General features: G+C 39.3%; 29 protein-coding genes. 16 read left to right on the top strand and 13 right to left on the bottom strand.

Going from position 1 to position 43,390, the window contains the following annotated elements; genetic code table 11:
• Positions 1-714 precede the first annotated feature (714 nt).
• Entirely contained in the window at positions 715-2,040 is a 1,326-nt protein-coding gene (locus B5D47_RS09700) for an ATP-binding protein (protein ID WP_078931640.1), read from the top strand.
• 225 nt (positions 2,041-2,265) lie between these two features.
• On the opposite strand, the gene putP is transcribed toward B5D47_RS09700, so the two are convergent.
• From putP to B5D47_RS09680, 4 genes are all read right to left on the bottom strand, one after another.
• Positions 2,266-3,813, bottom strand: a complete 1,548-nt coding sequence (gene putP, locus B5D47_RS09695) for a sodium/proline symporter PutP (RefSeq protein ID WP_078931639.1) — start codon at positions 3,811-3,813, stop codon at positions 2,266-2,268.
• A 259-nt stretch (positions 3,814-4,072) separates the two neighbouring features.
• Complete coding sequence (gene argA, locus B5D47_RS09690; protein ID WP_078931638.1) at positions 4,073-5,455, bottom strand: amino-acid N-acetyltransferase; 1,383 nt, start codon at positions 5,453-5,455, stop codon at positions 4,073-4,075.
• A 9-nt stretch (positions 5,456-5,464) separates the two neighbouring features.
• Entirely contained in the window at positions 5,465-6,145 is a 681-nt protein-coding gene (locus B5D47_RS09685; protein WP_078931637.1) for an epoxyqueuosine reductase QueH, read from the bottom strand.
• A gap of 351 nt (positions 6,146-6,496) precedes the next feature.
• On the bottom strand, positions 6,497-6,808 hold the full coding sequence (locus B5D47_RS09680) for a YhbY family RNA-binding protein (protein WP_078931648.1): 312 nt from the start codon (positions 6,806-6,808) through the stop codon (positions 6,497-6,499).
• Positions 6,809-6,951: 143 nt separating this feature from the next.
• On the opposite strand from B5D47_RS09680, the gene B5D47_RS09675 reads away from it, so the two are divergent.
• On the top strand, positions 6,952-7,293 hold the full coding sequence (locus B5D47_RS09675; protein WP_078931636.1) for a helix-turn-helix domain-containing protein: 342 nt from the start codon (positions 6,952-6,954) through the stop codon (positions 7,291-7,293).
• A gap of 135 nt (positions 7,294-7,428) precedes the next feature.
• Entirely contained in the window at positions 7,429-9,771 is a 2,343-nt protein-coding gene (pheT, locus tag B5D47_RS09670) for a phenylalanine--tRNA ligase subunit beta (RefSeq protein ID WP_078931635.1), read from the top strand.
• A gap of 146 nt (positions 9,772-9,917) precedes the next feature.
• Here pheT and B5D47_RS09665 read toward each other — a convergent pair whose 3' ends face one another.
• Complete coding sequence (locus B5D47_RS09665; protein WP_078931647.1) at positions 9,918-10,388, bottom strand: NUDIX hydrolase; 471 nt, start codon at positions 10,386-10,388, stop codon at positions 9,918-9,920.
• Between the two features lie 403 nt (positions 10,389-10,791).
• Here B5D47_RS09665 and B5D47_RS09660 point away from each other — a divergent pair, with 403 nt between their 5' ends.
• From B5D47_RS09660 to trhA, 6 genes are all read left to right on the top strand, one after another.
• Positions 10,792-11,982: an ATP-binding protein gene (locus tag B5D47_RS09660; RefSeq protein ID WP_078931634.1), complete on the top strand. Its 1,191-nt coding sequence runs from the start codon at positions 10,792-10,794 to the stop codon at positions 11,980-11,982.
• A gap of 64 nt (positions 11,983-12,046) precedes the next feature.
• Entirely contained in the window at positions 12,047-15,334 is a 3,288-nt protein-coding gene (locus B5D47_RS11870; RefSeq protein WP_456154926.1) for a DNA methyltransferase, read from the top strand.
• 377 nt (positions 15,335-15,711) lie between these two features.
• Positions 15,712-16,695 carry a virulence RhuM family protein gene (locus tag B5D47_RS09650; protein WP_078931633.1) on the top strand — a complete coding sequence of 328 codons (984 nt, stop codon included), beginning with the start codon at positions 15,712-15,714 and terminating at the stop codon, positions 16,693-16,695.
• A 604-nt stretch (positions 16,696-17,299) separates the two neighbouring features.
• Entirely contained in the window at positions 17,300-20,554 is a 3,255-nt protein-coding gene (carB, locus tag B5D47_RS09640) for a carbamoyl-phosphate synthase large subunit (RefSeq protein WP_078931631.1), read from the top strand.
• Positions 20,555-20,839: 285 nt separating this feature from the next.
• A complete protein-coding gene (locus B5D47_RS09630) occupies positions 20,840-22,186 on the top strand; it encodes an MATE family efflux transporter (protein WP_078931629.1) in 1,347 nt (448 codons plus the stop codon).
• Between the two features lie 194 nt (positions 22,187-22,380).
• A complete protein-coding gene (trhA, locus tag B5D47_RS09625) occupies positions 22,381-23,061 on the top strand; it encodes a PAQR family membrane homeostasis protein TrhA (protein WP_078931628.1) in 681 nt (226 codons plus the stop codon).
• 44 nt (positions 23,062-23,105) lie between these two features.
• On the opposite strand, the gene B5D47_RS09620 is transcribed toward trhA, so the two are convergent.
• Complete coding sequence (locus B5D47_RS09620; protein ID WP_078931627.1) at positions 23,106-24,602, bottom strand: HDOD domain-containing protein; 1,497 nt, start codon at positions 24,600-24,602, stop codon at positions 23,106-23,108.
• A 44-nt stretch (positions 24,603-24,646) separates the two neighbouring features.
• Between B5D47_RS09620 and B5D47_RS09615 the strand changes: the two genes are divergently transcribed.
• From B5D47_RS09615 to B5D47_RS09605, 3 genes are all read left to right on the top strand, one after another.
• Positions 24,647-25,765: a hypothetical protein gene (locus B5D47_RS09615; RefSeq protein WP_078931626.1), complete on the top strand. Its 1,119-nt coding sequence runs from the start codon at positions 24,647-24,649 to the stop codon at positions 25,763-25,765.
• 42 nt (positions 25,766-25,807) lie between these two features.
• The gene (gene lspA / locus B5D47_RS09610; protein ID WP_078931625.1) at positions 25,808-26,377 is read left to right on the top strand and encodes a signal peptidase II; all 570 of its coding nucleotides are present in this window, start codon (positions 25,808-25,810) and stop codon (positions 26,375-26,377) included.
• A 105-nt stretch (positions 26,378-26,482) separates the two neighbouring features.
• Positions 26,483-26,791, top strand: coding sequence for a hypothetical protein (locus tag B5D47_RS09605; RefSeq protein ID WP_078931624.1), 309 nt, complete (start codon positions 26,483-26,485; stop codon positions 26,789-26,791).
• 70 nt (positions 26,792-26,861) lie between these two features.
• Here B5D47_RS09605 and B5D47_RS09600 read toward each other — a convergent pair whose 3' ends face one another.
• Positions 26,862-28,226 (bottom strand): hypothetical protein, encoded by a 1,365-nt coding sequence (locus tag B5D47_RS09600; RefSeq protein WP_078931623.1) that lies wholly within the window; start codon positions 28,224-28,226, stop codon positions 26,862-26,864.
• Positions 28,227-28,649: 423 nt separating this feature from the next.
• Between B5D47_RS09600 and B5D47_RS09595 the strand changes: the two genes are divergently transcribed.
• The 3 genes from B5D47_RS09595 (at position 28,650) to B5D47_RS09585 (ending at position 33,123) form a co-directional block, all read left to right on the top strand.
• Entirely contained in the window at positions 28,650-29,876 is a 1,227-nt protein-coding gene (locus B5D47_RS09595; protein WP_078931622.1) for a 6-phosphofructokinase, read from the top strand.
• Positions 29,877-30,046: 170 nt separating this feature from the next.
• Positions 30,047-31,882, top strand: coding sequence for a proline--tRNA ligase (locus tag B5D47_RS09590; RefSeq protein WP_078931621.1), 1,836 nt, complete (start codon positions 30,047-30,049; stop codon positions 31,880-31,882).
• 182 nt (positions 31,883-32,064) lie between these two features.
• The gene (locus B5D47_RS09585; protein ID WP_234970005.1) at positions 32,065-33,123 is read left to right on the top strand and encodes a DUF7954 domain-containing protein; all 1,059 of its coding nucleotides are present in this window, start codon (positions 32,065-32,067) and stop codon (positions 33,121-33,123) included.
• 146 nt (positions 33,124-33,269) lie between these two features.
• Here the strand turns inward: B5D47_RS09585 and B5D47_RS09580 are convergent, their stop codons facing one another.
• The gene (locus B5D47_RS09580) at positions 33,270-34,193 is read right to left on the bottom strand and encodes a GerMN domain-containing protein (RefSeq protein WP_159443523.1); all 924 of its coding nucleotides are present in this window, start codon (positions 34,191-34,193) and stop codon (positions 33,270-33,272) included.
• Between the two features lie 148 nt (positions 34,194-34,341).
• Between B5D47_RS09580 and B5D47_RS09575 the strand changes: the two genes are divergently transcribed.
• The gene (locus B5D47_RS09575; RefSeq protein WP_078931618.1) at positions 34,342-35,388 is read left to right on the top strand and encodes a sugar kinase; all 1,047 of its coding nucleotides are present in this window, start codon (positions 34,342-34,344) and stop codon (positions 35,386-35,388) included.
• A gap of 122 nt (positions 35,389-35,510) precedes the next feature.
• On the opposite strand, the gene B5D47_RS09570 is transcribed toward B5D47_RS09575, so the two are convergent.
• The 5 genes from B5D47_RS09570 to B5D47_RS09550 all read right to left on the bottom strand — a co-directional run bounded on the left by B5D47_RS09570 (position 35,511) and on the right by B5D47_RS09550 (position 43,274).
• On the bottom strand, positions 35,511-36,284 hold the full coding sequence (locus B5D47_RS09570; RefSeq protein WP_078931645.1) for a TrmH family RNA methyltransferase: 774 nt from the start codon (positions 36,282-36,284) through the stop codon (positions 35,511-35,513).
• Positions 36,285-36,366: 82 nt separating this feature from the next.
• On the bottom strand, positions 36,367-37,986 hold the full coding sequence (locus B5D47_RS09565) for an extracellular solute-binding protein (RefSeq protein WP_078931617.1): 1,620 nt from the start codon (positions 37,984-37,986) through the stop codon (positions 36,367-36,369).
• Positions 37,987-38,133: 147 nt separating this feature from the next.
• Entirely contained in the window at positions 38,134-39,024 is an 891-nt protein-coding gene (locus tag B5D47_RS09560; RefSeq protein ID WP_078931616.1) for a carbohydrate ABC transporter permease, read from the bottom strand.
• 15 nt (positions 39,025-39,039) lie between these two features.
• Positions 39,040-39,981: an ABC transporter permease gene (locus B5D47_RS09555; RefSeq protein ID WP_078931615.1), complete on the bottom strand. Its 942-nt coding sequence runs from the start codon at positions 39,979-39,981 to the stop codon at positions 39,040-39,042.
• 89 nt (positions 39,982-40,070) lie between these two features.
• Positions 40,071-43,274 carry a helix-turn-helix domain-containing protein gene (locus tag B5D47_RS09550; RefSeq protein WP_078931614.1) on the bottom strand — a complete coding sequence of 1,068 codons (3,204 nt, stop codon included), beginning with the start codon at positions 43,272-43,274 and terminating at the stop codon, positions 40,071-40,073.
• Positions 43,275-43,390: the final 116 nt, after the last annotated feature.

The raw sequence follows: 43,390 nt of genomic DNA, 5'->3' as shown, positions 1-43,390 counted from the left end.
CGGGATTTTCCTCGAGGACCTTGCAGAAGATAAAGTTGTTCGCAAGGGTCAGGCTGTTCCATTTTTCGAGCGGAGTGGGCTCTTTTTCCATTTTGTTCTCCTGTAAAAAGTCAAGATTAAAACTTCAGTTTTAGAATTGACTTTTTAAGCTGTTTCGCAACGAAGTGAGAAACAAGCGATGATAAGAAAGTTTGCAACGCAAACTTTAAAAGATAAAAACAGACGTTATTTTCAGTTGTTTTTATCTTTGTTCTCCTGTAAAAAGTTTTTGATTTGAGGAAAATGAAGGCTTTGTGATGATAAAGGTTTTGATTTTTTCAGATTCGCTCATTATATATATTGTAAGCGGTTGTCAACTTTTGACATTTTTTGAGGAAAAAAGTTGATTTGTTTTTTTAATTGTAATATCAAATTGCAAGCGGTTGTCGTTTTTTTTGATTATAACAGTGTTTCTTCCTCTTTTAGCAGGAAGTCCTTTCCATCTCTAGCCGGAATTACGTTCCTGCTCCAGCAGGAAGCCCTTTCCGCTTAGAACAAAAATCATCTTCCTGTTCTAAGCGGAACTGCCCGGTGGCCAAGTGTCATTGCCGTGCTTGACACGACAATCTATCCAACGGATTATCGGGTTAAGCCCGATTACATTCCATGGTTGAAAAATTGCCTTTTGTATCGTATTGTTTTAATAACAATTAAAATAATGGAGATTAAATTAACATGAAAAGTTTTTATGGCCATAAGAATGAACTCAAAGCCTTGGAACAAATAGAAAAAAATTCATTAAATTCTGCTAATTTTACAGTTATAACAGGCCGCCGTCGAATTGGAAAAACTGAACTCTTGAAAAAATATATTGAAAAGAAAAACAGTTGTTACTTATTTACAACGCGCAGTTCAGAACCTCTCCTTTGCGAACAGTGGCAGAAAAGCCTGGCAGATGATATTGGTCTGAAAATATTTGGAAAAATTACAGCTCTCTCTGATCTTTTTGAACAGATTATGCAGTATTCAAAACAGAAACACTTTATTCTTGTTATTGATGAATTTCAGGATCTCCAAAATATAAATCAAGCTTTTTTCAGCCAGATGCAAAATATATGGGACAGCAACAAGGGAGATTCAAAAATAAACCTTATCGTCTGTGGTTCTGTTTATTCCATGATGAAAAAAATCTTTGAAGATGATAAGGAACCTCTTTTTGGCCGTGCCACAGGAGAAATCAATTTAACTCCATTTTCACCTTCTATCTGCAAAGAAATCTTAAGCGATTATAATTCATCTTATACAAATGAAGATTTGCTGTGTCTTTATATGTTAAGCGGGGGAGTAGCAAAGTATATTTCTTTGCTTATGGATTCTGGAAGCACGACAAAGGAAAAAATGATTGATTACGTTACAGGAATAACTTCACCTTTTCTTATTGACGGCAAGGATATTCTTGTAAGTGAGATGGGCAAAGATTACGGAGTTTATTTTTCAATTCTTGCCTTGATTTCCAGGGGGCTGACTGCTCAAAATGAAATTGACTCAGTGATTCAGAAAAACACAGGCGCATATCTTGCCAATCTTTACAAGGTTTATAATGTTATAAAACCTATACGTCCATTGTATTCAAAAAAAGAAAGCCGTAATGCCCGATGGCAGATTACAGACTGTTATTTGAGGTTTTATTTTCGTTTTATTTATGCAAATCAGAGTCTTGTGGAACTTGGGCAGTATGATTTATTGAAATCTGTAATTTTAAGGGATTATGAAACTTTTACTGGAAAAACTTTGGAGCAGTATTTTACAAATAAGATTAACGAGGAAAGGCAACTCACAAGAATTGGCGGCTGGTGGGACCGTAAAGGTGAAAATGAAATTGATGTGATAGCTGTCAATGATTTTGAAAACACTTGTGATTTTTACGAAGTGAAGCGCCAGGCCGGCAGAATAAATCTTTTAAAGCTTGCTGAAAAGGTAAATAACTTTAAATCTGCTGTTAAGCCTGTGATTGATGGATATTCCATTCAAACGCTAGGTTTGAGTATGAATGATATGTAAAAAAAAGCAAAAAATGCCGCATTTGCGGAAAAACTTAGCCCGGATCGGAACGGCGCGGAGCGTTCAAAGGGCGGAAAAGTTTTCCGTCTTTTGAATGGAGCTTAAGCGGAACCGTGAAGAAGCCGGTTTGTGGCTGTGGTGCGCTCCTTTAAATTCTTTAAAATAAAAAAAACGATGATTTTGACTGATTTTCAAAACCACCGCTTTTTTAGTTTTTATATTTTTTTAGGCTTTTTTGTAAGCGTCAAACTGTTCAAGCACGTTCTTGTCTTTTTTTGTAATTAACGAGACTACCACGGCAAGAACAAGGCAAACTACAAATCCTGGAACTATTTCGTAAAGATTGAAAATTCCGCCCGAAAGTTTGTGCCATATTACTACGACAACGCCGCCACCGATAAGTCCGGCTATTGCGCCTTTTGCAGTCAATCCGCGCCAATAAAGCGAAAGAAGAACCAAAGGTCCAAATGTTGCTCCAAATCCAGCCCAGGCATAAGAAACCAGACCAAAAATCGAAGAATTCGGGTTAAGCGAAAGCAAAAGTGCAATCAGGGCAATCAAAAATACTGTAAAGCGGCTTACGTTCAAAACTTCTTTTTCACTTGCATTCTTTTTTATAATTCCCTTAAAAATGTCCTGTCCAACAGCAGAAGAAGCCGACAAAAGCTGCGAGTCGGCGGTTGACATTGAAGCCGCCAAAATTGCGCAAAGGAAAATTCCTGCAATAAAAGCCGGATAAATATTCTGCATTGTTACTGAAAAAATCGTTTCAGCGTCGCCAGTCGCTTTTACGCCTTCAACAACTGTTCCTGCGTCAAGACCGAGGACAATTCCGTGCTTTAACAAGAATGCGGTTCCAACTGTTCCGATTACAAATGTTCCAATATACGAAATTACCATCCACGAAATGCCGATTCTGCGTGCTTTTGTGATTGATTCTGGAGAATCAATTCCCATAAATCTTACGATAATATGCGGCATTCCAAGATAACCAAGTCCCCACGCCAAGGCGGAAACAATATTCATTGCGCTGTAACTTTTGTTTGCGACAAACGCATTTTTGAGAGTTTCGCCAAATTTTCCGGCAACGGCATTCGCATCAAAACTCTGAACACTTGCAAGAGCCGCCGAAGGTCCGCCCAGCGAAATTACGGCAATTATTCCAGAAATTACGATTGCAAAGAAAATGAGCGCTCCCTGAATAAAGTCCGTCGTACAAACGGCAATATATCCGCCTGTAATCGTGTAGCACAAAATTACGACAAGACCGATTGCAAGACCGGCATGATACGGAAGTCCAAAAACCGAATTAAAAAGCTTTGCACAGGCAACAAAACCCGAAGCCGTATAAATCGTAAAGAAAAATACGATAAGAATTACGGAAATAACCGAAAGAAGGTTGCTCTTGTCGTTCAGGCGATTTTTAAAAAATTCAGGAATCGTAATCGAGTCGCCGAACGAAACCGAACATTTGCGCAAAGGCTTGGCAACAAAAAGCCAGCTAATGTAAGTTCCAACACACAAACCAAGCGCAGTCCAAAAAGTTTCTTTTACGCCGCCAAGATAGCAAAGGCCAGGAAGCCCCATCAAAAGCCAGGCAGAAGAGTCAGAAGCTTCAGCCGAAAGCGCAGTTACCCAAGGACCAACATTTCGTCCACCAAGAAAAAAGTCCGAAGAAGTGTTGTTCTTGCTTGCATTGCTCAAACCAACATAAATCATCACGCCCAAATAAAGAACAAACGCGCTGATTTTTGCTATCAACGTCCAATCCATAAGTTACTCCCAAAAAATCCAGTTTTTTCCGGATTTTTGTCTTTTAATCATTTTGTTTCTATATAACAATACAATTTTACAGAAAATCTCGTGTTTATTCAATTAAAACAAAAAACTTATAATTATAAAATGGAGCACATTTTTCTCTCAAACCGTCCCTGCGCAGTTCCGCTTTTGCTCCATTAAAAAAGCGCAGGACGCTTTTTTAACGCTGCGCGCTGCTCCGGCACGGGCTAAGTTTTGCGTTCTTATTAAAAAACTAAAGAAAAAGCCTAAAAACTTTTGAACCGCGCTTTTCGTTCCACATTTTCCGGCGTTTTTCTGGAAGCGAGTCAACCGAATCAGCTTTAAAACCCTGGCTTTCAAACCAGTCGGCGGTTTGCGTCGTCAAAATAAAAATGCTTTCAAGATTTATCGTTTTTGCTTTTTCGATAAGATAAGCAATCATTTTTGGTCCGATTCCAATATGCGCAAAAGTCTTATCAACCGCAACGGCCGCAATTTCTGCCTGTGTCCTGTCGTAAATATGCAGGGCAGAGCAAGCACGAACCGCACCGTCAATTTCAAAAACAATATAATCGCTGTAAGACGCTTCGAGCTGCTCTTCTGTGCGAGGAAGCAAAATTCCGTCCAAAACAAAAGGCCTTATTATCGAAAGCACCTGAGAAATATCTTCGCGCCGCATTGCCCGGATTTTTCCATAATCCGACGAATAAACCATAGTTCCAGAACCCAAATTGCTAAAAATTTCGCAAGGCAAAGTTCCATCAACACTGCCGTTCAAAATATGCGCACGAGCAACACCTTTTTTACACGCTTCTTTAGAAAGCTTTAAAATCGAAATTATGTTTTTGCGCAGGGCATTTTCTTTTTCAAAAACAATTTTTTTGTCAGAAGCTTTTAATTTTTCTTCATCTTCATTAACCGAAATAAATTCTTCAGCTTCTTCAATATTCAAAGCCGGCACATGACCTTCCGGCGAGAGTCCGATTCCCTCAGGAAGTTTAAAATTTTTTTCTGTAACTTCGCCATCCGGCACAAGAAAAAACAGTTTGTCCGCCTTCAAATGAACAGCCAGCTGAGTTGCAAGCTGCATCGAAGAAATATTGTAAGGTTTTCCGTTCAGACTCCAGCCAATACACGGAAAAATCGGAATAAAACCGTCTTCCAAAACAGTTTTCAGGCTCAAATCGTCAATTTTGTCAATTTCGCCGGCCGTTCCAAAATCAATTCCGTTTATAACGCCTTTTCCACGCGCCCGAACCCAGTTTCCGATTACGGCAGTTATGTGCTCTCCTGCAAGGCTTGTCATAACGTTGTTTGCAACTTCAAAGGCGGCGGTTTTTATAAGCTCCATTGCCTGAGGAGAAGTAATCCGGCTTCCGTTGCAACTCGTCCATTCAATTGAATTTTTTGAAAGAATTCCATCAATTCTTTTATGCGCACCGGGAACCAAAAGAACTTTCAATCCAGACTGCTTTATAAGCCCAATATCGTGAATATGGCTCGTAAACATTGGCGAATCTATAATTCTGTCGTCAATATAAATTACGACAATCGCGTTGTTAAACCTTCCAATGTACCGGATTACATCGCGAATACTGTCCGCCCTTTCTTGAATCGATTTTTCAGCCTGCGTCATATTTTTCCCTTAACGATTTTCGTTTTCTTCTATTTTATTATTTTGCATAGAAAAAACGCAACCACAATAATCCTGCCGCCAAAGTCCATATTCGTCCGAAAGCTGCGTGCTCCTTAAAAATCCGCCTTTTTTCTTAAAATCCGAAACCAAAAATCTCGTCTTTGCAAAACCGCCATTCTCCGCCTTTTCCAGCGCAATTCCAATTTCGTTTATCATCTGGCTGTCTTTGTGCGGACTTATGCTCAAAGTTGTCGTAAACCAGTCAAAACCATTCTTGCAGGCAAAATCCCAGGAACGGCTCATTCTCAACCTGTAGCAGCGGCGGCACCGTTCTCCGCGTTCCCTTTCTTTTTGAAGCTCAACTTCGTTTCTGACATTTGTCGCAGCAAAAAAATCTTCCGGATTATAATCATCAACAACGAGCTTAACCTTGTTTTTTAAGGCATCGGGAAAAACCGTCAAAAATTTTTTTAATTCTTCAAGCCGCCTAAAATACTCATTTTCCGGGTGAATATTCGGATTATAATAGTAAATTGTTATATCAAAAATTCCAGAAAGATACTCGATTACATAACTGCTGCAAGGTCCGCAACAAGCATGCAGCAAAAGCGAAGGTTTATTTCCGTCCTGATTCTGCGAAAACTGCGAAATTATTTTTTCAAGTTCTTTTTGATAATTTATTTTTTCCATTTTTTCGGGGAATTTTCGGGCGCCATTCTTCTGCCAGTTTTAAGACTTTCTTTTTGCGTTTTTTCAACCGTCAGACCGGCCGCTCTGGCTTCGCTCACGCTCATTGCCTACGGCAACTTCGGCCGCCGCGTCCGCCGCAGCATTGCCCGTTCCGCCTTTTAAAATTGCAAAAGGGCTTAAAGATAAAACTTATCAAAAAGCCCGGATTCAGCGGCAGATTCTAAAAGAATTATTTTTCTGGTAAGACTTTACGAATTTTTACTGCAACTAAATCAAAATAAATTTATAACAGAATATTTTAATTTAACAGGCAACACCTTGCGCTTTTTCAAGAAAAACCGACAATTTTTTTTACGCTTTTAAAAGTCCTTTTGCAAATTTTCTGTCAGCCATTTTTTCGGCTTCTTTGTAAAAAATCGCAACATTTCCAATTATGCGCACAAGAGTCGAGTCTGTTTTTTCTTCAATCGCTCTTGCAAGTTCTTTTTTTTCGTCTTTAAACTCGTTAAATTTCACTTTAATAAGCTCGTGAATTTTTATAACCGCCTGAATTTGCTTTATCTGCTCTTCTGTCACTCCGGCGCCACCAATCAAAACAAGCGGCGACATTGGCTGAGCTGATTTTTCCAGGAATTTTCTCTGTTTGCTAGTTAATTCAATCATAAAAGGAATAATATCTTTTGTAGAAAAAAATATCAATTAAAGAGATTTTTTGCTTAGCAAACCGCAACTTATTGGTCATTTTGATGTATTTTCAACAATAAGCAAGTCTGTTTTTGTAAGTAATTCCGATATAAATTTTTAAAATGAACAGCGATAAAAGTCTTGGCGAAATAATCGGTGACAACGTAAAAAGAATCAGACACGAAAGGCACATTACACAAGAAAAATTATCCGAAAAAAGCGGTGTTGCTGTAAACACAATCCGCAACATGGAAAAAGGACGCTGGCCGTCTGCCCACACTTTAACAGCGGTTTCTAAAGCCCTGAACATCGATGCAAAATTTCTTTTAAGCTACGATTCCGACCAAATGTATTTAAAGGAAGAACTTCAGTCAAAATTAAATCAGGCGATTGAATTTATTTTGGACAAGCCGTCTTCAAATCTATATTCGCTAAACCATGTTTCTGACAGAAATAAAAAATAATCTCCCGCTTTTAACTTCCTTAAAAAACTGCGCAAGCCTCGCGAAGATTTTGCTTTTGTGGACAGCAAAGTTTTAATTCGATATAATTTTTCTATTATTTTAAAGGCAATTAAACGCGAAAATTAGAGGAAAATCATGCCAAAAATTGAAGTAAACGAAAATCTGTTTTTTAATCTTCTTGGAAAAAAATACGACTTTGACACCTTGGAAAAAAAGCTTACTTTTGCTAAAGCTGAACTCGATGAAAAACCGGATATGTCTCAGCCGGAAAATGAACGCGTTATTAAAATCGAATTGAACGACACAAACCGTCCTGACCTTTGGTCGACAGGTGGCGTTACTCGTCAGCTCCGTATTCACGAGGGCGCAAAACGCTCAAATTATTCTTCTTTTTTGTCTAAAAAAGACAGCGTAAAAGATTGTGCAGACCGCGTAATTACGGTTGATCCGGAAATGAAAAATATTCGTCCGTACATGGTAAGTTTTGTAATTTCTGGAAAGCCAATCGATGATCCAATGTTAAAAGACATTATCCAGACTCAGGAAAAACTCTGCTGGAACTTTGGCCGCAAGCGCCGTTCAATTTCTATGGGCGTTTACAGAATGGCTGATATTAAGTGGCCTTGTCATTACAAGGCTGTTGATCCTGACAAAACTTCTTTTGTTCCTTTGCAGTGCGAGCAGCCTATGACTTGCCGTCAGATTTTGACCGAACACCCAAAAGGCAAGGATTTTGGCTGGATTATTAAAGATTTGCCGAAATTTCCGCTTTTGACAGACGACACTGACGAAGTTCTTTCAATGGCTCCTGTTATCAATTCCGCAACACTTGGAGCAGTGCAGGTTGGCGACAAAGACCTTATGGTTGAGCTTACTGGCGACAACATGGAAAACCTTATGCTTTCTGCAAATATTGTTGCCTGTGACTTCTTTGATGCAGGTTATGAAATTTTGCCGGTAAAGGTTGTTCATCCATACGAAACCGCTCTCGGAAAAGAAGTTGTTGCTCCGTTCTATTTCCAGCCATCAACAAAAACAACACTTGCGGCAATCAATAAAAAACTTGGCTGCGATTTGACAAAAGATGAAGTTTTGGATGCGCTTGCCAGAATGGACAACGATGTTTCTGCCAAAGATTTTGACGCTTCTGAAAAAACCGCATCTTATCTCAAGGCAAATAAAAACGATGTTGAATTTGTTCTCAATCCGCCTCCATACAGAAACGACTTTTTGCACGAAGTTGATATAATCGAAGATGTCATGATTGGCGTTGGCCTGGACAATTTTAAACCTGTTCGTCCAAGCGATTTTACAGTTGGACAGCTTTCTGACGTTACGCTTTTTAGCCGCAAGGCAAAAGAAATTATGGTCGGTCTTGGTTATCAGGAAATGATTTTTAACTATCTTGGTTCAAAACGCGACTATATCGACCGCATGTGCGTAAGTTCAGAAAACGTAATCGAAATTTCAAACCCAATGAGCGAAAACTATCAGTTTGTTCGGCCTTCAATCATTGCCTCTTTGTTGAGAGCAGAAAGTCAGGCAGGACAGGCTGTATTCCCTCACAAAATTTTCGAAATCGGAAAAGTTGCTTTCCTGGATTCAAGCGAAAACACTGGAACAAAAACAATTCAGTCGCTTGGATTTATGACAGCCTGCAACAATGCAAACTTTAACAGTCTTGCAAGCGAAGTAAGCACACTTCTTTACCTTCTCGACCACAAATATGACGTAAAAGAAGTTGAAGACCCTCGCTTTATTCCTGGAAGACAAGCTGCAATCATGCTCAACGGAAAACAAGTTGGTGTTTTTGGCGAAGTTCATCCGCAGGTTCTGGAAAACTGGGGAATTATCGTTCCTTGTGTTGCCGGTGAAATTGACATTGAAGCGCTCATGCCAAAAGAAAAACCACATTCAAAACCGGCAGAAAAAGCAAAAAACGAGTCAAAACCAGCTGGAAACATAAGCCCTGCAGAAACAGACCCGGCAGCTTACTTTAACAGCCACATTGAACTTTTAGTTGCAAAAATCGAAAAAGTTGAGACAAATCCTCAGGGCGACAAACTGTACGTCGAAACAATGGACGACGGTTCTGGAACTCCAAGAATCATTCAGTCTGGATTGCGCCCATACTTGAAGGAAGAAGAACTGCTGGGTAAACACGTAATCATTGCCGCCAACCTTGCACCCCGCAAGATGAAGGGCGTAGAAAGCCGGGGAATGTTGCTTGCCTGCGACTACACCGAAGACGGAAAGGAAAAAGTTGAGCTTTTAACCGCTCCTTGGGCTTCCCCTGGCACCGTAATTACCCTGGAAGGCAGCGAACCTGGAGAAAAGCCGGCAAAAATAGACATAGATAAATTCTGCAAAGTAAGTTACAAAATCCAAAACCACAGTTTTGTAATTGCCGGCAAAAACGCTCTAGCCGCCGGAAAACCCGTTACAACACAAAAAGCCGATAACTGCGATGTAGAATAGAAAACAGCATAGACGCAAAATAAAAAAAGGCTGTCCAAAAACCCCCAGGCAAAAACCTGTGAGTCTCGCGGACGGCCTTTTTTGCCAGATAGGGCAAATTGCGGCTAAAAACCAGCAATTCTACAAAAAACTCCCTTTTCAAAACTCTAAATCGGTTTTGAATCCAGATATTTTTCCGTAAGTTTTCCGTCTTTGTAGACCAGTTTAAGGGAAAAAAAGGGGGCATCTGTGTGCAGCAGCCGCAGAAAGATTTTGTCTCCCTCCCACAATTCCAGAGATTCAATTTTTTCAAAGGGAACCCACTCCAAGGTGCCTTCTGCACAGTCAGTCAGTTCGCCTTCAAAGCTGTCAGAAGTGTAAAGACACATATATTCTGCCGGCTCTCCGTCGGAAACAAAGGTTACAATGCCCCGAAAATTAAAATTTTTGAGGGTTAGCCCCGTTTCTTCCTTAACTTCCCGCAAAAGACAGTCTTCCGGGCTTTCCTGATGCTCAAAATGTCCCCCCACGCCAATCCACTTGTCCTGATTGATGTCGTTTTGTTTTTTTACCCGGTGAAGCATAAGATAAGAACCGTTTTTTTCTATATAACAGAGAGTGGTGAGCTGAGATTTCATACCAGGATTATACCATGCTGGCAGAAAAAAGTCTTTGTCTAAGCAGGTTGCGCCGATATTAGTTTTTACACTCACCATATCTTTGTGATTTTTTGGGCGTTCCCCTCAGTTCCTTCGGGTCGGGTGTTCCGCACTTCCCTGACGGTCATTCCTGCGCTTCGCTCCGGAACTGCTTCGCAGGTGCTCCATACCCTAGCGCATGGGCAAAATCAAGGGTGAGGCAGAAGTTCCCCGGGAAATTGAAAAGCAGAGCCTTTGTGTGGACAGTGATATTTGGGAGTTTTTACGAAGTCTTATTCCGCAAAAATGAAGAATATTTAAAATTGCGGAATGAAATATAATTTCTGTTCCGCAAAACCAAATTTTTCTTGAAAATGCGGAATAGAGATTGTATAATAATCTTATGAAAGTTCTGGAAAGGCAAGATTTTCTGCAAAAATTGATAAACACAATTTACACTCCTGACATAAAGGTCATAACTGGTATTCGGCGAAGCGGCAAATCAAAGCTTTTGGAAATGTTTATTGAAAACTTAAAAAATCAGATACCAGACGCAAATATTATTCACATCAATTACAATCTTTTTCAATTTTCAACTCTGAAAAATGCCGCTGCTTTGAATGAATATGTTGAAAATCTTTATGCTCCAAACAAGGAAAATTTTCTTTTGATTGATGAAGTCCAGCTCTGCAAGGATTTTGAGCACGCGGTTAATTCTTTTCATGCTTCAGAAAAATATCACATATATCTGACAGGCTCCAACGCGTTTTTGCTTTCAAATGATTTGGCCACACTGTTCACCGGCAGAACTTTTTCCATAGAGGTTTTTCCTTTCAGCTTTAAGGAGTTTGTTGCCTATTTTGACTGCAAGGATTTGCAGCAGGCCTTTGACCGTTTTGTAATGGAAGGCGGAATGTCAGGTTCTTATCTGTATGATTCTCTTGATGATAAATATAATTATTTGAATGAAGTTTTTGAAACTTTGATTGTCCGTGATATTCAGCAAAAATACAAAATAAAAAATATTCCACTCCTGGACATGCTGAATGATTTTCTTGTGGATAATATTTCCTCTGAAATTTCTGCAAGGAGCCTTGCAAATACTCTGACTTCAAAAGGCAGCAAAGTTGATGATAAAACGGTTTCTTCCTATATAAAATATCTTTGCGCTTCTTTCGCCTTTTACAAAATCCGACGCTACGATATAAAAGGAAAAAAATATCTTGCAAGTCAGGACAAGTATTATCTTGCCGACCATTCTTTTAAATATGCAAAACTCGGAACTAAAAATCTGGACTATGGGCGGATTTACGAAAACATAGTCTGCATAGAACTTTTACGCAGAGGCTATGAAGTTTACACGGGAGTTCTTTACCAAAAAGAAATTGATTTTGTGGCCGTAAAACGCAATGAAAAAATCTACATCCAGGTGAGCGATGACATTTCCCGAGCGGAAACAATGGAAAGGGAAAGTTCCCCGCTTTTGAGCATAAAAGACGCTTATCCCAAGATGATTATTGCAAGAACCAAACACCCTGCCTATCAGTATGAAGGAATTGCGGTGTGGGATATTGCGGACTGGCTGATGAAATAATTACTCCCCATAACAACCAGTAACTCCCCTTAAAGAACTGACTTTTTTATGCTATATTTTTCTTATGACACAAACGGAACAATCAAAGGCTGCAAAAAAGTTCAGTGAAGACTGGAAAGATAAAGGTTACGAAAAAGGCGAAAGTCAGAAATTCTGGCTGGATTTACTCTGCAATGTTTTTGGAATAAAAGACTTTGCAAACTTTGTATACTTTGAAAACCAGATAAAAGAAAAATTTGCGGATAAGACAATCACTAATTTTATAGACATTTATATTCCGTCTACAAAAGTAATGATTGAGCAGAAAAGTATAGATAAAGACCTTCGAGAACCTATCAGGCAGTCTGATGGAACTTTATTAAATCCATTTCAACAGGCACGAAAATATATCTCTGGGCTTCCATTGTCACAGCATCCACGCTGGGTTGTTACAAGCAACTTTAAATCATTCCTTGTTTACGATATGGAAAATCCCAACGGAGAGCCGGAAGAAATACTTCTGGAAAATCTAGAAAAAGAATATTACAGACTTTCGTTTATAACAGACCAGGGTAGTGTACATCTGAAAAAAGAGCTTGAAGTGTCGAAGAAAGCCGGAGATATTATCGGCGAAATTTATGATGCCATTTTGAAACAGTACAAAGATGCAGACAACCCAAGCCCTGCAACATTAAAAAGCCTTAACATGCTTTGTGTCCGCATTGTATTCTGTCTTTACGCAGAAGATGCCGGAATATTCGGACATAAATCTATTTTTGGCGATTATCTTAAACAGTTTGAAGCAAAAGACCTGCGCCGTGCATTGCTGGACTTGTTCCAGATTTTAGACCAGAAGGAAGATGAAAGAGATGAATATCTTGAAGAATCTTTGGCGGCTTTTCCGTATGTGAACGGTGGACTTTTTACAGAAGAAGATAAAACCATTCCGCCACTTACAGAAGAAATTAAAGAGCTTCTTGTAAAACACGCTTCCAATGAATTTGACTGGAGCGAAATCAGCCCCACAATTTTCGGAGCAATTTTTGAGTCAACTCTCAATCCGGAAACTCGCCGCTCTGGTGGTATGCACTACACAAGCATCGAAAATATCCACAAAGTTATAGACCCGCTTTTCTTGGATGATTTGAAAGCTGAATTTGAAGAGTTAAAACAGATAAAAAACGCAGCAAACAGAATTGAAAAGGTAAAAGAATTTCATAAGCGGCTTGGCACCCTAAAATTTTTAGACCCAGCCTGCGGCTCTGGAAATTTCCTTACAGAAACTTATTTGAGTCTGCGTAAACTTGGGAATGAATGTATAAAAGTAGAACTTAACATCGGAGAAGGTGAACTTGCTCTTACGTACAAAGCAGAAGATTTAATACAAGTTTCAATTCAGCAGTTCTATGGAATTGAGATAAATGATTTTGCTGCCGTAGTTGCAAAAACAGCTCTCTGGATTGCAGAAAGCCAGATGATGAAGGAAACTGCAAAAATCATCGAAAAAGATTTGAAGTTCCTGCCTTTGCATACTTACGCAAATATCATTGAAGGAAATGCTCTGCGAATTGATTGGGAAAGTGTCGTTCCGAAAAATGACTTGAATTATATTTTAGGAAATCCGCCGTTTGTGGGATATGCTTATCAATCAAAAGAGCAGAAAGATGACCTTGAATCTGTAATGAAAGGTTTTGGGAAAAACATTGATTATGTTGCAGGCTGGTATTATAAAGCAGCTCAGATGATGCAGGGAACACAAATAAAAGCAGCTCTCGTTTCAACTAATTCCATAACACAAGGGGAACAGGTTGCTGCAATCTGGAAACCAATGTTTGAGCATTTCGGAATGCACTTTGATTTTGCATACAGAACATTCCGCTGGGATAGCGAAGCAAATATTAAGGCTCATGTACACTGTGTGATTATTGGATTCAGTTGTAAAAAGGAATGTCACACGGATTCGGAATTGCTAACGCAATTCCAAAAAGAAAGTAAAAAAGATTTTCCGTTAGGAAAATCGAATCCGTGTGGCAATAAAAAAATCTTCCTGAACGAAAGCCAGTTCATCGAAGCTAAAAATATCAACGGCTATCTTCTGGATGCGCCGGATATTTTTATTGAAAAAAAATCGAAACCGATTTGTGATGTACCGGAAATGCAGAAAGGCAGTATTCCGGTTGATGGTGGAAACTTAATTATTGAAGCTGAGGATTATGAAGATTTCATAAATAAAGAACCCCAGGCAAAACAATTCATTAAACCATTGGTTGGCTCAGAAGAGTTTATCAATAATAAAAAACGCTGGTGTTTATGGCTTGTTGGTGCAAATCCTTCAGATTTAAAAAAGTGTCCTCTTATTATGGAACGAGTTCAAAAGGTAAAAGAAATGCGACTGGCAAGTACAAAAGAAGCAACAAGAAAGTTTGCCGATTATCCGACAAGATTTATGGAACTGCGTCAGCCAGAAACGGATTACCTTTTAGTTCCTCGTGTTTCATCAGAACAGAGACGATATATTCCAATTGGATATATGCCAAAAGATGTTATTAGTACTGATGCAAACATGGTGCTTCCAAACGCTACTCTTTATCATTTTGGTGTTCTAACATCAAATGTTCACAATGCCTGGATGCGTGCTGTTGCAGGTCGTCTCGAAATGCGTTATCGCTATTCTAACACAATCGTTTATAACAATTTCCCCTGGCCGGATTTAGTGATTAGTGATCAGGGACTAGGGATTAAAGGAGGTGAACTTTATGACAATAAATTTCAAAGAGTTGATTGTTTGGCAGAAGGCAATGGACTTGACCGGGGAAATTTATCAAATTGCAAAAAGGCTTCCGAAAGAGGAAACATACGCACTTTCAGACCAGATGAGGCGCGCTGCAGTGTCGATTCCGTCGAACATAGCGGAAGGACACGGCAGGAATTCAACGAAGGAATTTATACAGTTTCTGGCAATTGCGAGGGGGTCGGTATACGAACTGGAAACACAGCTTCTTCTATGCGTGAAAATAAAATACATGACGGAATCCGAAGTTCAAAACGCAACAAGTCTGCTGAGCGAAATAGCGAAAATAATCAATTCGATGATAACAAAACTCAAAAGCAGAAACTAACCCCTAATCACTACTCACTAATCACAAAAATCGAAGAAACCGCCCAGGCAATTTTAGACGCTCGTGCAAAATACCCGGACTCTTCTCTCGCAGATTTGTACGACGAAACCTTAATGCCCCCGGAACTTCGTAAAGCACACCAGGCAAACGATCGTGCCGTAATGGCAGCTTATGGATTCAGCACAAAAATGACAGAATCAGAATGTGTGGCAGAGTTATTCAAGATGTACGAAAGTTTGACAAAATCTCGTTAGCGGTGTATATTAAGCAAAACGGGGACGTAAAGCAAACGAGCGACCGCCTCCGTAGCGAATTGTGAAAACCCGCCTAGAGTCTGGTACACTACAAGGCGGGCTTTTTTATGCTCTTAGTCCTATTTAAGTAGGAAGGTGAGCGCGTCTATAACTACAATTCACGGAAGTTCAAAAAGAAGGAAACTGCAAAGTAAAACTGGAAAATCCTTGAAACGCGTTAGGGATTGTAGGGGCAGCCCGATAGGGCTGTTGCGGAACGAAGTGGAGCAATGGAGCCGAAAGGCGGAACCCCGCAAAGCCCGGCGGCAGCGTAGCTGGCGCAACGCCCAGATAAAAAACAGTAGATTCCAGACAAGTGGTTTAAGTAGGTAGGGCGAATGGAAAACGAAATAATTCTTTATACAGACGAAAATGGCAAAACAAATGTTTCTGTGCGCTTTGCAGATGAAGATGTTTGGGTAACTGCTGTTCAATTAGCAGAAATATATAATACCTCAAGACAAAATATTGGGCAGCATCTTGAGAATATCTATAAAGATAATGAGTTACCTAGGGAAGCAACTATAAAGAAATTCTTTATAGTTCAAAAAGAAGGAAGCCGTGAAGTAAAACGCGAAATAGACCATTACAACCTCGATGTAATTATCGCAATTGGCTATCGCGTTCAATCTGATGTGGCAGTTCGTTTCCGTCGCTGGGCAACGCAGAGGCTTCATGAATATATTCAGAAAGGCTTTACCATGGACGACGAGCGGCTAAAGCAGGGGCGGAACCGATATTTTAAGGAACTTTTGCAAAGAATCCGCGACATCCGCTCAAGTGAAAGGAATTTTTACCAGCAGGTTACGGATATTTATGCAACTGCAACTGATTATGATCCGCGTTCCAAGATGACTCTGAACTTTTTTGCAACGGTACAGAATAAATTGCATTATGCGGTTCATGAGCACACTGCGGCGGAACTTATATATGAGCGTGTAGACAGTGAAAAACCTTTTGTTGGAATGACGAATTTTAAAGGCGATTATGTTACAAAAGATGATGTAAAAATTGCTAAAAACTATCTTTCAGAGCTTGAGTTGAAAAGATTAAATCTGCTGGTTTCTGAATTCTTGGATTTTGCTGAATTTCAGGCATTGGAAGAGAAGCCAATGAAAATGCAGGATTGGATTACAGCATTAGATAATCAGATTGTTGCTCATCAGCGGAAAATTCTTGAAGGCAAAGGTTCAATTTCTCACGAACAAGCAATGCAGAAAGCAGAAAAAGAATACGATTTATTCCGCCAGAAAGAGCTTGCAAATCTAAAAAGTGACTTTGACTTGTTTTTGCAGGATGTAAGAAAAATAGAAACGCGTTAGGGATTGTAGCACCGGCGAAGGCGTACTTTGCGAAGCAAAGTATGAAGCGATATCGGAAGTGCGCCGAAAATGGCAAAACAAATGTTTCTGTGCGCTTCGCTTCGGAACTGCTTCACAGATGCTCCATAACAACCAACGCAGGTTTATCTACAGTCATTTTGTTCTTTGTCTACCCTAACACAGGGATTTTTTATTGAAATTTCTGTAAAAATTTGGTAATATCCCTTTTTAGTATGATTTCCGCAAGCGTAAAAATGTGTCTGGTTCTCGTTGTTGTGCTTTGCGGTCATATTGTTTCTGTTTGCAAATAGGCAGCCTGTTTCTTTTTGAAACAGGCTTTTTTTTAAAGGCAAGCAGGCGTTGCGGGCGGCGTTTGAGCCCGCAGAGGGGGTAGCGAAAGACCGCTAGCGGGCTGGAGCGAGGGGGAGACTTCCCCCGCCTTTTATTTTGTTTTTATGGGATAAAACCTCTAAAAATTTCACTTTTTAGAGATAACTTTAAAATGCGATGTTCTAAGTCCTGCTATTATAGCGATTTAGAACTCGCCAGCACATCAAAAAAATTGACAAAACAAGTTTTTCGATGTGCCCAGGAGTGTATAGATATGAAAAGAGACGACATTAAGAAAGTCTTGATTATTGGTTCTGGCCCGATTGTTATTGGTCAGGCATGTGAATTTGACTATTCGGGAACTCAGGCTTGTAAAGCTTTGCGTGAACTCGGCTACAAGATTGTTTTGGTAAACTCTAACCCGGCAACTATTATGACCGATCCTGTTATGGCAGATGCTACTTATATTGAGCCGCTTAATGTCGAAAGAATCAGCCAGATTATCGAAAAGGAACGTCCAGATGCGCTTTTGCCAAACTTAGGCGGTCAGACTGGATTGAACATGGCAATGGAGCTTAACAAGCTCGGCGTTCTCGACAAATATGGCGTAAAAGTAATCGGTGTAAACCTTGAAGCAATTGAACGTGGAGAAGACCGCGAAATTTTCAAGGAAACGATGAAAAATCTTGGAATCGATACTCCTCGTTCGGATATTTGCCACACTGTCGAAGGCGCTGAAAAAATTGCCGAAGAAATCGGCTTTCCGCTTGTTGTTCGTCCTGCATACACAATGGGCGGTGCTGGCGGTGGTTTTTGCTACAATGTTGAAGAACTGCGCACAATCGTTGCAAATGGCCTGGATCTTTCGCTCACTCACCAGTGTTTGATTGAAGAATCCATTCTTGGCTGGGAAGAACTTGAAGTTGAAGTTGTCCGCGACGCAAAAAACCAGATGGTTGCCATCTGTACTATCGAAAATATCGACGCTGTAGGCGTTCACACTGGAGACTCTTTCTGCGCCGCTCCTTTTATGACAATTGACAAGGAACTCGAGCAGAAACTCCAGAAAATGGCATTTAAAATCGTTGAAAACATTGGTGTTATCGGCGGTACCAATGTTCAGTTTGCACACAATCCAAAAACTGGAAGAATCGTAATCATCGAAATAAACCCAAGAACTTCGCGCTCTTCGGCCCTTGCTTCTAAGGCAACAGGTTTCCCAATTGCCTTGATTTCTGCAAAACTTGCCTCTGGAATGACTTTGGACGAAATTCCTTACTGGCGCGATGGAACTTTGGAAAAATACACTCTCGGCGGCGCTCCTGACGGAGATTATGTCGTTCTCAAATTTGCACGCTGGGCTTTTGAAAAATTCCGCGGAGCAAAGGACGAACTTGGAACTTCTATGAAAGCTGTCGGCGAAGTTATGGCTATCGGAAAAAATTTTAAAGAAACTTTCCAAAAAGCAATCCGCGGTCTCGAAAACGGACGCTCTGGTCTCGGCTTTGCAAAAGACTTTAACAAAAAATCTGCCGACGAACTTTGCGAAATGCTCAAGACTGCTTCTTCTGAAAGATATTTCCAGCTTTATGAAGCAATCCGCAAAGGCGTTCCTCTCGAAACGCTTTCAAAAATTACTTACGTAAAAGAATATTTCCTCAAAGAAATGAAGGAAATGGTTGACCTTGAAGAAGAAATGCTCAAAAATCCAGGACGCGTTCCGGAAGACAAGCTTTTGATTCAGGCAAAAAAAGACGGATTTAGCGACAAATATCTTTCAAAAATTCTCAAGGTTGCAGAAAAAGATATCCGCAAACGCCGCAACGAACTCGGAATAAGAGAAGCATGGCTCAGAGTTCCTGTAAGCGGAGTAGAAAATGCCTGCTATTATTACTCAACATACAACGCAAAAGAAGACACCTCTGTTGCCACTGACAACAAGAAAAAAGTAATGATTTTGGGAGGCGGACCAAACAGAATCGGACAGGGAATCGAATTCGACTACTGCTGCTGCCACGCCGCAATGCAGCTCAAAGAACTCGGCTACGAAACAATCATCGTAAACTGCAACCCGGAAACCGTTTCTACCGACTACGACACTTCTGACAAACTTTACTTTGAGCCAGTCACAACCGAAGACGTTCTTCAGATTTACGAAAAAGAAAAGCCTTTTGGAGTTATCGTTCAGTTTGGAGGACAGACTCCTCTCAATATTGCACGCGAACTTCAGGAAAACGGAGTAAATATCCTCGGAACTTCAATCGACTCAATCGATATTGCCGAAGACCGCGATTTGTTCCGCCACATGATGGAAAAACTTGAAATTCCAATGCCAGAAAGCGGAATGGCTGTTAATTTTGACGAAGCAAAGGCAATTGCAGACAAAATCGGCTATCCAATTATGATTCGTCCGTCATTTGTACTTGGTGGACGCGGAATGGAAGTTATCTACGATGAAAAAACATTGAACGAATACGTTGAAAAGGCTGTCGGCGTAACTCCAGACCGCCCGCTTTTAATCGACCGCTTCCTTAAAAACGCGCTCGAATGCGAAGCCGACGCTCTTGCAGATTCAGAACACGTTTACATTCCGGCAGTTATGGAACACATCGAGCTTGCAGGAATCCACTCGGGAGATTCTGCCTGCGTAATTCCTCCAGTTTCAATTCCTCTTGCAAATCTTGAAACAATCAAAGATTACACAAAGAAAATTGCAGAGGCACTCCACGTTTGCGGTCTTATGAATATGCAGTACGCAATCGAAGACGGAAAAGTTTACGTAATCGAGGCAAATCCACGCGCAAGCCGCACAGTTCCTCTCGTTTCCAAAGTCTGCGACACTCAGATGGCTCGCCTTGCAACAAGAATGATGCTTGGAGAATCGTTAAAATCTCTCGGCCTCAAAGACAAGGTAATTCCATATTTTGGAGCAAAAGAAGCAGTTCTTCCGTGGGCAAGATTCCCAGGCGTTGACCCGATTCTTGGACCGGAAATGCGCTCAACAGGCGAAGTTCTCGGACTTTCAGACAACTTCCCGCTCGCATATTACAAGGCACAGGAAGCCGCAGGTTCAGAACTGCCACACGCTCCAGCTCCGTGGGAAAACAAAAAAGTCCTCATTTCGCTCAGCGACAAAGAAGGCTTAAAAGGACAGGTTCTCTACATTGGAAAAACCCTTTCTAAACTAGGATTTACCCTTGTATGTACACAGGGAACCGCCGAATTCTACAGAGAAAACGGAATTAAGTGCGAAGAAGTAAACAAGATTGGCGCCGGACGCCCAGACGTTGTAGACATAATTATGAATAAAGAAGTTTGCCTCGTAATCAACACACCAAAGGCAAAACGCAATTATGCCGAAGACAGAAAGACAATCCGCAAAGCCTGTCTTAAATACAAAGTCCCTTATATTACGACATTGGCAGGAGCTTATGCCGCAGTCCAGGGAATTGAGGCCGTTAAAACAGGAAAAGGCGGCGAAGGCGGAGTAAAATCATTGCAGGAATACCATGCAATGATAAAACGCTAAAATTCGGACAAGAGGCTGTAAGAGCGCGCAAAGCGCGTTGCGGAACGAAGTGAAGCAATGCAGGCGAAAGCCGGAACTCTGAAAGACTCGGTTTTGGACTGTCCAAAAACAAAACATGCAAAAGTTGCGCCGTCAAATAAAAATTTTGACAAAACGCAGCAGTTGTACAAAAAAATTGGACAGTCCAAAATGGCCCCAATAAAAAAATTTACATTTTTCCCCAAAAAATACAGCAATTTCTAAAAAAATCTTCAAAATTGCCGTAAAAATTACGAGGCATTCAAAATGAAAGATTTTACAGTCGGAAAAACATATCCACAGCTTATAAACTACGCAATTCCCTTGATTTTGGGAAACTTTTTTCAATTAACTTACAATGCAGTTGATTCGATAATTCTCGGTCGTTTTGCAGGAAAAGAATGTCTTGCCGCCGTCGGAATTGCAAACCCCGTAATGAACATCATGATTTTTCTTATCGTTGGAATCTGCCTTGGCGCCAGCATAATCATGTCGGAATTTTACGGTGCAAAAGACGAAAAAAAACTTAAAAACGAAATCAGCACTACAATAGCAATCGGTTTTTGCTTTACACTTGTCGTAAGCGTCGTGTGCTTTATTTTTGTAAAACAACTTTTGCGTGCAATCCGCTGTCCAGAAGATTTAATCGAACACACAGCAAATTACCTCCGCGTCGTATTCGCCGGACTAATTTTTACTTTTTTTTACAACGTTTACGCTTCCGCCTTGCGCGCTGCCGGAGATTCAACTTCTCCAATTATCTGCGTTGCAATAAGCGCGGTTTTAAACGGAATTCTCGACTACTTTTTAGTTGCTGTCTGCGGTCTGGAAATGCACGGAGCGGCTTTTGCAACAGTCGCCTCTCAGTTAATCAGCTGCATTTTGATAATCGTCTATGTTTACAAAAAAGTTCCGCTTCTCGCACTAAAACCGCGGGAATTCAAGGTTGAACGCTCACTTATCTTGCGAACAGTCAATTATTCCTGGGCAACAGCCTTACAGCAATGCGTCTTGTATGTCGGAAAACTTTTGGTTCAGTGCGCAGTCAATCCTCTCGGAGTTGATGCAATCGCAACTTTCAACGCCGGAACAAAAATTGACGATTTTTGCTATCAACCGACACAAAGCATTGGACACACAATCACAACCTTTATGGCGCAAAACCGCGGAGCAAAAAAACCGGCCCGTCAGCGTGAAGGTTTCTTAAAAGGTTTTTCGCTCGAATGGATTTATATTATCGTTACATCAATTTTAGTTATTCTTTTTAGAAAACAGCTGATTTTGCTTTTTGCGGGACAAAACGAAAGCGAAGTTTTGCGTCTTGGCGAAAAATATCTTTTTGTCATGGCCTGCCTTTACTTTTTGCCGGCAACCACCAACGGAATTCAGGCATTTTTCCGCGGAACAGGCGACATAAAAATAACCGTAATCTCGACAACATCCCAGATAATTTTCCGCGTAATTTTCAGTTTTATTTTCTGCAAAATGTTCGGAATAATCGGAACAGCCTATGCTTGTCTCGCCGGCTGGATTGCAATGCTCGCAGTTGAACTTCCAATTTTCTTTTTTGCCTGGAAAAATCTAAAAAAAGAGAGTCAGGGCGTTTCTCAATAAAAACTAACCGTTTTTATTGAGCCGGGCTTTTGCGTTATAAAATTGCTCCGCAATTTTTCCGTTCAGCCGCGCAAGCGCGTCCGAACCGCTTACGCGGCTAACAAGCCCTAACGCATACAAAAAAACTGCAACCTTTTTACAAAAAGAGTGTCTAATTTTTCAGAAAACAAATTCACAAAAATGCGAGGAAAATTATGACACTCAAAACAGAAAACAAAGCTTTTGAACCAAACAAAAATTCACCTGTCAAACCTTACACTTTGGGCGAAGAAATTTTCAATTCCGTAAGCCATGGAGTAGGTTCACTTCTGGCAATTGCAGCAATCGTTCTTTTAGTTGTTTTTTCGCCAAAAAGGCCAATGGTCATTACGAGCGTTTCCATTTATGGCGCGTCAATGATTCTTCTTTACACAATGTCTTGTCTTTACCATGCATTTACAAATATGCGCGTAAAAAAAGTATTTCAGATTTTTGACCATGTTTCGATTTATCTTTTAATTGCAGGAACATACACGCCATATTGTCTTGTAAATCTTGGCGGAGCGTTCGGCTGGACAATGTTTGGAATAATCTGGGGACTTGCCGCCTTAGGAATTACAATCTACTCAGTTTTTGGCAATAAAATGCGGAAAATCAGTTCAATCACTTATATTTTAATGGGCTGGCTTGTTTTAATCGCTTTTATTCCATTAAAAAACGCACTGCCAAAATTCAGTTTTTCAATGCTAATTTGGGGCGGACTTATCTACACAGTCGGATTTGCATTTTACAGCGCAAAAAACGTAAAGTGGGCGCACTCAATCTTCCATCTTTTTGTAATCGCAGGAAGCGTCCTTCACTTTTTCTCTGTCTTTTTTGCAATGAAGTCTGCGTAAAATTTTACGAAAGAGCCGCGTAAATTCTGTTTGAAAAAATAAATTTACTGCGACTCTTTGTCAAAAGCCTTTTCCAAACTGTTGCTGATTTTTTGCAGCTGAATTTCGTTCGTAATATGAAAATTCGCCAATACTTCCTGATCAAACTGATAAAAATCAATATCTTTTTCCTGATAATGAGCAAGCATATCCGAAAGATAAACAATTTCGGTCAGTTTTTTTACATTTTCCGGAGCAAGATCCGGTTCGTGATGATGCCGAATTACAGAAACAATAACTTCCGGAAAATTCCACTTTTCCGCGATTAGAGCACCGATTTCTCCATGGTTTACACCAGCAACGAGTTTTTCAAAAATATCCGGCTGAATTCCTTTTTGAGCGCAAATGTCTTTTATTCGGTTTATGTATGCAGGATGAGTTGTTTCAAAAATCAATTTTCCCATATCGTGCAAAAGACCGCAGATATAAGAGTCTTCGACTATAGTCCTGTTTGAAGAACAAAAATTTCTTGCAAGGTTGTAAGTATAAAAAGCTACTCGATAAGCGTGTGTCCACAATGCTTTTGTTTCTTCGCCAAGTGTATTCAAAACATTCATCGAACTTACAGAAAGAATCATATTTTTTATTCCGCGGATTCCGACAAGTTTAACAGCGTCAGAAATGCTTCGGCAAGGAGAAGCAAGAGCAAAAGTTGCAGAATTTACAAGTTTTAACAAATCGGAAGTAAGAGAAATGTCGCTGGAAATAAGCGTAGCAATTTCGCTCATTTTTGAATCCGGATTGTTTAAAAGACGGTTTATCCGCATAACAGAATCTGGAAACTGTGGCAATTCATCAATCAAATTGACAAATTCCCGGCTTACAACGCTCAAATTCTTTTGTGTTTTTTCGTCCAGCGGAAGAATTATTCTTGTAATAGTTTCGCCATTTTCGCACAAAATCTGGAAATTTTCTTCTGTAAGCCCAATTTTTTCCAGCATCAAAATCATAATTATAAGCCCAAGTCCAGCACCCTCTGTTTCGTCAAGAACCTGAGTCATTGCCTGATCAACCGAAGTATACTGCTGGGCACGGCTGAGCTTGTCATGCATTCGTTTGTATTCTTCAACTGTCAATTCTGAATTATTGCGAACTTCAATTTTGATTTTATTGTTGCGCGCCTGGAGAACAAACTTTACGTAAAGTCCGGCTTTTTTCTGCAAATCAAGATAATAGCGGATATTAGAGAGTGTTTCTGACTTAAAACTCTTTATACCTTCAGAATATTGTTCTTCGTTAAAAATATCGAGATTCTTCTGCTTAAAAAAGATTCTCTTTGTATTTGCTTTTTTACTGTTTACCAAAAGTTCGTTTAAGCAATACGTCAAATATTCTGACATTTTGTCTTGATTCAATTCGTTTAAAAACGCCTTCAATACAGAATCGATATACGCTTCCATTTCCCTAGGAAGAGTATAAGTTGTTATCGAAAGAGGAATTCCAGCCCTTATGGCCATTTTGATTTTTGACAAATCGAGTTTTACTTTTTTAACAGGTGGCATAACTATTTATAGATTATAACTCAAATTTTCACTATTATAAACATATGTTTGACGCTTTTCTTTCACAAATGCTAATAGTTTTTTTGTTATTTATAGTCTGCGTAAGATTCTTTTTTGCACAGAATTTAACAATTGACTCCTGCGCAGTTCTTGCTCCAGTTGCATTTTTTATTTCTCTCGCAAACATTTTTTTGTGGAATTTAACCTTACCAAACATCTTTCTTACAGCCCTTTCGTTCATCGTTTTTGCAACAAATTTCCGTGCACTTTTAAGGCTTTTCTCGAGAGTTTTTGTCGACAGATATTCGGCTGCATTTTCGGTTTTTAGCATTTTAGAATTAAGTTTAATCGTTTTTTCGGCAGTAATTTTGATTTTAAACCGTCCTGTAAAAATTGAACCAAGAAATTTCGGTTCAAAAAAAACAGTTTACCGTCTGAGCGGAAGCATTTCGCACGGATTCGAACAGCTTTTGCCAGGCGATTTTTTCTACAGATCAACAGGAACCTTAAAAATCTATGAACCGTTGACAAATTTTTCAGAAAACACAGAAACTACAACACATGAACTTCCCGCTCCAACACAAGAATTAACGCAAAAAAAGCAAAAACCAATAATTGTTTTTTGCGGAAGCGAAACTGCCGAAACTCAAGATTATGAACCTTATCTACTTTTTTTGTCCAAAAAAGGTTTTACGGTTTTGGCGGCAGATTTTTATTCACACGACTGCCTTTATCTTCCAGGAATTTTCAACTCACGCATTTTTAGAAAATTTATGTTTTTAAACAACAAAAATAATTTTCAAAAAAGCGAGACCCTTGCTGCAAAACTAAATCACACAAATTCATACAAAGCGCTCACAAAACTTGCACAAAAACTTTACGGAAAAGATTTTCCGCTCTATTTTGTATTTGACAGTCTGGATTTTGATTCAATCTGCCAGATTACAGAAACAGGGGGCATTCAAACCGCAGGATTTTTCAGTTTGAACACAATCCAAGAATATAAAACCCCGAAATTTGGATTTATCGAACAGACAAATATTCCTCTCGCAAAAAAATATGGATTTTCAAGAGATTCGTCGCTCTTTATTCCGCGCTATCTGGCAAATAAAACCGCAGAACAAATTGAATCTGAACAAAACGCAATTTCTACAACCAATTAAAACTCTAGACTATAAACTTTTATTCTTTTATACTTTCAATTTATGGACACAGAAAATATCGTTGTGGAATTTAAAACAAAAACTTCTCTTTCAAAAAAATTGATTCCACTTATTTTAATGCTTTTCGTAATCGCCGCAGATCAGATTACAAAGCAGCTAATCGTAAAATTTATTCCGCTTACTTTTCCACCAAGCATAGGCTCTTCCTTCTTTGGTGATTTTTTAAGAATTATACATGTTTGCAATCCGGGAATTGCATTCAGCATAGGGCAGGGTTGGTCTTTAACCGCAAGAGCCTTTTTATTTCGCATAGTTCCATTAGTTGTAATTATCTTAGTGCTTATTGTCTATTTTAGAAACGACGAATTCAGTTCACTTCAAAGATGGGCAATCGCAGGGATTGCCGGCGGCGGACTTGGAAATTTAATCGACCGTTTTTTCCGCAAAGAAGGCGTAATTGATTTTATTGATGTAAAATTCTACGGAATTTTTGGAATGGACCGTTGGCCAACATTTAACGTTGCAGATGCGGCAGTTGTACTCTGCGGAATTCTTCTTTTAACCTCATTTGCATTTACAGTAAAAAAATCAAATTCAAATAAGGAGGCATGATAAAAATTACATCCCTGTAATTTTTATCATTACAGTTTGTTCAAGCGTTGCTTTCGCAAACTGTGATTTTCGCCATCCGTGGCTCGCCGCTAACGCGGTGTTTTTATGGGAGAAAAAATGACAACCCACGACAGAACTTTAATTTTCAATATTTGCGTCGCACTTTTTAATATAATACTCGGACTTGCAATAGAACTCGTATTGGTTGGAGGAAGTTTTATTTTCCTCTCAAAATTTCCAGCTATTGCAAACGGCATTTCGGTAAACGTTTTGCTTCCATTTATACTTTTTGCAGGAATCATCCTCGCAATGATGCTCAGCGTAAAAACAATAAGCTGGGCAATTAAAAAATTCGATTTGAAAAATAAACTGGAGCAAAAAGCAATAAAACGCTACATCCACGAAGATTTATAAATTCTTCTGCGCCTTTTTAGTCTTCTTAAAAAAGACGCAGACTTTTTTCAAAAATCAATTTGCAAAAAACTTATTCTTCAAATTCCTCAAACAGCAGTTCCGACAGTTTTGCATTTCCTTCCGCCTGATGCGCACCAAGCCTGTACGTTCCAGCTGTCAACGTAATTTTTTTTCCGGCAATGTCTGTACTTCCTGTTTTGGTTTTCGGCAAGTCTTCTGTAGAAACAATTTCCTCCTCAAAAAACGCTTTTCCGTCTTTTGAAGCAATTGAAATTCCATACAATTTTTTTTGTGAACTTCCCACTGTTTCGAAAACCGTCAAATACATCTTTTTTTCAACCGTAAATTCCACAAATCCCTGCTGTTCTTTATTTTTTAATTCAAGCACCGCAAAGTTTTCATCAATTTTTGCGCTTACCCTAATATTATTTACAGTTTGAAATCCTTCATTTGCCGCCTGTTTTTGGAATCCGCCGTTTACACCCATCTTATATTGCCCGGCAACTACAATAAAGCAGCATTTTTCCGCTTCTTTCTGGCTTTCATAGTGAATTCCGCAATTCAAACAAAAAAAATCGCTTTCTCCAAAGTCAATTTTTGCAATTAAATTTCCGCAATCTTTCTTTTCATCTTCATAAACTTCAATTTCGAGCTTTTTAGAAACAACAGAGCACGAAGAAATTTCAAAATCCACCGTCCAAACTCCAACAAAATACGTTGCATTTTTTGCGGTACTGCCAAGCTTTAAGGTTCCATTTTCCAGACAAACAAAATCTTTTAATGAACCGTCAGCATAAAAAATCGCCAAATTCGGATACAAAGAGTCATTTTCTCCAAGAATTACAGAAATTTCGTAATCATAGCCAGCTTCAGTCTTTATTTTTACAAATTTCATTTCGTTTTTAGAAAGAGCAAAATCACCTTCTTCAAATTCAACAGGAACTGCATAAAAACTTGCAGCCGCCGTTTCTTCCGTCAAAATTTCAACTTCCTTAGAATTTTTTCCTTTAGAAACTGTTTTTCCATTTTTATCCAAAAGATGAATTTCAATTTCGCCCTCAGCATAAATTCCGCACGGAATTCCTTCAAACGTAAAAATATAATTACTTCCGGGAACATAATTTTCTTGAGAATTTTCCTCAGTTTCAGTCTTCTCCGCACAAGAAAAATCCAGCTCTTCCAGCCAGACAAATTCATCGCCACTTTTATATGCCAGTTTTACAGAATTCGTCTGCGTCGCAACAACACGGGCATTTTCTTTTGCAATTTTTGCATAATCTGGAACAAAAACCGTAACTTTTGTGCTTCCGTATTCAAAATTTTCATTTTCCGCCATTCCTCCGCCAGAAGAACCATGTGAACAGCCGAACAAAAACCAAACACAAACCGCCAAAACTAAAATTTCCGTCATTTTCTTAAGATTTTCTTTTTTCATTTTTCCTCCATTAAAAATCCAAAATTCGATGTAAAGTTTTTGGGTGGCTTTTTGTTCCGCCAAGCTGCACAAAAACCGGGCTTTTCGGGGTTCCGCTAACGCTCATTGGCTGCCCGCCAACGGCCTTGCCGCCCCTACAATCCCTGCCACAAACAAAAAAACCACTCACAAAAACTTTTCACCTTTCTATATATTTAGTTGCGCTAAATGTTAAAAAATGACAAAAAATTTGAAAAAAAATAAAAAATCTTTGTATTCGTTCTAAAAAACGTTTATTCACACTAAAAAAGCTTATTTTTTATTTTTAACACAATTAAAACCTTAAAATTGAATTTCTTGTTTCTATTCCCGTGTTTTAGTGATATTATATAAAAAGGTATTTTTTAACAAAAAGTTTTAACTTTAAAAATTATGGAGAAATTTATGATTGGAAATGTAATTGTTGGACAGTCTGGCGGACCTACAGCTGTAATCAACTCATCACTCGCCGGCGTTTATCAAACCGCTAGAGATCGTGGTGCAAAAAAAATTTATGGTATGCTTCACGGTATCAAAGGACTTCTCGACCGGCAGTATGTTGATTTGTCCCAGAAAATCCGTTCAGCAATGGAAATAGATCTTTTAAAAAGAACTCCGTCTTCTTATCTCGGTTCTTGCCGTTATAAGCTTCCTGACGTTGCCAGCGACAAAGCGACTTTTGAAAAAATCTTTGCAATTTTAAAAGAACTCGAAATTGAGTATTTCTTCTACATCGGCGGAAATGACTCAATGGACACAATTGCAAAACTTTCTCAGTATGCTGAAGAAATCAAAAGCCCAATCCGCTTTATTGGCGTGCCAAAAACAATCGACAACGATCTGGCAATTACAGACCACACACCAGGTTTTGGTTCAGCAGCAAAATTCATCGCTTCTACAATGAAAGAAATCATTCGCGACGGCCTTGTTTACGACTATCCGACTGTAACTGTAGTTGAAATTATGGGCCGCAATGCAGGCTGGCTTACTGCCGCTTCTGCACTTTCTAAATCAGAAGATTGCGAAGGTGTTGATTTAATTTATCTTCCAGAAAAACCTTTCAACATCGACATGTTCATTACCCGCGTAAAAGAAATTTCCGCTTCTGGAAAATCTGTTGTAATCGCTGTTTCTGAAGGAATTAAACTTCCTGACGGACGTTATGTTTTCGAACTCGGTCAGCATGCTGATTCGGTTGATGCCTTTGGTCACAAACAAATGTCTGGAACCGCAAGTTTCCTCGCAACAAAACTTCAGCTTGAACTCGGAGTAAAGGCCCGCGCAATCGAACTTTCAACTCTTCAGCGCTGTGCTGCCCATATTTCAAGCCGCACCGACATTACAGAAGCTTTCAATGTTGGTGGAGCTGCCGTAAAAGCCGCATTTGAAGGCGAAACTGGAAAAGTCGTTGTTCTTAAGCGCGTTTCTGACGATCCATACATGTGTATTACAGAAACTGCCGACGTTCGCGACATTGCAAATGTTGAAAAGAAAGTTCCTCTTGAATGGATTTCTGGTGACGACCATGTTACAAAAGACTTGATTCACTACATTCATCCTTTAATTCAGGCAGAACTTAGTCCAATTATGGTTGACGGTCTTCCACGCCATTTGACGTTAAACTGCAACTAATTCACTTTTTAGGGTTGAATAAGCAGAATTGACAGGTTCACCGAAATTCGTTTATTCAACCCAATTTTTTTCTTAATATTTTTCAACAATCAACAATTATTTTTATTCCTTTTATACATTCTTTTCGATTAGTTGCCACTAAAGTTTTATTTCAATAAAATATATAAATCATGAAAACTTCAAAATTTTATATTTCAACGCTCCGCGAAGCTCCGGCAGAAGCCGTAATCGCAAGCCACAAACTTATGCTCAGAGCAGGAATCACCCGCAAACTTGGAAACGGACTTTACACTTATCTTCCGCTGGGATTGCGCTCTCTTTATAAACTCGAACAAATAATCCGCGAAGAATGGAACAATACAGCAGAAGCTCTCGAATTTAAGCCAACAGTAATTGTTCCAGGCGACATCTGGAAAGAATCTGGCCGCTGGGAAACAATGGGCGCGCAAATGCTCAAAGCAAAAAACCGCGGTGAACAGGACATGGTTGTTTCTCCAACCGCAGAAGAAGCATTTACGGTTATTGTTCGTGACGGACTCAGTTCTTACAAACAGCTTCCTGTAAACCTTTATCAGATAAACACAAAATACCGCGACGAAATTCGCCCTCGTTACGGCGTAATGCGCGGCCGTGAATTTATCATGGCTGACGGTTACACAATGAACGCCGATGACGAATCTTTGGACGAATCATATAAACTCTACGAAAAAGCATATTTCCGCATCTTCAAACGTCTCGGACTCAAAATTATTCCTGTACGTGCAGATTCTGGCGCAATGGGAGGAAGCGGTTCAGAAGAATTCATGGTTGAATCCCCAATCGGCGACGACACATTGATTATCTGCCCGAACGAAAAATGCGGTTTTGCGGCAAATGTCGAAAAAGCATGGTGCGCTTCTGACGATTCTGTAAACAAAAAAGGCGAAAAACCGTCAAAAACAGATCTCCCTGTCGAAATGGTAGCAACTCCAAACGTTTTCTCAATAGAAGATATGGAAAAATTCTTTGACGAATCACCAAAAATGTTCATCAAAGCTCTCATTTACCGCGTAATCAACTCATCACTCGACATGACAGGCGCAAACGGCGCAGACAAATGGAAGAGGGTAAAAGACCCTGCCGGCGATTACTATCCACTTTCTTATGTTTGTGTTCTTATCCGCGCAGATTTAGACGTAAACGAAGCAAAACTTGCAGCAACCCTCAAAGCATCGGAAGTTGTTCTTGCAGAAGCAGAAGAAGTTCTTGAATACGCAGGCGCTCCACACGGTTTTGTTGGTCCAATCACAGCAAAATGTCCGCTCGTAGTTGATTATTCTGTCGTAAAAGACGGCGAAGCGCAGATGCACAACGCAATCGCAGGTTCAGGAAAAGACGGATATCACATTACTCACGTTGAACCGCTCCGCGACTTTGTTCCATACATCAATGCAGACGTCCGCACAGTAAAAGAAGGCGACAAATGCCCTCTCTGCGGTAAAACTTTCTATACAAGAAAAGGAAACGAACTCGGTCACATCTTCAAACTCGGCCACAAATACACAAAATCAATGCACGTAACCTTCCTTGCAAAAGACGGCAAACCGGCAGAACCAACAATGGGCTGCTACGGAATCGGCGTTGACCGCACTCTTGCTTCAATCATCGAAAAAAACAACGACGAAAAAGGCATTATCTGGCCAATGTCAGTTGCACCGTTCCAAGTTTGCATCGTTCCAATCAAATACAACGGAGCAATGAAAGAAGTTGCCGACACAATTTACGAAAAACTCACAAAAGCAGGAATCGAAGTCCTTCTTGACGACCGCGACGAACGCCCTGGAGTTAAATTTGCCGATATGGAACTGATTGGAATTCCTCTCAGAATTACAGTCGGCGACAAAAATCTTCCAAATGTTGAATTCAAACCACGCAGCGCAGCCGAAGCAGAGCTTGTTCCAGCAGAAAGCGCAGCAGAAAAAGCAATTCAATTTGTAAAAGACGAGCTCGCAAAGCTTCAGGCATAAACTAAAAAAGGCTCAAAATGCAGATTTTCAGCCTTTGAGCTTAAAAAACGTCATCAAAATAAAAAAACGGTCATTAAACTAAAGCCAAAACCGGCAAAAGCAAAATGACCGTCTTTTTTCACTTTTTTTTCAACCGAGGAAATATGAAATCCGCTCCTTCAAAAAAATCCTTTTTTTCAGTTTTGTTTTTTTCACTTTTTTCTTGTCTTTTTGCACTTCCGGGCGTAACAAAAAAAATTCCGGATTTGTCGGGACAGTTCGTTTATTACGAAGACAAAAGCTTTGAGCGCGAATCATATTTCGGAATCATTTTCTACGACGAAGGAACTTACGGTCTGCGCTATTTTGCACCGTCAAAAACAGACGTCAAGCCACTTTTACCAAAAAAAGACATTCAAATTCTTTTTTCGCTCGATATTACAAAAAAATACGTTGAACTTACCGGCGAACGCATAATTTCCGCAATTACGCCAGAAGACACAGATATAATCAATTATCTTCACGATATGCTTTACGAACTTACGGCACGCCTCCAAAAAGCTTCTCCAAACGGTTTTATCGAAGACAAAATTACCGTTCCACAGGAATTTGAACAATTTGGCGGCGAGGTAAAAGTCAATTTCGACCCGCTCATTCCAATTTTCAACGTAAAATCAATCGAAGACTCAACTGGAAAAATCGTTTTTAACCTTGTAACCGCAGGTCAACTTTCTTCTTCTTCCGACGAAAATTTCAGTGCATTTGAGGGACTTCCTGTAAAAACCGAAGACCAGCATTCATTTTCTCTCAATAAAAAAGCCGAAAAACAAAAAATCACCTATAAAAAAACTTCCGGCTACACCCAGAAAATCACTCTCGACAGCCAGTGGACAGCAAAAGCCGAAAATTTTTACACGCTTTCAAACAGCGCAATTCTCGCTTTCGACGTAATCGACCTTTCAAAAACCGATTCCGCACAAAAAGCAAACGTTTCCAACACTCTTTTACAAAAATTCACACTCGGCACAGACGGAACTTATCCTTATTCGCAATTGCAAAAATTAGAAACCTCAGCTTCCGGAACAAAAGTGTCAAACCTCTTTTTTAACGACATTTCAAAATCTTTTACGCGGGATTTCAAAATTTTAACACAACTCGACGAAAACCACCTTGCAATAATGTCATTGACCGTTTTTCAGGGAGTCTACAGCAAAAACAGCAAATATTTCGATTCAGTTCTAAAATCGTATTCAGCAAAATAAATTTTTGAATTTTGGGTGGCTTTTTGCGCCGCAAAAACCGGGCTTTTCAGGGTTCCGCCTTTCGGCTCCAGACGCTTCCTTCACTCGCTGCTCTCGTTCAGTCCAGTGTCCGGCTTCGCCGCCCTTACAATCCCTGCCACATTTTTTTAATTAAAACTTGAGCGCGAAAGTGGACTTCCAATCCAAATTCCTTCACTTCCCAAATATTCTTTTTTCTGGCCTTCAATCAAAAACTGAACGCTGTTTACAGTTCCAAATTCTGTCGCAGTATAAACAATCTGCATAAGCTGAGCCTGATAACCGTCCATTCCGACCGTATTAAATTCAAATTGCTCATTAAAATTCAAATAGGCAACACCATCGCGCACAGAAGCCGACAAAAGCCTTGTTCCCTCAGGAATTAAACTTCTATAACCGCGTCCACTTTCCTGCGCATTCGGACCGGCAAGCAAAATATTCATATTAGTCACAAGAGGCGAATCATTTTTTTCAACAGGACGCGTAATCATTTTTCTGCTCAAAGTTCCATCTTCGCCAATATAAACAAAATAAATTTTTTGGTTAGTTACAGTAATAGTTTTCTTTTCAGGAACTTTTGGTTTTTCTTCTTTTTTTATATTTGCCGGAGAAGTTTCCGAACTTTTTTCTATTTTTTCCTCATTTTTTACAACCTTCGGTTTTTCTTCCGTTTTTTCGGTCTTTTTTATTTCTGCGCCAGAATTTTCTTTTTTCTGCTCAGAAACACTTTCATCCGCGGATTTATTTTCATCAATTTTTTCAACCAAAGGCAAAACTTCTGTTCCCAAATTTTCTTGAGAATTCTGTTTTTTTTCGGTTTTTAATTCAATAACAGTTTCAATTTCCGGTGTTTTTTTTTCTTTTACTTCATGCTTTTGAATAAATTCCGGAGTACTTCCAAAAAGACGTTCAAAAAATCGCGTCGTTTTTAAATTTGAATATATATCGTCCTGTTTTACCAAAAACACAATTAAAAGAATCAAAAATCCAAGAATCCAGCAAGCGAATGCCAAACCTGTCGAATTTTTTCTGTTTTTTTCATTTTTTGCCATATCATCTAGTATAATTGACACCAAATTAAAAGTCCACGCAAAGCAGCCGAAGTTTGACAGAAGCGAAAAATTTTCGCAATTCCACTTGTTCCATTTTCTTTTAAACATTAAACTAATATCCGTACGAAATTTTAAATTGAGGCGATTTATGGATAAAAAAGGTGCTTTCTACGAACACAAAGAATTTGATTTAATTACTTTTGGAGAAACAATGCTTCGTCTTTCTCCTCCCGTAAATGAACTCATTTACAAAAGCGACTCTTTTAAAAAGCATGCGGGCGGAGCAGAACTCAATGTTGCCTGTGGAGTTTCTCTTTTAGGCTGCCGTTCTGGAATCATCACCCGTCTTCCAAAGAATCAACTTGGAACTTTCATCAAAAACCGCATCCGCTCATCTTCTGTCAGCGACGACTTTATTATCTGGGACGAATCTCCAGAAGCTCGTGTCGGAATTTATTTTTATGAAAATGGAGCTTATCCTCGCAAGCCGACAGTTGTTTACGACCGCAAAAATTCTTCCATCACAAAAATCAAGGAATCTGAAATTCCGGAAGACATTTACAAAAAAGCAAGAATGTTCTATACATCAGGAATTACTCTGGCTTTGAGCGAAGCAACCCGTACTCTCGCAATCGACATGATAAAAAAATTCAAGGCAGAAGGAACTCAGATTGCTTTTGACGTAAACTACCGCGCAACACTTTGGGACGAAGAAACAGCCCGCGAAACAATAAAACACGTTCTTCCTTATGTCGACGTTCTTTTTATTTCCGAAGAAAGCTGCCACCGTATGTTCCAAATGAAAGGAACTCTCGAAGACATGCACAGACAGTTCTGCCGCGATTATCCAAACATCCAGTTGATTGCAACTTCACAACGCGAAGTAATCAGTCCAAAAGTGCATTCATTCGGTTCTACGCTGTATTTAAAACGCCTGGACAAATTTTATCGCGAAGAACCTTACAAAGACATCGATGTTGTTGACCGCATTGGTTCTGGCGACGCTTATTGTGCCGGTGTTCTTTTTGGGCTTCTTCATTACGACGATGCTCAAAAAGCAGTTGAATTCGGTAACGCAACTTGTGCTACAAAAAATACAATTTTCGGAGATCTTCCAGTTTCCGACTTCCGCGAAATCGAAGCGATTATCAAGGCCCATCACTCAAAAGGCAAACAGTCGGAAATGAACCGTTAATAAAACAGTTCATTTTTCAAAAAAAATCGGTGGTTTAAGAGCAAATAAACTCTTGACCACCGATTTTTTTTCGATTGAATAAATTTTTAGTCTAGAAAAAACGCCAGACATTGCAATTTTCTTTATTTTCTCATCTCATACAGGACAATTGCGGCTGCCTGCGCAACATTTAAACTTTCAATAGGACGATCAGCGCTTTCTCCAAATGCACTCGTATTAGGAATTATAATAAGCTCGTCACAATTTTCTTTTACCTGTTTTGAAATTCCGTGCTCCTCATTTCCAAGAACTATCAAAGCCGCTTTATTTGCGCTTAATTCCTTTAACTTTCCTACTGGCTGAGTTGCATTTACATCTGTGCCAAAACGAAGCATTTTTCCTTTCATTGCTTCCAGCAAACGTACAATCGACTTTACAGAATAAATATTTACATATTCCATTCCACCTTGCGCAACCCGGTATGAACTTGTTGTAATCGAAGACTGGGCTTCGTCCAAAGGAATAATAACGTTTTTAACACCAAAAAAAGCCGCGCTTCTTACAATCGCACCAAGATTATTTGCATTGCCAACGCGGTCAAGGAGTAGGGCAGACTCGTTTTCATGCAGCCATTTGTTGGTCACATCGCTGTCCAAAGGGTTGATTTCCGGCTGATCAATCATTGCAACCACACCCTGATGATGAACACTTCCGCAAAGTTTTTCTAATTCTTTTTCATCTTTTACTTTATTGTACGGAGCTTTTCTTTTTGCAAGTGATTTACATAATTCACCAAAAGAATTCATTCTTTCTTCGGTATAATAAAAACGCCTTATTTTCTGGGGATTTTCTTTAGCAAGTGCTTTTACAGCCTCAAAACCACAGACTGCAAGTTCTTTCTTTTGTGTATTTTTCATATATTGAATATAAATCAAATTTAAATAAAAAAAAAGCGGTACCTTTCGATACCGCTTTTCGGGTTAGCTAATTTACTAAAAACTAGTAAAGAAGGTTCATTTCCTTCATCTTAGCAATACCAGCCTGTTCCCAAGCTTTTCCACCCATGTTGTTGAATTCTGCCAACCAAGCATCCCAGTTAGCTTTTGTAAGCTGGCGTTTGCCTGTCATAAATTCAACTACACCCTGTTCGTAGAAACGCTGAAGGTCAGCATCTGGAAGAGGGAGAAGAGAAGCACCAATTACTGGTGTCCATGGTTTAGACTGCATTTCGCGGAGAGCCTTCAAAGAAGAAAGCTGTTTCTTTGAAACTGCTGTTGTATAAGTTGGGTAACGAGAAATAAGTTCAGCATCTGAGTTGTAGTAAACCATGTTGCGGAGCTGTGTCAAAGGCTGCATCTTTGGTTTAGAGAAAGCCAAGTTCTTATCTGGAATACCATCTTTTGTTGGTGCACCTGTTTTTGGATCGAGTACATAGTTTACACCTTCAACACCGTATCCAAGGAGGTAGTAACCTTCGTCAGAAGACATCCATTCAAGAAGACGAGCAATCATCTGTTTCTTTGTAATAGTCTTTTTAGTTCCATCAACATCTTTCCAGTTTTTGATTGTCTGGTCAGCGTTTGATTTTGCTACACAGTAGCGACGGTAAGCCTGATCATAAACACCAGCAGCTGATTTTCCTTTTGGTCCAACTGGTGGATCAACGATAATCAAATCACCTTTAGGGAAGTTCTGATCGAATGGAGCATAGTTTGATTCTGCAAATGCAGCAGCGTTCTGTTCACGGAAGATACCGAATTTTCCCTGTTTCCAAGAAGCACGGTAGTCGTCCTTTTTGTAAGCTGTCCAGTTTGGATCAATAACTTTTGCATCAATGATTTTCTTGAGGAATTCAAGAGCGTCATAATATTCTGGTTTGTTGATGTTAAGACCTGCACCGTCTTTAGACATAGACCAAGTTCCAGCAACACCAAATGCACCGAACCATGGGTCAAAACGAGCACCAAGACCTTCACACATTGGCTTAAGTTCGATATAAGCACCGAGACCGTATGTATCGTTCTTTCCGTTTCCATCTGGATCTTTGAAAGTAAATGCTTTCATTACTTCGAAGAATTCATCTGTTGTCTTAGGAACTTTGAGTCCGAGTTTGTCGAGCCAGTCTTTGCGGATAAGGATACCTTCGTTACGAACGATTGTACCTGGCTGATCAAGACCATAGCAAACACCGTTTACAGTAGAGTGCTTGCGGGCATCTTTATCATAAAGTTTTGCAGTGCGGTTAGGCATCATTGCAAACATATCATCTACAGGAGCAAGAAGTTTCTGTTTTGTCAAAATCTGGAAACAGTTATCGCTTACCATGAACAAGTCAGGAAGAGAGTTAGCAGCACCAGCAGCGTTGATTTTTGTATCCTGGTCAGATTCGTTTGAAGGAAGAGCTGTTATAACCAAGTTAATTCCGAGCTTTTCCTTAATAATTTTATAAGCAACCCAGTCAGCAGGTGGTGGACCAGCTTCTGTTACAGCAGCACCGTACCAAAGTTCAATGTCAACTGTACCGTCTTTGTTTGCCTTCCATTTTTTTGCAGCAAAAACTGGAGAAGCAACTGTAAGAACCAAAGCGATGAGCGCGAGATTCTTGAAAAAGTTTTTCATTTTATCCTCCTTATATTGAATCGAATGAAAACAATTTTATAAATAAAAATACCCGATTTTAAAAATCGCGATACCTTAATTATAGCACAAAAAATTGACCAGACAATATTTTTTTTATCATCTGGTCAACAAATGCAGTGCTAAAACTTAGCCCTTAACAGAACCAAGCATTGTACCCTTTGTAAAGTATTTCTGAATAAATGGATAAGCAATAATCATAGGAATTGCCGACATAAATACAGAAGCCGCCTTAATAGCCTGTACAGAAGCATTACCGAAAGCGTTTACTTCAACGTATTCGTTCATACCAGAAGCCATCAAAATATTGCGGAGCAATATTGGAAGTGGCTGCAAGTAAGCTTCGTTCAAGTAAAGCATAGCGTGCATGAAGTCGTTCCAGAAGTTTACAGCGTAGTACAAACCGATTGTCATAATGATTGGTTTTGACAATGGAAGAATAATAGACACAAGAACATACCATTCAGCAGCACCGTCAATACGAGCAGATTCTTTCAAAGATTCAGGAATTCCTTCAAAGAAACCACGCATAATCAAACAGTTGTATGTACCAATTGCACCTGGCAAGAAGATTGAAGCCAAGTGGTTTGTAAGATGAAGATTTGTTACAACAAGGTATGTTGGGATTACACCAATATTGAACAAATATGGAATAAGTACAAAGTAGTTAAGGACTTTGCGACCTGGAAGATCAGAAACAGACATACAATATGCCATAGGAACTGTAAGAGCGAGAGCAGTTACAACACCAAATGCCATAATCTTCAATGAGTTCCAGAAAGCTGTAATAAATCCAGCGTTACCGAGCAAAGCTTTGTAAGCAGAAACATCCCATTTCCATACAGGAAGGAACATACCTTCAAAGTTTGTTCCGAGGAATGAGTTTGGACGGAAAGAAAGTGTGATTGTAGACCACATTGGGATCGCAATAATTACACCAATAAAAATAAGAAAAGCATTGATACAAATATAGAATGTGCGATCACCTGCAGTAAGTTTTACTGTACTTGGTTTTGTCATTTTAGTCTCCCTTAATTACAGAAGTGAAGAATCAGCAAGTTTTTTAGTAACAGCGTTAGATGCCATTACAAGAAGCATACCGATTACACCCTTGAAAATACCAACGGCAGTAGCAAGAGCAAACTTGAACTGCAGAAGACCCTGACGATATACCCAAGTATCGATAATATCGGCTACAGAATATACAGGAACAGAGTACAACATGAACATCTGGTTAAATCCAGCATCAAGAACTGTACCGAGTTTAAGAAGAACTACAGTTACAATTACTGGTTTAATAGACGGAATTGTAATATACCAAACACGCTGAACAGCAGATGCGCCTTCAACCATTGCAGCTTCAAACAATGAAGGGTCAATTCCCATCAAAGCGGCAATAAAGATAATTGCAGCCCATCCCATTTCCTTCCATGCATCAGAAATGATTACAATAGCAGGGAATGTGTGAGTGTTTGTAAGAAAGTCTACTGGATCACCGCCAAAAAATTTAACGATGTCGTTTACCATACCATCACCAGGAGCCAAAAGTACAAGCAGGATACCGTACATAATAACCCACGAAAGAAAGTGTGGAAGGTAAGCAAGAGTCTGTACAACTCTACGAAGAATGTCATGAGTACATTCATAAAGAGTTACAGCAAGAATAATTGAAAGTGGAACACTGATTACAAGTTTTAACAAACTGTAAAAAATTGTGTTGCGAAGCAATTCACCAAAATAGAATGACTGGAAGAAATCTACGAAATTGCGGAATCCAATCCAGCTACTTCCCCAAATTCCATCTGCAGGCAAAAAGCTTTTAAAAGCAATCTGTCCGTTCACAATTGCACCATACTTCAAGACAGCATAGTAAACAGCTGGGATAACGAGCAGTGCATAAACAGAATAGTGTCTCTTAACATCTTTCCAAAGGTTTTTCTTTGGAGCTTTAAGAGCTGTTGTTTCTTGTGCGATCATATTTAACCTCAGTTCTTTTATAATAACTTTTTTTATATAAAATTGACAAGCGTTTTATTGGACAAAAACGAACTATGCTTAAAAAATTCTTACTGTTTTGTCCGAATTTTTCCAGGTGGAATACCGTAGACCTTTTTAAATACTCTACAAAAATATGCCTGATCCTGAAAACCAGATTTTTCTGCAATTTCGTAAATTGTGTCATTCGTTTCAAGAAGCATTTTTGTCGCAAGGAAAATTCTATAACGATTTAAGTATTCCCAGAGCGAAAGTCCAATTTCTTTATGGAAAATTCTCGTCAAGTAATCTTCGCTAACGTGAACAGTGTCGGCAAGCTTCCATCTTACAATCTGCTGAGAAGCATTTTTATTAAGATAAAGAATCGCTTTTTTTACCAGCGCGCCTGTATGCGGCGGCATAATTTCATCACCTGCGAGAATTTCGTGAATTCTACTTTCAAACTGTTCAGAATCAGCAGCTCCGCTATTACACAAAATAATTCTTGGATGAGCGCACAAAAGCTCAACTTCTTCTTCAGAAGAAATTGTTTCCGGCAAGACGATAATTGGCACAAGGACAGTTTTTGGATTTTTTCTGATCTTCTTTATGCTTTCTTCATCAATTGATTCAAAAACAATCAGCGAAGGTGTAATTTCTTCAAGGATATGCTCAAATTCCGCCATTGACTGAATTTTTACGCTGTTAGAATCGGTCGCCCAAGTTCCATAATTCGTACGTTTTGCATTTATAAATAAAACCGGAGCAGATTTTTGAGCGCGGACCTTCGATTCAAGCATTTCAACAAAATTATGACTTATAAGCTCGTGACTGTAACACAAAATCGGTGCACGGAAAAGATTTTCGTTATGACGCAAACTGTAAACCTTTACCCATTCGTCAATCGGAGCGTTGTCAGACCGCCAGTAGAGAACTGCATTTTCGGGCTTGTCATCGGCCAGAGCGTCAAAATTTACAACCGGCATATCGAAAATTTCCGAAATTGTTTCTTTAGAAGAAAGATTTATAACATTTTTCGGAGACTTTTCCGTTTTTACCGGCGGAAGTCCTGCAAGATTAGGCCAAGGCAAAATTATCAAAAGCGATTCATCATCAATTTTTTGAACTTCGCCGTACTGCAAAAGAATAATCTTTTCTGCCAGCAAGAATTCCGGATCTTTCCAATCGAGATGCCTTGTCCTTAAGTTGATTTTTAACCCTTCATATCCGGCAGAAAGCGACATTGTGCCTTTTCCGTCGCCAAAAAAAGTGAGGAGGGCTTTTTTTAAGCGGTCAGGATCTCCGTAAATAAGCGGAAATTTCTGGTTTAAGGAAGCAACAACGCTTCCCGGCAAAACTTGACGAATGTCAAAAAGTTTTTTATCCATCGGCAAATCGTCAACCTGCGAACGGGTAAGTTCAACAAGAGTAACGGTTTTATGAAGCTGAGACTGAATTTGAGAGCGAAGGAATATCAGCTGTTCAGTAAGAATATCCTGATCTACAATGCCTTTTTCTATATTTCCCTGCATTTGGAATATTTTTGCAGACAAATCTTTTAAAGGATCGCAAAGTTCGCTTCCAACATTTGCAAAAAACTCAGTTTTAGCAAATTCCGCTTTTTCGGCTTTTTGACGCGCCTTGTCGATTTCTTTAAATAGAAGAATATTTTGAATCGTGTTTCCAACCGAAACCCTCAGCCCTTCGTAAACGCTTCCATCGCAGTCAGAATAGCCATTTATCATATAGCCGAGAGGTTTATTTTCCATAAAAAGCGGCTGGACAAGATAAACTCCGTATTCAAAATCTTTTTTAAATTCTTCCGGAACCAAAAGTTTTGAAGAAAAAAGCTTTTCTTCGAGGCAAAGCTCGCCAGAAGAATTAAATCCACCGACATATCTTGAAGTTCCGTCTTCTTCGTAAAGAACAAGAGCCGTGCTTCTAATTCCGATTTTTGGCAAATAATCCGAAAGAATTTTCATTAAAGCGTCAAAATCGTGGGCAGCGAGCAGGGCGCTTTTTAACGAACTAACAATCGACGCATTTTTTTCGCTAAAAGTCCTAAGTTCGCAAATTTTTCGCTGAATCTGAGGAATTATCAAATTTACAGTGCTTATAACCTTCGTTACATATTCTTCCGGCAAAAATGTCGAATTTTTAAAAAGACGCAATGCCTCATATAGAGTAAAAAGTTCACCTTCTTTCTTAAAATACACCGTCAAAACGTCGCTCAGACGGCGATAAAAATCCGACTGATTATTTTCAAACAACGCTTCAAAAAGAGGCAGAATCAGTTCTTCGCGCTCTTTTTCATCCGCATGAAAGAGTTTTGAAATCTCTTCAACAAAATCATCGCGGTTTTTTATACGTTTTTTTGAATCATAAAAATTCTGAAGATGCTTTAAATTATTACAACCGCAACTTTCACGGATTACAGGATATGCCGGCAAAACCGTATCTTCCACTTTTTCGCCATTCAAAAGCTGAACAAGCTTCTGATAAGCAACAACTCCGAGTTTTTCCATTGGCATATGAACCGTAGAAAGAGAAACAGAACTTACGCGGCTTTCTACAGAATCATTAAAACCGCCGCAAATATAATCTTTTGGAACCTTGTAGCCGTGCTTTTCAAAATATTCAACCGAAGAAAGGGCAATCATATCGCTGGCACACAAAAGAGCGTCAAAATCTTTTCCAGGAACTAAATTTCTTTCATTATAAAGCTGAACCGCGCCTTTTTCGCTTTCGTACCAATCCGTATAATCAGAAATCAAATTTTCGTCTAAAATTCCGGCTTCTTTTACAGCATCAAAAAAACCGCGGAAACGATCCTGAGCCGAAGTATGATTTTTTGGACCGCGGATAAACGCAATCTTTTTTGCGCCATGAACTACAATCAAGTGTTTTGTTAATTCTTTCATTCCTTCGTAGGCATCAAAAGAAACACTTGGCGCGCCGTTAATTTTTTGACCAATAGTTACAAATGGAAGATTTTCAAATTTTTTATGAAATTCAACACTCTTTTCGTAAGAAACGCCGTTGCTTATGCTCGAAGCCCAGCTTATCAAACCATCAAGATTTTCTGAATTAACAAGTTTATAGATTTCGTTAAAAAGAGAATTTGCGCCAGAATTGCTTAAATTGCTTCCAGGAAAAATAAAAAACGAACCTTTTTCTTGAGAAGCGTAATTTGCAAGTTTAAACCAAAGCTTTAATGACGATCCAAAATGAATTGTACTCAGAGCAAAACCGATTCTTTTTCCAGACGTGCCGATATTCAAATTTTCCCCCAACATATAATCATACGGATTTTATTATTATGTCGTTTTTTTTACAAGTGCTTCCGTTATTGTACAAAGGATTTAAAATATTTTTAAAGTTTTGGAGCGCATTTTTCTCACAAACCCGCTTT

The sequence above is a fragment of the Treponema berlinense genome (assembly GCF_900167025.1).
GTDB lineage: Bacteria > Spirochaetota > Spirochaetia > Treponematales > Treponemataceae > Treponema_D > Treponema_D berlinense.
This window is presented reverse-complemented; position numbering and strand designations above follow the sequence as displayed.

What these genes read in the sequence shown, in the direction of transcription:
- B5D47_RS09700 (WP_078931640.1), top strand. Translation starts at nt 715, where the DNA reads ATGAAAAGTTTTTATGGCCATAAGAATGAACTCAAAGCCTTGGAACAA.
- putP (WP_078931639.1), bottom strand. Translation starts at nt 3,813, where the DNA reads ATGGATTGGACGTTGATAGCAAAAATCAGCGCGTTTGTTCTTTATTTG.
- argA (WP_078931638.1), bottom strand. Translation starts at nt 5,455, where the DNA reads ATGACGCAGGCTGAAAAATCGATTCAAGAAAGGGCGGACAGTATTCGC.
- B5D47_RS09685 (WP_078931637.1), bottom strand. Translation starts at nt 6,145, where the DNA reads ATGGAAAAAATAAATTATCAAAAAGAACTTGAAAAAATAATTTCGCAG.
- B5D47_RS09680 (WP_078931648.1), bottom strand. Translation starts at nt 6,808, where the DNA reads ATGATTGAATTAACTAGCAAACAGAGAAAATTCCTGGAAAAATCAGCT.
- B5D47_RS09675 (WP_078931636.1), top strand. Translation starts at nt 6,952, where the DNA reads ATGAACAGCGATAAAAGTCTTGGCGAAATAATCGGTGACAACGTAAAA.
- pheT (WP_078931635.1), top strand. Translation starts at nt 7,429, where the DNA reads ATGCCAAAAATTGAAGTAAACGAAAATCTGTTTTTTAATCTTCTTGGA.
- B5D47_RS09665 (WP_078931647.1), bottom strand. Translation starts at nt 10,388, where the DNA reads ATGAAATCTCAGCTCACCACTCTCTGTTATATAGAAAAAAACGGTTCT.
- B5D47_RS09660 (WP_078931634.1), top strand. Translation starts at nt 10,792, where the DNA reads ATGAAAGTTCTGGAAAGGCAAGATTTTCTGCAAAAATTGATAAACACA.
- B5D47_RS11870 (WP_456154926.1), top strand. Translation starts at nt 12,047, where the DNA reads ATGACACAAACGGAACAATCAAAGGCTGCAAAAAAGTTCAGTGAAGAC.
- B5D47_RS09650 (WP_078931633.1), top strand. Translation starts at nt 15,712, where the DNA reads ATGGAAAACGAAATAATTCTTTATACAGACGAAAATGGCAAAACAAAT.
- carB (WP_078931631.1), top strand. Translation starts at nt 17,300, where the DNA reads ATGAAAAGAGACGACATTAAGAAAGTCTTGATTATTGGTTCTGGCCCG.
- B5D47_RS09630 (WP_078931629.1), top strand. Translation starts at nt 20,840, where the DNA reads ATGAAAGATTTTACAGTCGGAAAAACATATCCACAGCTTATAAACTAC.
- trhA (WP_078931628.1), top strand. Translation starts at nt 22,381, where the DNA reads ATGACACTCAAAACAGAAAACAAAGCTTTTGAACCAAACAAAAATTCA.
- B5D47_RS09620 (WP_078931627.1), bottom strand. Translation starts at nt 24,602, where the DNA reads ATGCCACCTGTTAAAAAAGTAAAACTCGATTTGTCAAAAATCAAAATG.
- B5D47_RS09615 (WP_078931626.1), top strand. Translation starts at nt 24,647, where the DNA reads ATGTTTGACGCTTTTCTTTCACAAATGCTAATAGTTTTTTTGTTATTT.
- lspA (WP_078931625.1), top strand. Translation starts at nt 25,808, where the DNA reads ATGGACACAGAAAATATCGTTGTGGAATTTAAAACAAAAACTTCTCTT.
- B5D47_RS09605 (WP_078931624.1), top strand. Translation starts at nt 26,483, where the DNA reads ATGGGAGAAAAAATGACAACCCACGACAGAACTTTAATTTTCAATATT.
- B5D47_RS09600 (WP_078931623.1), bottom strand. Translation starts at nt 28,226, where the DNA reads ATGAAAAAAGAAAATCTTAAGAAAATGACGGAAATTTTAGTTTTGGCG.
- B5D47_RS09595 (WP_078931622.1), top strand. Translation starts at nt 28,650, where the DNA reads ATGATTGGAAATGTAATTGTTGGACAGTCTGGCGGACCTACAGCTGTA.
- B5D47_RS09590 (WP_078931621.1), top strand. Translation starts at nt 30,047, where the DNA reads ATGAAAACTTCAAAATTTTATATTTCAACGCTCCGCGAAGCTCCGGCA.
- B5D47_RS09580 (WP_159443523.1), bottom strand. Translation starts at nt 34,193, where the DNA reads ATGGCAAAAAATGAAAAAAACAGAAAAAATTCGACAGGTTTGGCATTC.
- B5D47_RS09575 (WP_078931618.1), top strand. Translation starts at nt 34,342, where the DNA reads ATGGATAAAAAAGGTGCTTTCTACGAACACAAAGAATTTGATTTAATT.
- B5D47_RS09570 (WP_078931645.1), bottom strand. Translation starts at nt 36,284, where the DNA reads ATGAAAAATACACAAAAGAAAGAACTTGCAGTCTGTGGTTTTGAGGCT.
- B5D47_RS09565 (WP_078931617.1), bottom strand. Translation starts at nt 37,986, where the DNA reads ATGAAAAACTTTTTCAAGAATCTCGCGCTCATCGCTTTGGTTCTTACA.
- B5D47_RS09560 (WP_078931616.1), bottom strand. Translation starts at nt 39,024, where the DNA reads ATGACAAAACCAAGTACAGTAAAACTTACTGCAGGTGATCGCACATTC.
- B5D47_RS09555 (WP_078931615.1), bottom strand. Translation starts at nt 39,981, where the DNA reads ATGATCGCACAAGAAACAACAGCTCTTAAAGCTCCAAAGAAAAACCTT.
- B5D47_RS09550 (WP_078931614.1), bottom strand. Translation starts at nt 43,274, where the DNA reads ATGTTGGGGGAAAATTTGAATATCGGCACGTCTGGAAAAAGAATCGGT.